This window comes from Stenotrophomonas sp. YJH_SMC_119 (assembly GCF_059368315.1).
Window position 1 is genome coordinate 112029 of sequence record NZ_JCAFRP010000009.1, and the last position, 48990, is coordinate 161018.

Genomic DNA, 48990 nt, shown 5'->3' on the forward strand with positions numbered 1-48990 from the left:
CGCGCTCACAGAGCAACCGCATCGCGCGCATCGCGATCAAGTCCGGGCTGAAGACCCTGGTGTTCGCGCAGACACGTTTGATGGTGGAAGTGCTGACCAAGTACCTGAAGGACATCTTCGACCACGACCCGCGCAAACCGCCGCGCATCCGCGCCTACCGCGGTGGCTACCTGCCCACCGAGCGGCGCGAGACCGAGCGCGCGATGCGTGCCGGCAACATCGACGGCATCGTCAGCACGTCGGCGCTGGAACTGGGCGTGGATATCGGCAGCCTGGACGTGGTCATCCTCAACGGCTACCCCGGCAGCGTGGCCGCCACCTGGCAGCGCTTCGGCCGCGCCGGCCGCCGCCAGCAACCCGCACTGGGAGTGATGGTGGCCAGCTCGCAGCCGCTGGACCAGTACGTGGTTCGCCACCCGGACTTCTTCGCCGAGGCCTCGCCCGAGCACGCGCGCATCGCGCCGGACCAGCCGCTGATCCTGTTCGACCATATCCGCTGCGCGGCCTTCGAGCTGCCGTTCCGGGTCGGCGATGGCTTCGGCCCGATCGATCCGGAGGTGTTCCTGGAAGCGCTGGCAGAGACAGAAGTGATCCACCGCGAAGGCGAGCGCTGGGAATGGATCGCCGACAGCTATCCGGCCAACGCGGTCAGCCTGCGTGCGGTGGCCGACGGCAACTTCGTGGTGGTCGACCGCAGCGATGGCCGCCAGCAGATCATCGCCGAGGTCGATTATTCCGCCGCCGCGCTCACCCTGTACGAGGGCGCCATCCACATGGTGCAGTCCACCCCGTACCAGGTGGAGACGCTGGACTGGGAGGGGCGCAAGGCCTACGTCACCCGCACCCACGTGGACTACTACACCGACAGCATCGACTTCACCAAGCTCAAGGTGCTGGACCGTTTCGATGGCGGCGTGGCCGGCCGTGGCGATTCGCATCATGGCGAAGTGCACGTGGTGCGCCGCGTGGCCGGCTACAAGAAGATCCGGTATTACACCCACGAGAACATCGGCTACGGACCGGTGAACCTGCCCGACCAGGAACTGCACACCACTGCGGTGTGGTGGCAGCTGCCGCAGGCGCTGCTGCTGCGCGCGTTCGCCAGCAAGCAGGATGCGCTGGATGGCTTCCTCGGCGCCGCGTATGCACTGCACATCGTCGCCACCGTGGCGGTGATGGCCGATGCGCGCGACCTGCAGAAGTCGGTGGGCAACGGCGATGGTTCCTGGTTCGCGATCGCCGACCAGAGCGGCCGCGGCCAGCTGCGCGGCAGCGAGGGCGATCCCGGTGGGGTGGAGCTGCTGCAGGAGTTCGTGCCCACCGTTTACCTGTACGACAACTTCCCCGGCGGCGTCGGCCTCAGCGAACCGCTGTGGCAGCGCCAGGCCGAACTGGTGCAGCGCGCGCGCGAACTGGTGCAGCGCTGCGACTGCAGGGCCGGCTGCCCGGCCTGCGTGGGCCCGGTGCTGGCCGCGCAGGAAGACGATGAGACTTCGCCGCGCGCGCTGGCGCTGCGCGTGCTCGACCTGTTCGATGCCGACGCCTGCCAGCACGTGCCCGACGTGGTGGTGACCACGCGCGACCCGATGGAGCTGCTGGCACCGTGAGCCTGAGCCTGGACAAGCTGCGCCTGCTGCGCAGGCAGGCCGGCGACACGAAGGCGAGCACACCGGCCGCGCCGGACGTGCCCCCTGCGCCACCGGCACCCGTGGCCGCGAACGATGCGCGGCAACCACCGGCCGAACGTTCGGTGTTCGCCTGGGTCGAACAGGAGATCCGCCACAAGCCGACCGGCGCTGCGGTCTCCACACCGGCACCCGCACCGCTGCGTCGGCCGGAAGTGGGCGGTCTGCATCGCCTGCTCGGCCTGCGTTCGCGCGGTGGAGCCGCGCCGGCACGCGCCAGTGCACAGGATCGTCAGTTGCCCGGCGAGGAGATCGCGCCGGGCCTGTTCCTGATCGAATCGCTGCAGCCGCAACCAATCCCGACCGCCCCGCTGTCATTGGCCTTCGCCAAGCGCGAGGACCAGCATGTAGCTGCGCGCGACCTGCTGTTCTTCGATACCGAGACCACCGGCTTGGCCGGTGGCACCGGTACGCGTGCCTTCATGATCGGCGCGGCCGACTGGCACGTGTGCCCGCAACGTGGCGAAGGCCTGCGCATCCGCCAGCTGCTGATGTCCACCATGGCTGCGGAAGAAGCGATGCTGGCCACCTTCGCCAGTTGGCTGCAGCCCTCCACCGTGTTCTGCAGCTACAACGGCCGCAGCTACGATGCGCCGCTGCTGAAGGCGCGCTACCGGCTGGCGCGCCAACGCGATCCGATCACCGCGCTGGACCATGTGGACCTGCTCTACCCCACCCGTCGCCGCTATCGCGGCACCTGGGAGAACTGCAGGCTGTCCACCATCGAGCGCCAGCTGCTGCGCGTGGTGCGCGAGGACGACCTGCCCGGCTCGGAAGCGCCGGGCGCATGGCTGCGCTTCCTGCGCGGCGGCGACGCGGTGAACCTGCGCCGGGTGGCCGACCACAACCATCAGGACGTGGTGACCCTGGCCCTGCTGCTGCAACGGCTGGTGCACGAGGAGCAGCGCGAGCGCGAGACGCTGGCGCTGGTCGGTCAATAGGCCTTGACGCGGCCTGACGGTGGCAGCGGTGACACTGCCGCCACCATCCACGCCTGGAGCCCGACGATGCGCCTCAATCCCCTGGTCCTGCTCGCCATCCTGCCCTTGGCCGCCTGCAGTCATGCCGGCAGCAGCACCTCCCACGATCCCGCGCCAGCGCCCGTGGCCGATGCCGCGCACGAATGCAAACCGGAGGCGCTGGACGCCTTCACCGGCAGGACCGCCGACGAAGCCACGATCAAGAAACTGGTGGCTGACAGCGGTGCGCGCAATGCACGGGTGGTCAAGCCGGGCATGGCGGTGACCATGGACTTCCGCCAGGACCGCGTGACCGTGCAGGTGGATGCGCAGAACCGCATCGAGCGCGCCAGCTGCGGTTGATGTTCCCAGGGTAGTGCCGGCGCTGGCCGGCCCCCCCCATTGCCGGCCAGCGGCCGGCACTACCGATCAGAGTCGCTCGGCCTTGCCACTGGCCAGTGCGCGCGCGATCACCTGCTGCGCCTGCTGCGATGCCTGCGCATGCACGCGTGCCTGGCGCTCGCCCAACGCGGCCTGTTGGCTGCCCAGCGTCGTTTGGCGGCTGGCCAGTTCAGACTGCTGGCTGGCCAGGCGCTGCATGGCGCGGGTGCGGCTGGCACGCGCGGTTTCGTTGTCCACTTCCTGCATCGCACGACGCGCCTCGGCGGCAGCCTCACGTGCGGCCTCACGTGCAACCGCCGCGTCGTTGGTCGCGCCCCGCGCCGCCTTCGCCGCTTCGGCCGCCGCTTCGCGGTTGATGTCATGCGCGGCCATCGCACTGCGCGCGGCCTCCGCTGCGGCCAGTGCCAGGCGGCGCGCCTCTTCACCCTGCAGACGCCCCATCTCACCCATCTGCTTGCCCAGGTCGCCCTGCTGGCGGCCCAGCGCACTCTGCTGGCGGCCCAGTTCGCTCTGCTGGCGACCAAGGTCCGCCGCACCGGCATAGGCGCGCTGCAGCGACTGGATCAACATCGGGTCGCGCACCACATAGCGCTTGTCGCCCTGGCGGAACCACAGCGCCGGGCCCTTGCCGAGCTGCCTGCGGGCCACCATCACGTCGTCCATGCCGCCGTTGGCGAAGGTCGAATCACCATCGACCAGCACGAAGGCCTCCCGGGGCGACTTGCCCAGATCGAGGCGACCGTAGGTCGTGATGGAGGAGGTGGTGGTCGTGCCGTCATGGTCCTCATCCATGCCAGCGGCATCGTCGACATCGGCCACATCGGCCACATCGGCATCGTCGGGACCGGAGGGTTCTTCCATATCGGCCGGTTCTGCGGGCGGTGCGGGAGCCACCGGCTCGGCCGGAACGCGCGCGGCCGAGGCTGGTGCGGGCGGGGCTTCCGGAGCCTTCGGCGGGGGCGGCACCACGGCCGTCGGGGCGGCCGGAGGTGCGGGCGGGGCCGGCGGCACCGGCGCTGCGACCAGCCGCATCGGCGCCACGCCCACCACCACCACCACAGCGGTCAGCGCCACCGCCAGCAGACGCGGGCAGGACCGGTGCGACTGCAGCGAAAGCAGGCGACGCTTGAGGCTGGTGGTGCTCGGTGCGGCGCTGGCCACGCCCAGATGCGGCTGCGGGGCCACGCCCAGCTGCAGCAACAGGCGGCCATAGGCCTGGCGGCTGGCGCCATGTTGGCCGACCACCGCCGCATCCACGGCTTCCTCGCGGGCCTGCGCGTATTCGCGCACCGACAGGCGCAGCAGCGGGTGGAAGAAGAACAGGTGCTGGGCCAGCGCGGGCAGCAGGCCCCATTGCAGGTCACGGCGCTGCAGGTGCTGCAGTTCGTGGGTCAGTGCCAGGTCCAGCGCATCGCCCTGCAGGACGTTGTCGCCGGCCGGCAGCAGCAGCACCGGGCGGAACGGCCCGACCAGCTGCGGTGCGTCCACCTGCATGCTCATCCACAGTCGCGGCGCACGGCGCACGCCGTGGGCATCGGAGGCCAGCTGCAGGGCCTGCACCAGCGCCTCGTCCTCGCAGGGATACGCCGCAGCCAGCAGTGCGCGGCAGCGGCGCCACTCACCGAAGGTGCGCAGCGCCATCATCAGCACGCCGGACAGCCACAGCGCGGCCAGTGCGACCGCCCACCACGCAACTGCCGGTACTTCGGCCGCGGGCAGCGGCATCGCGGCCAGCAGCTGCGCCGAGGCCTCCGGGGCCAGCGGGTAGACGATGTCAGCGGCCACGTCGGTCGCGGTCATCGCCACCGCCTGCGGCGCCGGCAGCCAGGCCAACTGCAACGGCTGGCTCCAGAACAGGCCGAGCACGGCCTGCAGCGAGACCAGCCACCACAGGCGGCAGCGGGTCGCCGCCGACAGCGACGGCAGCGCGCGGCACAGGCCGTACACCAGCGCCACCAGCAGCACGGTCTGCAGGCTGGTCCAGCCCAACCGTTCCAGCATCGGAATCAGCATCGTGGTGTCCATGGCTCAGCCCTCGTGGCGACGCGATTGGAGTTGGGCGACCAGCGCTTCCAGCTCGGCCAGTTCGTTGTCGCTGACCTGCTGGCGCTGCGACAGGTAGGCCACGAACGGCGACACCGAGCCCTGCAGGGTGTTGTCGACGAACTGGGCCACGGCACCCTGCAGCACGCTCTGCGGGCCACGGGTGGCCTGGTAGCGGTAGACGCCGTCCTGCTGCCGGCGCTGAAGATACCCCTTCGCCCGCAGCCGCTCCATCATCGTCAGCACGGTGGAACGGGCCAGGCCGCGGGCCTCGCCGTAGCCACTGGCGACCTCGCCGACCGTGGCCGGCGCATGTTCATCGATGTACTGCAGCAGGGCCAGTTCCTGATCCCCGATGGTCTTGCCACGCATGACACCACTCCCTTGACTACACGTGTCGTCACTGTCAGCTTGACGACAGCTGTAGTCAACCCCCCGGAAGTCATGGGCCGACGAACGGTAGGCACCACCGAGCGCTTAAACCTTTGACCCGCCCGCTGCATCCGATCCGCAACGCCCCGCTGGAATTCCGCATGTCCCGCCCAATGCTCCGAGTCCTGCTCATGCTCATCAGTGCACTGCCCTTCGCCGCTGTCTCTGCCAGCCAGGACCAGGCCAACGACCAGACCCGCCGCCTGATCCGCCAGATCATGCTGGAGCAGCGCATCCCGGGATTGCAGATCGCGGTGGTCAAGGACGGGCAGACGGTGTTGTCCGAGGCCTACGGGCTGGCCAACGTGGAGAACGGTGTGCTTGCCTCGCGCGACACCCGTTTCCCGCTCAATTCGGCCACCAAGGCGTTCACCGGCGTGGCCACCGCGCAGCTGGCCCAGCAGGGGCAGCTGGATCTGGACGCACCGGCCTCGCGCTACCTGGATGACCTTCCGCCAGCGTGGAGAGACGTACGCATACACCAGCTGCTGGCGCATACCTCCGGCCTTCCCGACATCCTTGATGCGAAGGGACTGCTGGGCGGTGGCTCAGAAGCGCAGGCGTGGGCGGCCGTCACTGCGCAGCCGCTCGAAGCCGAACCCGGGCAGCGCTTCGCCTACAACCAGACCAACTACGTACTGCTGGCACGAATCATCGCGAAGCAATCCGGCATGCCCTACGAACGTTTCCTCGCCACCGGCCAGTTCAGCAGCGCGCGCATGGCCCGCACCACCTTCGGCGACAGCTACGACCTGATTCCCGATGCGGCGACGATGTACAGCCTGGCCCCGCGTGCCACCGACGCTGCGGATGCACCGTCCCGCCTGTCGCACTGGTTCTACGACATACCGCCTTCGCTGTGGGCCGGTGGCGGCATCCTCACCACCGCCGACGACACCGCGCGCTGGCTGGTCGCGCTGACCGAAGGCCGCCTGCTGCCGGAGACCGCCCTGCGGCGGATGTGGAGCGCGGAGCGCCTGGCGGATGGCCGTGCCGGCCCGTGGGCGGGGGGCTGGCCGGTACTGCGCGCATCGCCCGACCTTCAGGTGGCCGGTATCGGCGGTGCGCGCTCGGCGTTCGTGGTCTATCCCGAGCGCGGCGTGGCGGTGGTGGTGCTGACCAATCTTGTCGGTGCCAATCCGCAGCAGTTCATTCCACGCATTGCCGATTTCTATGCGCGCGATGCCTCAACGCCCAGTCACGAACGGGTCGCCCCTGCACGGCAGTAACGGGCTGTCATCGCAGGGCCATAGCCCGGCCGGCACGGTCCTGGCCACTTCGAAGTGATCCTGGTTCCAGCGCAGGAAACCGCCGTGGATGGCATTGCCATGGTCGAAGCTGCGCGCAGCGTCGGCCAATGGCTGCTCGGGGTCGGCTTCGGCCACCCAGCGCACCACCGGCACCTTGTCCAGCTGCCCGATGAAGGCGAACAGATCGCCCGCGCCCCTGTCCTGGTAAGCCGTCATCGTCGCCGTATCAGGCAGCTCGGCCTGCGCCAGCAACGACGCGGTGACATCCTGCAGCGGTGCGGCTCCCTGTGCGATGTAGGCGCGCATGCCCGTGGTGGTTGCTGGGCAGTCCTGCAGCTGCACGAGATACCCGGTGGTACCGCCATTGCTGGAGAACGAGCGCATCCAGTAGCGGAAACGCGGTCCGCTGCGATCGGTGACCATGAAATCCTGCTGGCCACCCTGCGCGGGAATGGAAAGCACCTGCGCATTGCCGGCACTCTCCACGTTGCACTTCAACTGCGCCAGCACCCGCCTGGCCGGTTCGGGCAGCGCAGCGTAGCGGCCGCCGGAATGGGCGCTGCCGGAAGCTTCCGGCAATGCAGGCAATCCGCGTTCAGTGGGTCCTGCCTGCGCAGGCAAGGTCTCCGGTTTCGCCTCAGGCTTCGCAGCAGGTGCGACCGGCACGGTGTGCTCCCCGGCGGGTGCGCATGCGCTGCACGCCAGCAGCAACACCCACGGCAAACCGGACATCAAGGGTAGACGGACCATCCTTCAACGTCCTCCCATCGCGGGTGCTTCGTGCTGCTGTGCCGGCGCGGGCACGGGTGCACCCTGTTCGCGCGCTTGCTGCTGCAGCTGGCGCAGGCTGGTTTCCACCGCAGTCTCGCGCACCTCGGCTGCGTTGACGCCTGCGCGCACGGCCGCCGGATCGCCCGGATTGCCCTGCACCAGGAACAGTGTCTCACCCGCAGCGCGGCCGCCACTGGGATTGCTGGCCACGATCTGGTCGACCCGGGTGATGCCTGCGGCCTTCGCTTCGCGCAGCAAGACCAGACTGTAGTCATCGGCATGCTCGGCGTAGCGCCCGCCCAAGGCCTGCAGGTGCGTGCTGATCTGCTGCTGCAGGGCATGGTCGCGATGCTGCGGCTGCCGGGGATCGTCATTGGCCGCGAGCGGCGTGTCCTGTCCCAGCCCGCGCGCCTGGCCCGGCGCAACCGAGGTCAGCACATACTGCCAGCGGTTCTGCCCGGGGGTGCCGCGTACCGTCGCCACGAAGTCGTCGTACTCACCGCCGCCGATGGTCTGGCAGCCCGCCGAATCGGTATTGGACCGGCTGCCACGATGGATCTTGAAGGTGTCGTTGAGGTGCTGCACGCCCTGGGTATCGCGCGCATCGAACCAGCCATCGCCATTGCTGTCGCGCTCCACCCGTCCAGCGCCGGCGGTGATCGCCGCCTGCGAAGGGCGCAACGCGAACTCATCGGGATGGCCGTTGCGCGGATGCGTGGTCGCGCGCATCTCGGTGGTGCCTTCGCCCAACCGTCCAAGATCCTTGACCCGGTCGCCATTGACGTCCTCGCCCTCGGTCTTGGTACGCGGCGCCACGTTGCCGAAGCCAGGGCTGCGTGGCGTGGTCTTGGCGTGTCCGTCGTACTGGGCGGTCGGTTCTGTCGTGGCCTGGTTGAACTCGCGCACATGGCCGTGGCCCTGCGCATCCTTCCACAGCACCACGATGCGGTCGTCGTAGACACCACGTCCTCGCGCCTCGGTGGTGCGGTTCTCGTCGCGCAGCCCCAGCACCACGCGATCCTGCGTGGCCATCGCATCGTTCGCCGCGGCGTTGCCGCGCTGGGCCACGATACTGCCATACACGTCGTACTGCTGGGCCTGGCTCAGGCCCGCAGTCTCCGCGGCGTCGGGCATGCGCGGTGGGCGCGTCGCGTCGCTCAGGCGATCCAGCATCGGCTTGACCGTGGCCGCGTCGGTGGCGGATACGCCACCGCTCCGTCGCAGCGCCTCAAGCTCGGTGGCGCCCCGCGCCGCGATGTAGCGATCCAGCGATTCCTGCACCACCGCACGCTGGCCGTTGTGCAGGGCCTCCAGGCGGGCGGCCGCGCCACGGGCATCGTTCTGCCGCAACAGGGCGACGACTTCATCGGCCGCTGCGCTGATATCCATCTCCGGCATGATCTTTCCCTGAACGTGATCGGTATGGGAGTCCAGCCTACCCCACCGCACCGGCGCAGCCGTTGACACACGCCACACACCTGCGCGAAGCCCCGTTCAGCAGACGCCACGCCGTAGTGCTGTTCACCCGCGTGGCCCGCCCATCACCGGCAGGATCACCCCGCTGATGTAACTGGCACAGGCCGGCGAGGCCAGGAACACGTAGGCCGGCGACAGTTCCTCGGGCTGTGCAGGCCGGCCCATGTCGCTGTCCTTGCCAAATTCCGCCACGTCCTGCGCCGGCTTGTCGGCCGGGTTGAGCGGCGTCCATACCGGCCCCGGCGCCACGCAGTTGACCCGGATGCCGCGCGGCAGCAGCTGGCTGGCCAGCGATTTGGTGAACGCGTGGATCGCACCCTTGGTCGCCGAGTAATCGATCAGCGCCTTGCTGCCGAAGATTCCCGTTTCCGAACCGGTGTTGATGATGCTGGCGCCCTCGCCCAGATGCGGCAGCACCGCGCGCGCCATCTGGATGTACCCGCCGATGTTGGTCTGCAGGGTCTCCTGCAGGTGCGCGTCTTCCAGGTCTTCCAGCCGCTCGCAGTGCAGCTGGAACGCGGCGTTGTTGACCAGGATATCGATGCCGCCGAACGCCTTGGCCACCTGCTTCACCGCTTTGTCGCAGAAGCGCGGATCGCGCACGTCACCGGCGATCACCACGCAGCGACCGCCTTCGCGCTCCACGTGCTGGCGGGTGATGTCCGCGTCCTCGGCCTCGTCCAGGTGCAGCACGGCCACGTCGGCACCTTCGCGTGCGAACAGCACCGCCACCGCGCGGCCGATGCCGGAATCGCCACCGGTGACGATCGCACGCATGCCCTGCAGTTTGCCGCTGCCGGTGTAGTCGGGTGCAAGGAAACGCGGCGCCAGCTCCAGTTCGTGTTCGTGCCCGGGCTTGGCCAGCTGCTGCGCCGGCATCGCCTCCGGCTGGCGTCGTGCTCCGGCCTGGGTCGCGGTCTTCTTTGTTGCCTTCTTGGTTGCCTTCTTGGCCGCGCGGGCGTCCTTGGCCTTCTCCTGGTCCTGCAGGCGCCGCTGCCGTGCCGCAACGCGGGCGGCGCGGGGATCGCTGGCGGCGGCCTTGCGGGTTGCAGTCTTCACCACGCGCGGGCGATCGGGGTCGGCGATGGTCCTGGTTGCAGTGCTGCCTTTGCGCACCTTGGGTGAGGCTTTGCGGCGGGCGGGGGTTTTCCTGGTGGTGGCCATGCAGGTCTCCTCGGGGGGAATGGGATTGCCGGCCAGCGGCCGGCACTACCGGGCGCATGCGCCGCAGTACCGGGGGCGGCATCCGCCGCTCCTGCAGTGTCTCCACCCCTGCTGTTGGCGGCAGTGAGCGCGCCGTGTCCATGATGTGCACGGCATTCATTCCGCCACCACGTGCGCCGTCGCACCCTGCACGCAATCACACAAGGAACGCCTCCATGAAACACGCCATCGCCACCGCCGCCGTCTGCTTTGCCCTCGCCGCCTGCAGCAGCACACCGGTGGCCCAGGTACAGCCGATCGACGGTGTGATTTCCGGCCAGTGCCACAGCGACAGGGTGCGCGGCGCACTTGGCCTGGCCGCGTCGGACGCCACCGTCGCACGCGCACGGGTGGACAGCGACAGCCTGCACGTACGGGTACTGCGCCACGACGGCCCGCGGGTGCCGCCGGCCAGCGAAGGCGGCGACCGCCTGACCATCGAAAAGGGACGCACCAACAACATCACCGCGATCTACTGCGGCTGAGCCGGCGCGCCCTGCGCAGCACGCGCAGGGTCGCCTGTTCCCACTGGCGCGGCCCACGCAGGCCGGCCAGCGTGGCCAGTTCGCCGCGCTCCCAGCCGGCGAACACGCAGGGGTCGATATAGGCCTTGCGGCACACCGCCGGGGTATTGCCCAACAGCGACGCCACTTCGCACACCACCGCGCGCTGCGCCTGCGCCAGCGCGCGCTGGCTGGCCGGTTCCGGCAGTTCGGTGGCGGCAAACGCCTGCACCGCCGCAACCGTCCCGCCCCAGGTGCGGAAATCCTTGGCAGTGAAGTCCTCGCCCATCACCTCGCGCAGGTAGTCGTTCACCGCGCCGGAGTCGACCGGCTGCAGCGCACCGTCGTCATCGCGGTACTGGAACAACGCCTGCCCCGGCAGCTGCTGCAGGCGCCGCACCAGCAGCCCCAGCCTGCGGTCGCCCACGGTGACCTCCTGCAGCTGCCCGGACTTGCCACGGAAGCGCATGCGCACGCGGCCACCGCGCAGCAGCTCCAGATGCCGGTTTCGCAGTGTGGTCAGTCCAAACGAACGGTTCTGCTGCGCATAGGTCTCATTGCCGACCCGCACCAGCGTGTCCGCCAACAGCGCGACCACCATGGCCAGCACCTTCTCCTTCGGGAAACCGGGGCGCTTGAGATCCCGCGACAGCCGCCGCCGCAGCGTAGGCAACGCCTCGCCAAAGGCGATGATGCGGTCGAACTTGCCGGCATCGCGCTCCCTGGCCCAATCGGGGTGGTAACGGTACTGCTTGCGACCGCGCGCATCACGACCGGTGGCCTGCAGGTGGCCGTTGGCATGGGCGCAGATCCACACCGCGGTGTAGGCCGGTGGGATCGCCAGTGCGCGGATGCGTTGCAGGGTGGTGGCGTCGCGTATCGCGTGGCCATCAGCATCGCGGTAGCTGAAGCCCTTGCCGGCGCGGCGCCGGCTGATGCCCGGCTGGGTGTCGTCGACATAGCGCAGGCCGGCCGCGCGCGCTGCCTGTCGTTCGGGGGTGGAGGGAGTTGGCATGCCGCCAGTGTCGCCGTCGCCATGCCGCGATCCTGTCGATAACACAAGACAAACACGTGAGGGCCGGTTCGCCGCTATGCTCGGGTCTTCACAACCCCTTCCGGAGTCATGATGTCGTTCCCGATTCGCGCCCGTTCGCTCTCCGCCCTGTTGCTGCCGGCCGTGCTGGCCCTGACCGCCTGCCAGGCACCGGCGCTGGATGAACAGGATTCGGCCACCGCCCACGCCCAGCAGGCCGCCGAAGCAGCCAAGGCGCCGGCCGACGACGCCGGCAAGGCCACCGAGGCTCCGCCGGTCGGCACCTGCGATGCCAGCCAGGTACAGAGCCTGGTCGGCCAGGCCTACACCGATGCCCTCGGCAAGCAGGCACAGGAAGATGCAGGTGCCAGCCAGGTGCGCGTGCTCAAGCCCAATGATGTGGCCACGATGGAGTTCCTCGGCGACCGCCTGAACATCGAAGTGGACGACAAGGGCGCCGTCAGCGGCGTGCGTTGCGGCTGAGTCCCGCCCCGCGCCGGCACTGGGTTGCCGGCGCGTTCCGTTGCACCTGCAACCGTGTATTGCGGCGTTGCAGCAACCTGTGATCTAGTCGAGGCATCCGGTGGCCTCACGATGCGCTCCAGGGAATGAGCGGGGACGAGTGTCGCCGCCAACCCTATACGCATCGAGGTAGAGATGGCCCCCCGCAACCGCCAAGGGCTTTACGACCCGCGCTCCGAGCGCGATGCCTGTGGATTTGGCATGGTCGCCCAGCTCGACGATCAACCATCGCGCCTGTTGGTTGATACCGCCATCGCCGCGCTTTCGCGCATGACCCACCGTGGCGGTGTCGCCGCCGATGGCCTGACCGGTGATGGCTGCGGCCTGCTGCTGCGCCGCCCCGATGCGTTCCTGAAACTGCTGGCCAGCGAAGCCGGCATCACCACCGCCGCGCGTTTCGCCGCCGGCCTGGTATTCCTGCCGCATGACGCCGACGCTGCGCAGGCCTGCCGCGCGCAGCTGCAGGCGCAGGTGGAAGCGGTGGGCTGCAAGGTCGCTGGCTGGCGCGAGGTACCGACCGACGACAGCGTCTGCGGCCAACTGGCGCGCGACACGCTGCCGCGCATCGAGCAGGTGTTCGTCGATGCCGGGGTTGGCCAGGATGATGCCGGCTTCGCACTGGCGCTGTTCCTGGCCCGTCGCCGCAGCGAACAGCAGCTGCGCGAACACGCCGACTTCTACGTCACCACCCTCACCCCGGATGCGATCAGCTACAAGGGCATGGTGCTGCCGGACAAGCTCAGCCGCTTCTTCCCGGACCTGCAGCGCCGCGAGCTGGCCTCCAGCGCGATCGTGTTCCACCAGCGCTTCTCGACCAACACGCTGCCGCGCTGGCCGCTCGCCCACCCGTTCCGCATGCTCGCCCACAACGGCGAGATCAACACCATCGAGGGCAATCGTCGCTGGGCGCAGGCGCGCAGCAAGGTGTGGAAGACGCCGCGCTTCGATATTGGTGAATTCGACCCGGTCATCTCCATGCACGGTTCGGATTCGCAGAGCCTGGACAACATGCTGGAGCTGATGGTCGCCGGTGGCATGGAGCTGATCCAGGCGCTGCGCATCCTGGTGCCGCCCGCCACCCAGTCGCTGGAGTTCAAGGACCCGGACCTGGCCGCGTTCTACGAGTTCCACGGCCTGAACAGCGAGCCGTGGGATGGCCCGGCCGGCATCGTCGCCTGCGACAGCCGCTATGCGGTGTGTACGCTGGACCGCAACGGCCTGCGCCCGGCGCGCTGGATGCTGACCGCCGACCGCCACTTCCTGGTCGCCTCCGAGGCCGGCGTCTGGGAAGTGCCGACCGAGCGCGTGGTGCGCAAGGGCAAGCTCGGCCCCGGCGAGATGATCGCGATCGACCTCAAGCGCGGCGACCTGCTCGACTCCGACGCGGTCGACCGCATCAACCGTGGCCGTGCGCCGTACAAGCAGTGGCTGCAGCAGGGCGTGACCTACCTGCAGACCGAACTGATCGACCCGTCGCTGGTGGAGGAACCCTTCGACGAAGGCACCCTGCGCAGCTACCACAAGCTCTACCAGCTCAGCAGCGAGGAAGTGGAGCAGGTGCTGCGTCCGCTGGCCGAGACCGAGCAGGAAGCCACTGGCTCGATGGGCGATGACACGCCGATGGCGGTGCTGAGCCAGCGCAGCCGCCCGCTGTACGACTATTTCCGCCAGGCCTTCGCGCAGGTCACCAACCCGCCGATCGATCCGCTGCGCGAAGACTGCGCGATGTCCCTGTCCACCCAGCTCGGCAAGGAGACCAACATCTTCCATGCTGGCCCGGAGACGGTGAACCACGTCATCCTCAATTCGCCGGTGCTGAGCCAGCGCAAGCTGCGCCAGCTGCTGAAGATGGAGCAGTACGTGCAGGCCAACCGCCTGCTCGATCTGTCCTACAGCGAAGACGAGGGCCTGCGCGCCGGCATCGAGCGCATCTGTGCCGAGGCCGAACAGGCCGCGCGCGATGGCATGGTGATGCTGCTGCTGTCCGACCGCTACCCGGTGGCCGGACGCCCGATGGTGCATGCCCTGCTCGCCACCAGCGCCATCCACCACCACCTGTCGCGGCTGGGCCTGCGCTGCGACGTCAACCTGATCGTCGAGACCGGCACTGCGCGCGATCCGCACCACATGGCCTGCCTGCTCGGCTTCGGTGCCACCGCAGTGTACCCGTACCTGGCCTATCAGACCCTGTTCGACCTCGGCCGTCGCGGCATCCTCAAGCTCAGCAAGGGCGGTGAGCAGTCGCAGATCGGCCGCCGCTACCGCAAGGGCGTCTACAAGGGCCTGTCGAAGATCATCTCGAAGATGGGCATCTGCACCGTGGCCAGCTACCGCGGCGCGCAGCTGTTCGAGATCATCGGCCTGGAACCGGAAGTGGTGGACCTGTGCTTCCCGGATACGGCCTCGCGCATCGGTGGCGCTGGCTTCGCGCGCCTGGATGCCGACGCACGCGAGCTGTGCGCGCAGGCCTGGGACGCGCAGCAGGACGTGGACGTAGGCGGCCTGCTGAAGTACGTGCACGGCGGCGAGTACCACATGTACAACCCGGACGTGGTCACCACCCTGCAGCGCGCGGCGCGCAGCGGTGACCCGCGTGCCTGGCAGCAGTACTGCGATGCCGTGCATGCACGGCCGCCGTCGGCGTTGCGCGACCTGCTGGAACTGGTGCCGGCGGCCACGCCGGTACCGCTGGACGAGGTGGCTCCGGCCAGTACCCTGTTCCCGCGCTTCGATACCGCGGCGATCAGCCTGGGCGCACTGTCGCCGGAAGCACATGAAGCATTGGCCATTGCCATGAACCGCCTCGGCGGCCGCAGCAATTCCGGCGAAGGCGGTGAGGATCCCGCCCGCTATGGCACCGCAAAGCGCAGCAAGATCAAGCAGGTCGCCTCGGGCCGCTTCGGCGTCACCGCTGAGTACCTGGTCAACGCCGAAGTGCTGCAGATCAAGGTCGCGCAGGGCGCCAAGCCCGGCGAGGGCGGCCAGCTGCCGGGCCACAAGGTGAACGAACTGATCGCGCGCCTGCGCTATGCCCGGCCTGGGATCGGCCTGATCTCGCCGCCGCCGCACCACGACATCTATTCGATCGAAGACCTGGCGCAGCTGATCTACGACCTCAAGCAGGTCAACCCGACCGCGCTGGTGTCGGTGAAGCTGGTCAGCCATGCCGGCGTGGGTACGATCGCCGCCGGCGTGGTCAAGGCCGGTGCCGACCTGATCACCATCTCCGGCCACGACGGCGGGACCGGTGCTTCGCCGGTCAGCTCGATCCGCTACGCCGGCGTGCCGTGGGAACTGGGCGTGGCCGAAGCGCACCAGGCGCTGCTGGCCAACGACCTGCGCGGGCGCACCCTGCTGCAGACCGATGGTGGCCTGAAGACCGGCCTGGACGTGGTCAAGGCCGCGCTGCTCGGCGCGGACAGCTTCGGCTTCGGCACCGCGCCGATGATCGTGCTGGGCTGCAAGTACCTGCGTATCTGCCACCTCAACAACTGCGCCACCGGCGTGGCCACCCAGGACGAGCGCCTGCGCGAGAACCACTTCACCGGCCAGCCCGAACGCGTGGAGAACTTCTTCCGCCTGCTGGCCGAGGAAGTGCGCGGCTGGCTGGCGTACCTGGGTGCACGTTCGCTGGAAGAGATCGTCGGCCGTACCGACCTGCTGCGGCAGATCGAGGCCGCGCCGCGTGACGGCGTGCGCGTGGACCTGTCGCGCCTGCTGGCCGATGCCCGCTACGAAGGCAGCCACTGCGCCGCCCAGCGCCTGTACGAATCGCCGGACGGCCTGGCCACGCAGATGGATGGCCTGCTGGCGCCGGCCATCGAACACAAGCGCGGTGGCGAGCATCGCTTCCTGATCCACAACACCGACCGCAGCATCGGCACGCGCCTGGCCGGTGCGGTGGCGCGCGCGCACGGCAACCAGGGCATGGCCGAGGCACCGCTGGAACTGCGCTTCCGTGGCAGCGCCGGGCAGAGCTTTGGTGCCTTCAATGTCGGTGGCCTGCACCTGGAAGTGGAGGGTGAAGCCAACGACTACGTCGGCAAGGGCATGGCCGGCGGCCGCCTGGTGGTGCGCCCGCCGCGTGGCGCGCGCTTTGAAGCGCGCAGCACCGCGATCATCGGCAACACCTGCCTGTACGGCGCCACCGGTGGCGAGCTGTTCGCCGCTGGCCGCGCCGGCGAGCGTTTCGCGGTACGCAATTCCGGCGCGCTGGCGGTGGTGGAAGGTGCCGGTGACCACTGCTGCGAGTACATGACCGATGGCGTGGTGCTGGTACTGGGCAAGGTCGGCCTGAACTTCGGTGCCGGCTTCACCGGTGGCCTGGCCTACGTGCTGGACGTCGACCGCGATTTCGTCGACCGCTACAACCACGAGCTGATCGACATCCATCGCGTCTCCGCCGAGGGCTTCGAGAACTACCGCCAGCACCTGCACCGCCTGATCGGCCGCCACCGCGAGCTGACCGGCAGCATCTGGGCGCAGCAGATCCTGGACGAGTTCCGCGATTACATCGGCAAGTTCTGGCTGGTCAAACCGAAGGCCGCCAGCATCGAGTCGCTGACCGAAACCCTGCGACGCGCCGCGTAACGGTAGTGCCGGCCGCTGCCGGCAACCCAGGACCACGTAGTGCCGGCCGCTGGCCGGCGACCGCAAAACACCACAGAGCCCGCCATGAGCCGCAAGCACGCCTTCCAGTTCCTCGACCTGCCCCGCACCATGCCGCAGCGCATTCCGGTGGAACTGCGCACGTCCGGCGACTGGGGTGAGTTGTACGGCAAGTTCGGTAAGGAAGATGCCCAGTACCAGGCCGGTCGCTGCCTGGACTGCGGCAACCCCTACTGCAGCTGGAAGTGCCCGGTGCACAACGCCATTCCACAGTGGCTGCAGCTGGTGCAGGAAAACCGCATCCACGAAGCGGCCACGCTGTGCCACAGCACCAACCCGCTGCCGGAAGTGTGCGGCCGGGTCTGCCCGCAGGACCGGCTGTGCGAGGGCAGCTGCACGCTGGAAGAGTTCGGTGCGGTCACCATCGGCGCGGTCGAGAAGTACATCGTTGATACCGCGCTGGCCACGGGCTGGCGCCCGGACCTGGGCGCGGTGCAGCCGACCGGCCGCAGCGTGGCTGTGATCGGCGCCGGCCCGGCCGGGCTGGCCTGTGCCGACCGTCTGGCGCGCGCCGGCATTGCCGCCGTGGTCTACGACCGCTATGAGCAGATCGGCGGCCTGCTGCAGTTCGGCATTCCCAGCTTCAAGCTGGACAAGGATGTGATCCACCGCCGCCGCGAAGTGCTCGAGGGCATGGGCGTGCAGTTCCGCCTCGGTGTGGAGATCGGCCGTGACCTCAGCGTGCAGCAGCTGCTGGACAGCCACGATGCGGTGTTCGTCGGTACCGGCGCCTACCGCTATACCGACGGTGGCCTCGACGGCCAGGACCTGAAGGGCGTGCTGCCGGCACTGCCGTTCCTGGTGCAGAACAGCCGCATCGTCGGCGGCGATGATCCGAAGGGCCGGCCGATTGCCGGCTGGGAAGACAGCATCGCCCTGCCCGACCTCAACGGCAAGCGCGTGGTGGTGCTGGGCGGCGGTGATACCGGCATGGACTGCGTGCGCAGCGCGGTGCGGCTGGGCGCGGCCAAGGTCACCTGTGCCTACCGCCGCGACGAAGCCAACATGCCCGGCAGCGCGCGCGAAGTGGCCAATGCGCGCGAGGAAGGCGTGCGCTTCCTGTTCAACCGCCAGCCGCTGTCGATCGAAGCCGGCGCCGACGATGAGGTGATCGGCGTGACCGTGGTCGAAACCCGGCTGGGTGAGCCCGATGCCAATGGCCGCCAGAATGCGGTGCCGATCGAAGGCAGCGAATCGCTGCTGGAGGCCGACGTGGTGATCATCGCCTTCGGCTTCTCGCCAACCGTGCCGGCGTGGCTGGCCGAGCACGGCGTGGAAGGCCGGTCCAACGGCCGCATCGTGGCTGGCGGCAAGGACCGCCTGCCATTCCAGACCGCGCACCCGCGCCTGTTCGCCGGCGGTGACGCAGTGCGTGGCGCCGACCTGGTGGTGACCGCCGTGGCCGAAGGCCGCGACGCCGCCGCCAGCATCATCCGCCTACTGGCGCATTGATTCCGGCGCCAGCAGCACGGCCAGCAAGCCCCGCAGTTCCTGCGCCGCCACCGGCTTGGCCAGGAAATGATCGATGCCCGCTTCGCGGCAGGCCTCGCGGGTGCGACCCAGCGCGCTGGCCGTGAGCGCGATGATCGGGACCTGCGCGCGAACCGCGCAGGCGTCGGCGCGGATGGCCCGTGCCAAGGCAAAGCCATCCATGTGCGGCATGTGGCAGTCGGTGATGACCAGGTCGAACGCCCGCGCCTGCCAGGCCTCGAAGGCCTGGCGACCATCGGTGCAGGCGTGCACCTGCAGACCCAGATCATGCAGGCGCTGCTCCAGCAGGTGCAGGTTGGTGGGGTGATCTTCAGCTACTAGCACCCGGGCCGACGACAGTGGCCGCGCCGCCTCTGCCGGAAGCGGCAATGCCTCGGCAGGCAACTCACAGGCGTCCAGATCCAGTTCCAGCCACACGGTGGTGCCCTTGCCTGGCGCGCTGCGCAGGCACAGTTCTGCTTCCATCGATGCAGCCAGTTCACGGCAGATCGCCAGGCCCAGGCCGCTGCCGCCGAAACGGCGCGTTGTCGATGCCTCGGCCTGGGTGTAGGCAGCGAACACCGCCTGTTGCCGTTCCGGGCTGATGCCCACCCCGCTGTCACTGACCTGCAGGCGAAGACGTTGGCCGCGATCGTGCTGCTGCAGCACCTGCACCTGCAGATCCACGCCGCCATGCTCGGTGAACTTGAGCGCGTTGCCGGCAAGGTTGAACAGGATCTGGCGCAGGCGCAGGCCGTCGGCCAGCGATCCGGCCTGCAATTCCGGATCAAGTTGGATACGCAGATGCAGGCCCCGGCTGGCCGCCACCGGCATCAGCAACTGCTGCACCGCGCGCACCAGTGCCGCCACGCTCGTGGGTCGCAGCTGCGGCGGCAGTGCCTGCAGCCGTTGGCTGTGCAGCACGTCGTCCAGGATCTGCCGCAGCATCTGGGCAGCATCACCCACGGTCACCAGCACCTGTTGCTGGCGATGATCCAGATCGCTGCCCTCCAACCGCTCGAGCATGCCCAGCAGGGTGCTCATCGGCGTGCGGATCTCGTGGCTCATGGTCGCCAGGAAGTGGGCCTTGGCCAGCGCTGCCTGCTCGGCCGCACGGCGCGCCTCGGCCAGCGCATGGGTGCGCGCCTGCACTCCGCTTACGTCGATCCAGTAGCCACTCCACTCGACGTCGCCGCTGTCCAGGGACAGCGGCCGTCCATGCGAGTGGACCCAGCGCCAGCCTTGTGGCGAGCGCGTGCGGAAGGTGACATCGATCGGGCCCCGCGCCAGGGCAGCGGCGTCGACGGTGTCCATCAGCCGCGAGCGATCGTCGGGATGAACCGCTGCCAGCAGGCGCTGATGATCGATCAGGGCGGTTTCCACGCTGATTCCGAACAACGCCTGCACGTCGCCTGCGATCTGGGGAAAGCTGTAGTGGCCGGTGGCAGAGCGACGCACCTGATAGACCACCGCTGGCAGGTTCGAGGTCACCTCCTGCAGGCGTTGCGCAGCCACGCGGCGACGCTCGCTCTCGCGATGCACGCGCCAGTAGCCGAAGGCGTACACCAGCATGAGCGCCAGCAGGGTCAGCGAGGCCGGCACCAGCCAGCGCAGGGGGGACGCAGAGGGCGGGTGTCGCGGCTGGTTCGGCAGCCAGGCCGTGCGGATCGCCTCGCGTTCGTTCGCGGTCAGCTGCGACACGGCCCGCTCGAACACCGGGATGACGTCGGCGCAGGCGGGCACGGTGGCCAGCACCGGCGCGTCGTCGATTCCGGCGGGCGCAGCGATTACCAGCGGCTCGCCCTGATAGTGGCGCAACGCGGCCTCGACCTCTCCAAGATTGGCGACCACGGCATCGACCAGGCCCGTGCCCAGCAGTGACAGGGCGTCGTCGATGGGGGCGGGGGGCAACAGCTGCACGCCAGACGCCTGTTCCGTCAGCGCCCCGACCAGCGACAGCGGGTCGGGACTGGCCACGGTGCCTCCGCGCAACGCCTCCAGGCCCAGCACCGGCGATGCATCCCGGCGCCGCACAATGACCTGTGGCAGCTGCACGTAGGGCGCACTGGCCACCCACCCCGTCGGCAACTGCGAGCGCGACCAGCCCAGCAGCGCCTGGACGTCGGGCGGCACCGTTCCCTCGGCGATGGCGGCGGTTGGCAATGGCTGCATCTGCAGTGGTCGCTGCGCGCCCAGCAGCTTCAGGTACTGCGCGCTGAGCCCGCGCGGCTGGCCCTGCTCGCTGGAGGACAACGGCGCGCGGTCGGCGGGCCAGGCAATGCGCAGCGGCGTCCTGCAATCCGCAGCGGCGGCCAGGGCAGGCAACAGCAGGCCGGCCACGACCGCGGTGGCGGCACGCAGGCCAGCGGCGTTCACGATGGGCATCCTCTTCTGGCGGGCGGAATGAACGGCCGCGCAGCGGTACCGCTGCCTCTTACGCTAGCGGCGCGTGGACGAAGCGCAATGAAGAAAGTTGTAAAAACACCAAGATAGGTGAATGGCGACATACACTGCCGCTTTCACCCGTATCTGCGGAGCATTCGATGCGCATCGGCCTGGCTGCCAACCGTCTCCATCACCACGACGCGCGCGCCGCCCTGTTCCGCTGGCTGCGCGTCAGCGAACCCGGCCTGCGCGAGCTGGGCGTGTCGCTGCACGCGGTCGGCCGCACCCATGACGCGATACAGCGTCAGGGCTTCCTGACCGGATACGCGGGCCTGCATCGCTACCCCTATGGTCGCGAGGGTGGCTTGATGAAGCTGGTGGCCGAGGTGGTTGGCATGGGGCCGGATCGGACACTGGATGGCGCGGTCTACCTGATCGATCCGGTCGATCCATCCTCGGTGTTTCCGGAAGCCACGGCGCTGAAGCGGCAGTGCGTGATCCACGGCAAGCCTTTCATTTCCACCGTGGCCACCGCGCGCGACTGGATCGAGGTGGAACGCATCCATGCCGGACTGGCTGCCGATGCTGGCGCCGACGACCTGCATGCGTTCGAAGGACAGACGCTGGCGCTGATCGCGCACGACGCGATGAAGCCGGCGATGCTGGCCTTCGCCGATGAGCACTTCGATGTGCTGGCGCGGTTCGGTGAGCGGGTGGCAACCGGAACCACCGGCCAGCGCTTGAACGAGCTGGCGTGGAGCCGTGGCTGGCCCAGCGATGCGCCCTGGGTGACGCGCTACCAGAGCGGCCCGATGGGCGGCGATGCGCAGATTGCCGACCGGGTACTGGAAGGGCGCTGCCAGCGCGCGATCTTCTTCGAGGATCCGCACGTAGCGCGCCAGCATGAGGCGGATATCCAGCTGCTGGAGCGCGCGGTGACGACGGTGACCGACCAGGCGGTGTGCATTACGGCGCCGCGGGTGGCGGCGCGCTGGGCGGCGGCGGCGGCGTTGCGGGCGAGGTGAGGATTTCGGCCAACGGCTGAGCCCCTCGTGGTGGGTCGTTCAAATCAGAAGCCGTGCTAGGCCGGGCGGGGTGGATTGCGCAGGGGTCGCTGCAAGTACGTCCTTGTAAGCTCGGTCGCCGCATCCATGCGGCTCACGCCCCTGCGCAACCCACCCCGCCCGGCCACGGACAGTTTCCTGTGTGCCCATCACGGAAGAAAGAAGGAAGAGCAGGAGCGGGTCGCGCGCTGCGCGCGCTTTTGTAGAGCCGAGCCATGCTCGGCTGCTGTTGATCGCGAGGGCTGGATATCTGCGCCACGCGCGTCAGCCGAGCATCGGCTCGGCTCTACAGCAGCTGGCGAAGCATCGCCTTCAGCCTGCGGCCTTCCAGCTGGAAGTAGTCGCGCTGCTCGCGCCACGCGGGGAAACGTTGTTCCACTTCGTGCCAGAACGCGGGCGAGTGGTTGGGCTGGATCAGGTGGCAGAGCTCGTGCACCAGCACGTACTCGAACGCCTCAGGCCGGCCCAGTACCAGCGCCAGGTCCAGTGCCATGCTGCCATCGGGGGCGAGCGAGCCCCATTGCGAGGACATCACCTTCAATCGCAGGCGGCTGGGTGCGCGCGGCAGCGTGGGCAGGTACTTCGGCAGCCAGCGGCCGACGTCGGCGCGGGTCTGTGCTTCGTAGAACTCGCGCAGCAGGCGGCGCAGGGTGGCGTCACCACCACGTGTCGGCCACTGCACGCAGGCACCATGCGCGTCGATCTCCAGGCGCGCGTAGCGGCCTTCCTGCCAGCGCAGCGGCAACAGTTCGCCGCGCAGCGGCAGCACGCCGTCTTCGCCGGGCTGCAGCGGTGCCGGCAGGCCCTGGCCCTGGTACTGGCGCAGCTGCAGTGCCAGCCAGTCGCGGTGCTGTTCCAGGAAACGTTCGCCCATCACCAGGCTTGCGCGCGGTGGCAGGGTCAGGCGCGCGCCGCGTTCGTCCACGCTCAGCTTGATGCGGCGCGCACGCGGATCGCGCACGCGCAGTACCTCGATCTCGGCATCCTCCAGGCGCAGGCGAACGGTGTCGCGCTGTACGGTGGCGGGCGGGGTCGGGCTGATCAGGCGGCGCAGCAGACGGCTCATGCGCCCAGCATAGCGCCGCTTCGGGCCGCCGGATGACCGGCGGCCGTCGGGCTGCCTGTTCAGTCAGCCTTGCTGAGCTTGAAGGCTTCTTCCAGCAACAGGAACAGACGGCGGATCTCGGCGCTCTGCAGGGCGAAGCGGGCGTCGAACTCGGCGCGGCGGCCGTCTTCGTCGGCATGCTCCAGCTGGTCCAGGGCACCGTCGAGGAACTTCAGCTTGCGCACGATCAGGTCGTCGCCGATGACGAAGGACAGGTTGTCCTCGAAGATCAGCGCCAGCTTGGTCACCTGCTTGCCGGCATCCAGGTGCTTGTCGATCTCGTCGCAGCGCAGTTCCTGGTGCTGGCACTTGACCACCGCGCCGCCTTCCACCGGGTCCTTCATCTCGCACTCTTCGCCCAGGCTCAGCCCGGTCGGCAGCGGCTCGCCGGCGATCCAGCCGGTCAGGATCGAACGCGGCGCGACTTCGGCGTTCAGCGGCATCGCCGGGAAGCTGCCGAGCAGGCCGCGGATGTCGGACATGAAGTACTCGCCGGTCTTGCGGCTGGAGGTATCCACCGCCACGTAACCGTGCTGCAGGTCGATGAAGGCGTCGTTGCGCGAGGACTTCACGAAGGCGCGCGGCAGCAGTTCATGCAGCAGGTCGTCCTTCATCCGCTTGCGTTCGCGGCCACCCGGGCGGCGGCCTTCCTTCTCCTCGATCTCCTCCAGCTTGCGCTCGAGCAGGTCGTTGACCACCGCCGCCGGCAGGATCTTGTCCTCGCCGCCCACGGTCAGCCACAGGTGTTCGGCGATGCGGTGGGAGAGCAGTTCCTTCTCCTCGCGGCCGAACGGCGAGATGAAGCCGCGCGAATTCATTTCCAGTGCGCCGACCGGCTTCAGCAGGGCGTGCGGCAGCAGCGTGTCGACTTCGGAAAAATCGGTGGTGGTCGGGAAACGGAAGAACGTCAGGTTGCGAAAGAACATGGAATTCCGGATGGCAAAGAGGAAGGGCGACCGACCTTAAACGGTGGGCGTCTCGGGATCTGCGTCGGCGTCGGCCGGGGAACCGGCCAGCCAGGCATGCGCGTCAGGCAGCGGCGCGTCGTCGCGACGGCCCAGCGCCATGAAGTCGAACAGGGTGGTGTCGGCCAGCTGCGAGGGCCGGACTTCGCCCATGGCGCGCGCGATCTGCTCGATGCGGCCCGGGTGGTCCTTCTCCCACTGCCTCAGCATCAGGCCGACCTGGCGGCGCTGCAGGTTCTCCTGGCTGCCGCACAGGTTGCAGGGAATGATCGGGAACTGGCGTGCCTGCGCGTAGTCAACGATGTCGCTCTCGCGCACGTAGGCCAGCGGCCGGATCACCACGTGCCTGCCGTCATCGCTGCGCAGCTTCGGCGGCATGCCCGACAGCTTGGCGTGGTGGAACAGGTTCATGAAGAACGTGGCCACCATGTCGTCGCGGTGGTGGCCCAGCGCGATCTTGGTGAAGCCGTGGGTCTCGGCGTAGTTGTACAGCGCACCACGACGCAGGCGCGAGCACAGCGAACACATGGTCTTGCCTTCCGGGATGACCCGGCTGACCACCGAATAGGTGTCCTGCTCGATGATGTGGTACGGCACGCCCAGGCCTGCCAGGTATTCCGGCAGCACGTGCTCGGGGAAGTCCGGCTGCTTCTGGTCCAGGTTCACTGCCACCAGCTCGAACGGCACCGGCGCCTTCTTCTGCAGCTGCAGCAGCACGTCCAGCAGGGTGTAGCTGTCCTTGCCGCCGGACAGGCAGACCATCACCTTGTCGCCGGCCTCGATCATGCCGAAGTCGGCAATCGCCTCGCCGACCTGGCGGCGCAGGCGCTTGGCCAGCTTGTGCTGCTCGCGCTCGGCCACGCGCGGATCGCGGGCGGCGCGCGGCTGGGGATCGGGGAGGGAAATCACGGCACTCATGGGCTCCATTCTAACGGCTCGGAGCGGCCACGGCCGGGGGTCGGGATTCCCCTCTCCCGGCGGTCATCATCGCTGTGTATCCTCGAAGCCGTGGATACCTACGACCCCGCCGAGATTGTCGAACGCCTCGCCGCCCTGCGCGCCGAGCACCGCCTGCTGGATGAACAGATCACCCGCATGGCCGCCAACGGCGAGGACGAGCTGGAATCCAAGCGCCTGAAGCGGCGCAAGCTGCAGTTGAAGGACTGCATTGCCAGGCTGGAAAGCCTGCAGATTCCCGACGAACCGGCCTAAGGACCGTCCTGGTGGGTGCCAACCCTGGTTGGCACGGCTGGGAGGTGTGGACCAAGGTCCACACCCACCGCATGGCCCGGCGCTGCCTTCAATCCTGCGGCGCCGGCTCGTCCGGGCGTGCCGCTTCCGGGCTGACCCGTTCGATGGTGTGGCGCAGTTCGCGGCCAAGGATGAACTTGGCGTCCTTGGCCCAGGCATCCAGGCGCTCGTCGAACAGCAGCTTGCTGTTCTCGTCCGGCCACACCAGGCGCAGTTCGCGCAGCTTCTGGATGAAGCCGCGGAACAGGGTGCGGTCGAAGAACTCCGGCGCGGCCGGTGCATAGAGCAGGCTCAGACGCTGCGCCGCCTGCTGGCACAGGCTTTCCAGCTCGGCCGCGCCCAGCACGCCCGGGCCGTTCTTCACCAGCACCGAAATGGCGATGTAGTAGCGCTCGAACGCCTGCTGCAGCGAGTGGCCGATCGCACGCAGGCGGAACACCTCGTCGGTCTGCCCGGTGTTGCGCGCCAGGATGCCGCCGTCGTCGTCATTGACGTTCTGCAGCAGGCCCTCACGCACGAACACGTTGATGGTCTGGTCGATGCGCTGTGCGAATTCGTCCTCGCTCCACGGCAGGAACAGCTCGGCCTGCAGGAACGGGTACACCGTGCGGCCCAGCTGGACCAGGCCGGTACGGCTCATGCGGCGGTTGTTCTGGAAGCAGCAGGCCACCCACGACGAGGCGGTGAACAGGTGCAGCACGTTGTTGCGGAAGTAGCTCAGCAGCACCGCGGTATCGCCGCTGACGCTGAGCACGTCGCCCAGCGGGTGCTTGATGCGGGTGAGGACGTTGATTTCCTCGGCGTGGGCGATGATCCGCTCCGGCGAGTGCGGGGTCACCGTCACCCGGTCCGAATACGGCATCTCGACCAGCAGCGTCTTGCACAGCTCGATCTGCGCGATCAGGTCGGCCTCGCCCATCGCGTGCTTCGGCGTGGACAGCAGGGCCAGCGCCAGCAGGTTGATCGGATTGACGTCAGCTGCGCCGTTGATGCGCACCTGGATGCGTTCGGCCAGCGTGTCCACCGTGGTCGACAGCCAGGCTGGCTTCTCGTCCTCGGACACCGCCTCGCCCTTCCACTCCGGCGCCTTCTCGGCCAGTACGTCGTTCAGTGCGATCGGTTCGCCGAAGTTCACCACCACCTGGCCGTAGTTCTGCTTGAGCACCTTCGGGATGCCCCACAGCAGCGACCAGATCGATTCCTTTTCCTTCGGCCGGCCGGACAGTTCGTCCAGGTAGCTGCCGCCTTCCATCAGCTTCTCGTAGCCGATGTAGATGGGCTGGAACAGCACCGGCTTGCGCGGCTGGCGCAGGAACGCACGCAGCGTCATCGAGATCATGCCGCCCTTGGGCTGCAGCAGTCGGCCGGTACGCGAGCGGCCGCCTTCGACGAAGTACTCCAGCGAGTAGCCGCCGGCCACCAGCTGCGCGACGTACTCACTGAGCACGGCCGAGTACAGCGCGTTGCCACGGATCGAGCGGCGGATGAAGAACGCACCGCCCTTGCGCAGCAGGGTGCCGACCACCGGCAGGTTCAGGTTGATGCCGGCCACGATGTGCGGCGGCACGATGCCACGGTCGTACAGCAGGTAGGACAGCAGCAGGTAGTCCATGTGGCTGCGGTGGCTGGGCACGTAGACCACTTCGTGACCCGGCGCGGCGGCCTTGAACTTGTCCAGATGGTGCACCAGCACGCCCGCATAGATGCGGTTCCACACGTGGCTGAGCATGAAGCTGGCCGAGCGCACCACCGGGCTGGAATAGTCCGCGGCGATTTCCCAGGCGTAGGCGTGTGCCTTCTTCCAGGCATCGGCCGTCTTCGAATTGTCGCGCTTGGCCTGCGCGGCGATCGCTTCGCGCACCGGTTCGGCGGCCAGCACCTGGTCCACCAGCAGGCGACGGGTCGACAGGTCGGGGCCGATCACCGATTCACGGATGCGGCGGAAATGGGTGCGCAGCACGCGCTGCAGCTTGCGTACCGTGCGTTCCGGCTCCAGGCCTTCGTCGATGATGGAACGCAGCGAGATCGGCGGCGCGAAGCGGACGATGGTGCTGCGGCCATTGAGCAGCACCGCCAGCAGGCGGCGGAAGCGGCCGACCAGCGCCCAGTTTTCCGAGAACAGCACCGCGAACCAGCCGCTCTGCTTGTCCGGCGCGCGGCCGACGAAGATCGACACCGGCACCAGGTGCACGTCCAGGTCATCGCGCACGCGATGTGCCTGCAGGACCTTGGCCAGCGAGTCGGAATGGGTCTTGGCACCGCGCTGCTCGGGGATCAGCGAATTGCTGGAGCTGCGCCGCGACAGCGCCAGGTAGGCGCGCTTGCGGCCGGTCGGGTCACCGGCCAGCGGCACCAGCGGCGACGGCAGGCCGGCCTGGCGGCAGGCCTTGTCCAGGATCAGCGCGTTGGACAGGCCGTAGTCTTCCAGCACGTACATGACCGGGCGGCCATCGTTGTACTGGCCCGGGTCTTCCGGCTCGATCTTCAGCGACAGCCACGGCTCGACCAGGCGGCCCAGCAACCGTGCCCACAGTGGGCGTCGGCCGGCCGGACGCGCGTGCGCGGGCGGCGGTACCGGGTTCGGGCCGGTACCGGTCGAGGGGGACGCCGGCACCGTATCGGCGGGCGTCGACTGGGATTCTTCGCCGGGGAACGGCAGCGGGTTCTGTTTCGACATCGGCGCCATTATGGCTTAGGCGGCGGCGTCGCCGCTTCCCCACCCTCGGCGGGGGCTTCAGCCGGTGACGGCGACGCAGCGGCGCGGGCCGCATCGGCCTTGCGCAGCAGGGCGTCGGTATCGGCCAGAGTGCGGGTCAGGTACCAATGGCCTTCGCGGCGGCTCAGCGGCAGCTGCAGGCTCATCTCGCGACCGGCGAGGTCGTAGCGCAGGCGTACCAGGGCGTTGTCACCTTCCACCGACAGCAGTTCGCCGCGCACGCTGCGCAACGCGTCGTCCACGCCCAGCCCGTAGCTGCCCAGCACCGCCTTGAGGGTGTGGATGAACGGCGCCAGCTGCGCCAGGCTGCCTTCCATGCCCGCGGCCTGCAGGCCGGCTTCGTCGTCGAAACCGACCTTGTTGGCGGCGCCGACCAGCGCGGCGATGGTGCTGCGTGCGCGGGCCCGGTCACTGATCGGGGCACCCTGCGCCCAGCTGGCCAGGGTTTCGACCAGCGCGATGTAATGCGCCTGTTGGCCAGGCGTATAACCCTTCTGGTGGCGCAGGTACTGCACACCGAAGTTGCCCATCGATTGTGCGGCCTGGCGAACGGCGCCGGCCTGTCCGGCCAGCTGGCGATCGAAGCTGCGCTGCAGTTCGGCGCTGGCATTGGGCTTGCGCAGTGCGGCCAGCATCGGCAGCAGCTGGTCACCCAGCGGCAGTTCGGTCAGCGGCCATTGGCTGTGGCCTTCGGTCCAGGCCTGTTGCAGGCGCTGGTACTGGCTGGGCGGTACCGACAGCTTTGCATAGCCGACCAGATCGTCCTCGGCCAGGCGCAGCGCCATGGCCTGCACCGCCGCGACCGGCTCGGCCGCCGGCTTGGCCGGGTCCTGGGCCGATTCACGACACGCCGCCACGGCCAGCAGCAGCATGGCTGCCAGCCCCCATCCACGCGCAGACCTTCCTCGCACTGCCACGCTCATGCACTCGGACTCCCCGGACCGGTCCGCATCTTGCGGCCTGTGACGTGACAGCGGCAAGCCGGGACGTCACGGTTTCCGCTGTTGCTTGTGCAAGTCACTGATGGGAATAAAAAAAGAGCCGGGATCACGGGGATCACAGGCTCTTCAAACCGGCGCAGGGCCGGTGGACAGTGTTGTGGCACATGTCCGGTCCGAGGACCGGATGGCGGCGATCCTACGCTGCCGCTCAAGTTAAGGCAACACTTCACGTAGTTCGGCCTAAATTATTGATTTTATTGATCATCCTGATGCCTGGCATGGAGGCCATGAAATCTACGGCAGGTTTTGCGGCGATTCGGGCACAACCGCTCGGTGGACGGATGCAGAAACGCCATCCCGCGCGGGTCGGGATGGCGTTCGGGCCTGCAGCCTGCGCAACGGAATCTCAGCGCGCAGCCAGCGCCGACGCGATTTCCTGCTGGATGGCCCGCGCCGCGGCCTGCGGATCGGTGGCCAGGCGGATCGGGCGACCAACCACGATGGCATCGGCGCCATCGGCAAAGGCCTGGGCCACGCCAACGGTACGCTTCTGGTCATCGCCGACCGGGCCACCGGGGCGGATGCCCGGGCAGACGATCGAGAACCCGGCGCCGGTAGCGGCGCGGATCGGGCCGGCTTCCTGGCCCGAGGCGATCACGCCATCGATACCGGCCGCCTGCGCGGCCAGCGCGCGTTCGACCACTACGTCCACCGGTTCACGGTCGATGCCCATCTGCGCCAGGTCCGGGCGGCCCATCGAGGTCAGCACGGTCACCGCCAGCAGGCGCATGTCGCTGCTGTTGGCGGCGGCGCAGGCTTCCATCATCGCCGGGTGCCAGCCGTGGATGGTGGCGTAGCTGACCGGCCACTGCGACAGGCGCTTGATCACCGCCGCGGCAGTGGCCGGGATATCGAAGAACTTCAGGTCGACGAACACGCGCTTGTCGCGGCGGGCCAGCTCGTCCAGCACCTGGAAGTACTCGCCCGACGCCAGCAGTTCCATGCCGATCTTGTAGAACGCCACGCTGTCGCCGAGGCGGTCGACCCACTCCAGCGCCTGCGCGCGATCAGGCACGTCCAGCGCGAAGATCAGGCGCTCGTCATCGCGCAGCGGCAGCGGCGCGCGGCTCACGGCGCGTAGTCCAGGGCAGCGCGCTTGGCGTCGTGGCGGGCCTGGCGCGACTGGCTGTAGTCATTGTTGAACTGCGCCGGCTCGAAACCGCCGTAGGTCGGGTTCGGCAGCATCCACCAGCGCTCGCCGAACCAGTCGTGGTACTGCTGCAGCAGGGCGTCACGGCCTTCGTTGGTGTTGGCGGTCACTTCCACGAAGTCGCCCAGCTGGTCGCCGAACTGCATCAGCACGCGGTACTTCTGCCCGGCCAGGCGGCGGCGGCAGTTCTTCTCGCTGCCGGCCTGCTCGCAGCCTTCGACCACGGTGCCCAGGCCCAGGAACACGCTGTCATCGGCCACCGGCAGGCCCTGCTCGCGCAGGTTGGCCAGGGTCGCGTCCTTCAGGTGCACGGCGCGGTTGGAGATGTACAGCAGGGTTACGCCCTTGGCGTTGGCGGCCTTGGCGAAATCGACCACGCCCGGAATGGCCTTGGCCTTCTTTTCGGCCACCCACTGGTCCCAGCTCAGCTCGTCGTATTCCTTGCCGTCGCGCACCAGGCGCGCCTGGTAGGGCGAGTTGTCCAGCACGGTCTCATCCACGTCCAGCACCACGGCCGGCTTCAGGCCCTTGGCCTCGTTGCCGCGTTCCTCCGGCACCAGCGCATCCCAGTGCGCTTCCTTCAGCGCGGCGTCCAGGTGGTCGGCGGCGGCGCGGTAGGTCTGCTCGGTGATTGCCTTGTACTCCTGCGCGCGCTGCATCCACAGCACGGCGTTGAGATTGTCGTTGGCGGTCGCATCAAGCGCGCCATCAGCCTTGGCAGCGGCGGCCGGGGCCTCCGGGGCAGCGGCTTCGGCAGCAGGCGCATCCACGCGCTTGCAGGCGGACAGGCCCAGCGCCGCAGTGGCGAGCAGGGTCAGGGACAGGGAAACGGGACGACGCATGGATTCACCGGCAATCAGATATACCGGCGCATTTTACCGGCAAAGGCGGCCCCGGGACGGCTATGCTTGGCGGTTGACCCGTTGCCCTTCCGGAGGCCGCCATGACCGATTCCGTCCAGACCCCCGACGTCCCCCTGCTCGACGCCGTGCAGGCCCGCCTGCTGGGCTGCCTGGTGGAAAAGGAGGCGACCACGCCGGACACCTATCCACTGACGGTCAATGCCGCCCAGTCGGCTGCCAACCAGAAGACTGCCCGCGAGCCGGTGATGAACATCGATGCCGGCAGCGTGCAGCACGCGCTGCGCCAGCTGGAGGCGTTGGGCCTGGCCCGCCAGCACTTCTCCTCGCGCGCGGACCGCTACGAGCACCGCCTGCAGGCCGCGCTGGACCTGACCCGGCAGCAGACCGTGCTGCTGGCGCTGCTGCTGCTGCGTGGGCCGCAGACGCTGGGCGAACTGATCACGCGCAGCGAGCGCCTGCACCGCTTCGCCGACGCCGATGACGCCCGCCACGCCATCGAACGCCTGCAGCAGCGCGCGCTGCTGGTGGTGCTGCCGCGCGCCAGTGGGCAGCGCGAAGACCGCTACATGCACCTGCTGTGCGGTGAAGTGGACGGTGCGGCGCTGGCGGCCAGGTACGCCAGCAGCGGCGGTGGCAACAGCGATGCAGCCGACCCGGGCCTGGCCGAGCGCGTGGCCCAGCTGGAAGCGGCCGTGGCCGAGCTGCAGGCGCAGCTGGCCGAACTGCGCGGCTGAGGGGGTGGGTGCCGACCGTTGGTCGGCACTGCATCTGAATCGTGCCGACCAACGGTCGGCACCTACCAACATCAGGGGTCAGACCTGCGCCGCACCCGGCGTCGCATACAACCGGCTCGGGCTGTCCACGCCCGGCAGCTGGATCACCCCCCGCTCCTGCATGCCCAACCCCAGCAGGATCTTCCCGGACACCACGTTGTCCAGATCGGTGATGCCATACAGATCCTGCAGGCCCAGCCCAGCGCGCGCATGCGCGAACACTGCCCGCGCCGCCTCACCGGCATAGCCCTGCCCGGCGAATTCCGACAGCACCGCATAGCCGATGTCCGGACCCGGCAGCCCATCACGCCGTACCAGCCCGGCATTGCCCAGCCAGGCACCGTCGGACAACCGCTCGATGGCATACATGCCAAAGCCATTCAACGCATAGCTGTGCAGCACACGCAGCGCGATGTAGTCCCGCGCCTGCTCCTCACTGCGCACATTGCGGTCGCCAATGAAGCGCACGAAGCCCGGATCATTCAACAGCGCCAGCATCGGCGCCGCATCGCGATCAGGCTCGATGGCACGCAGGCGCAGGCGTTCACTCTCGATCGGTTGCACAGGTGGACCTCCAGCCGAAACCCCGATTCTGCCTCAACCCCGGCTGCTGCTTTTGATTTTCTTTGCATTGCCGTGGAAGGAAGCGCCCGGCATCTGTCAGAGGCCGATCGGGGTGGGTTCGCGGGGGTATCTGCGCCATGGATGGCGCGGCTAAGCCCCCAGGGACGGGTTCACGGCGTCCCCCGCGAACCCACCCCGATCAGCCACACTGCGGAACCAACGCGTGCTCCACCACGGAGGGGCGGCGCCGTTGGAGCGCCCTAGTCGAACAACGCCTCGATCGCCGCCAACCCCGCACTCGCCCGTTCCTTCTTGCGCGCCGCATCGGCCACCGGATCAGCGCCATCGCGCTGGATCTCCTCGGCCGGAATCTCCTCGAAGAACCGGCTCGGCTTCAGCCGCACATGCTCGCCGAACTTGCGCGTCAGCTTGCTGTAGCTCATCCACAGCTGGATCTTGGCGCGGGTGATGCCCACGTACAGCAGCCGCCGCTCTTCCTGCAGGTTGCCCTCGTCCAGGCTCACCTGGTGCGGCAGCACGCCGTCCTCGCAGCCAACGATGAACACATACGGGAACTCCAGGCCCTTGGAGGCGTGCATGGTCATCATGCGCACCTGATTGCCACCCTCGTCCTTGTCGCTGCGTGACAGCAGCGCCAGCTGGCCGGCCAGGTCAGCGGCAGTGGCGCCGCGCGGGCCGCCCTCGAACCACTGCGCCAGTTCCTCGATGTTGTTGGCGCGGCGCTGGTAGCTGGCCTCTTCCTTGGCCTGCTGGCGCAGTTCGCTGAGCAGGCCGGATTCCTTGGCGACCTTGCGGATCATGTCGCCCGAGGTGACCTGACGCATCTGCGCGCGCAGGTCGCGCAGGATGTCGGTGAAGCGCGCCAGGCTGTTGGCGGCGCGCGGCGGCAGCTGCTGCAGGGCGCCGATCGCCTCGGCGGCCTGCGCCATCGGCATGTCCTTTTCCTGCGCCAGTTCGGCCAGCCTGGCCAGCGTGCCGGCACCGACGTCACGCTTGGGCGACTGCACCGCCCGCATGAACGCGGTGTCGTCGTCCGGGTTCACCAGCAGCCGCAGCCATGCCAGCGTGTCCTTCACTTCCTGGCGCTCCAGGAACATGGTGCCGCCGGTCAGGTGGTAAGGGATGCGCAGCAGCTGCATCGCCTTTTCCAGCGGCCGTGACTGGAAGTTGCCGCGGAACAGGATGCAGAAATCACTCCACGGCACGTTGCGCGACTGCGCCACGAAGGCGATCTCGGCCGCGACCTTTTCCGCTTCGTGCTCGCTGTTGCGGCATTCCCATACGCGGATGCGTTCACCGTCGGCCTGGTCGCTCCACAGCTTCTTCAGGTGCTCATGCGGGTTGTTGGCGATCAGCGCGTTGGCCGCGCGCAGCACGCGGTTGGAGCAGCGGTAGTTCTGCTCCAGCTTGATGATTTCCAGCGCAGGGTAGTCGCGCCCCATCTGCTGCAGGTTTTCCGGGTTGGCACCGCGCCAGGCGTAGATCGACTGGTCATCGTCACCCACGCAGGTGAAGTTGCCCTTGTCACCGGCCAGCTGCTTGAGCAGGCGGTACTGCGCGTCGTTGGTATCCTGGCATTCGTCCACCAGCAGGTAGCCGATGCGCTCGCGCCAGGCCAGCGCGATCTCCGGATTTTCCTCCAGGATCTGCACCGGCAAACGGATCAGGTCATCGAAGTCGACCGCATTGAAAGCCGTCAGGCGCAGCTGGTAGCGCTCGTAGACGCTGGCCGCTTCCTTCTCGCGGTTGCTGCGCGCGGCGGCCATCGCCTGCTCGGGCGACAGGCCGGCGTTCTTGGCGCGCGACACCAGGTTCTTCATGTCCTCGATGTCGTCGGGCTTGGCCCCGTACATCAGGTCCTTGATCTGCGCAGCGGCATCATCGGCATCGAAGATCGAGAAGCCACGCTTCAGGCCCACGGCCGCGTGTTCGATCTGCAGGAACTTCAGGCCCAGCGCATGGAAAGTGCAGATGGTCACCTCGTCGGCGTCCTGCTCGCGCAGGCGCTTGGCCACACGCTCGCGCATTTCCTTGGCCGACTTGTTGGTGAAGGTGATCGCTGCGATGCGGCGCGCCGGATAGCGGCCGCTGCCGATCAGGTGGGCGATCTTTTCCACGATCACGCGCGTCTTGCCGCTGCCCGCGCCGGCGAGCACCAGCAACGGACCTTCGATGTGCAGGACGGCGGCGGCTTGAGGGGGATTGAGACCGTGCATGGGAATGGGATTGTAGCGGGGCCGCAGCGGGCGGACCTGACTTGCATGCACACCGTTCCTAAGCTATTGATTCGCCACCGGAGCACTGGAGCCAGGTGCATGCGCCCGACCGCCTTTGCCGCCCTGCTGGGCACCCTGCTGTTGCTGCTGGCGCCGTTGGCTGCCCGCAGTGCGGACTGCGCGCCCGATGCTGGCGCATCGTTGCGGTCGGCGCTGATGACCCCGGGCTTCCTGCAGGCTCATCCTGACCTGCACTGGCGCGAGCTGGGCCTGCAGTCGTGGCGCCAGGGCCGGCCCGATCATGCGCTGGTGCGTTTCAAGCGGGCGGCCGCGCACGCCGACAAGCTGTCGCAGTCGCTGGTCGCGCGCATGTACCAGGAAGGCACGGGTACCGCCCCTGATCCGGTGCTGGCCTACATCTGGATGGACCTGGCCGCCGAACGCGGCTACCGCGACCTGCTGCTGGAGCGCGAGCGCTACTGGAACCGCCTGGATGCCGCGCAGCGGCAACGGGTGCTCGCCGAAGGAACGGCGCTGTATGCGGCCTACGGCGATGCCACGGCCAAGCCGCGCATGGAGGCTGCCATGCGCGTGGACCGCAGCCGCATGACCGGCAGCCGTACCGGCTGGGTCAGCTCGATGCTGCAGGTGGAGCTGTCCGACGGCCCCGAAGCCGGCTGGCCGACCCGCGGCGATGACTATTATCGGGATGCGTACTGGGACCCTGCAGCGTACTGGTGCATGCAGGACCGCATCTGGGAACAGGAGTTCCGCGGCCGCAGCGTCGAGGTCGGCCCACTCAGCCCCGTGGGAGGCGCGGGGCGCTGACGTTCGTATTCCATGGTCATTGCCAGGAGGGCGATCAAGTATGAAAGCGAAGCACGCTCCACGCTTCTGCCTGCTGCTGGGCCTGTCGATGGCCGCTGCCGTGACCGCCAGGGAATGCCCGGTGGAGGCCCCGCGGCAGATCCCGCCTACCGTCCTGACCGGAGGCTTCTTCGATGCCCATCCGGACCTGTTCTGGCGCAGCATCGTGACGCCGGGCAGCATCGTCTACGACAACGACTACTGGCGCGCCGCCGACTACTGGTGCCTGCAGGACAACTACTGGCGCCCCGCGCTGACCCCCAGCGTCGAGATAGGACGGCCGGACGCGGTCCGCGACGACAAGGCGGTGGACGACTAGAATTGGCCGATGGCCAAGCTCTATTTCTACTATTCGGCGATGAACGCCGGCAAGACCACGACCCTGCTGCAGAGCGCGCACAACTACCGCGAACGCGGCATGCGGGTGGCGATCCTGACCCCGCGCCTGGATGATCGTGCCGGCGCCGGCGTGGTGGCCTCGCGTATCGGCCTGCGTGCGGACGGCATGGCCTTCGACCGTGACACCGACCTGCAGCACTGGGTCGAACAGGACCTGGCCGCCAACGGCCCGATGGGCTGCGTGCTGGTGGATGAAGCGCAGTTCCTCACGCGCGCCCAGGTCTGGCAGCTCAGCGAGGTGGTCGACCAGCTGCGCATTCCGGTGCTGTGCTACGGCCTGCGCACCGATTTCCGCGGCGAGCTGTTCGAGGGCAGCCAGTACCTGCTGGCCTGGGCCGACGAGATGCAGGAGATCAAGACCATCTGCCACAGCGGGAAGAAGGCGACGATGACCGTGCGCGTGGACGAGCATGGCCATGCGGTGAAGGATGGCCCGCAGGTGGAGATCGGTGGCAACGACCGCTACGTGTCGGTCAGCCGTGCCGAGTTCAAGAAGATCACCCGCGGTGAGGGGCGGATCGATCCGGCGCAGGCGCCCCTGCCGCTGTAAGGGGGGGGTCTTGTGCAGGGCTTGCAGCCCTGCACCCGCGGTAGTGCCGGCCGCTGGCCGGCAACAGCAACAGCAACAGCAAGAGCTGGCATTGCGTGTGATGGCGGGGCGGTGTCGGACTGCGGGGACGCTGCAAGTACGTCCTTGTAAGCTTGGCAGCCGCATCCATGCGGCTGACACCCCGCACTCCGACACCGCCCCACCTCTGACAGAATCCCGCAGCTGTTGGTGGGTGCCGACCGTTGGTCGGCACATCTGTCAGATATCGAAATTCATCTATCGAAATTCATCTGGGGTCAGAGCCCGTTGCGCAGCAACGGGATCCGACCCCGTGCTCCGACAGATCGCGGAGGTCTGTCGAAGGCGGGGTGGGTCCGGTGGCGGGAGTGTCCGCGGCATGGATGCCGCGGCCAAGCCCCCATGGACGGGTTTACGGCGTCTCCCGCCACCGGACCCACCCCGCCTCCCCACAGGAAACCAGCTTCTGCCGTTGCTTCGGCTCTGGCCTCTGCAGGTGCAGGGCTGCAAGCCCTGCAATCCCAAACCACTCAGTACAGCGTGCGCTCCGGCGCACCCGCCGGCGGCGGGGTGTACTGGTACAGCCAGGTCTCGGTCAGGGTCTTGCCGCCACTGCGCAGGAACAGGCGGATGTCGATCTGCTCGGTACTGCCCTCCGGCGGCACCAGGTCGAACATCGCGCGGTAGCCGTTGATCTCGCGCAGCGGACGCGCCGACACGATCTCGACCCGGCCGCGGCTGGCTTCCACCACCGCCTCGACCTCGCCCTTGTCGATCAGCCTGGCCAGCTCGCCACCTTCGAAGTCCACCGCGAAGCGCCAGCTGAAGTACTCGCGCTTCTTGCCGACCACGCCACCCAGGCCGGTGCGGCTGGCCACGCAGTGCGCCAGCGGCGGCCGTGCCGGCGGTTCGGCACCCCAGTACAGGCGGTAGCCGACCAGCAGTTCCTGGCCCGGCTGCGGTTTTTCCTTCGGGTTCCAGAACGCCACGATGTTGTCGAAGGTTTCATCCACGGTGGGGATCTCCACCAGCTGCACCGAGCCCTCGCCCCATTCGCCCTTCGGCTCCACCCACAGGCACGGGCGCTTCTCGTAGAACACGCCGTCGTCCTGGTAATGGTCGAAGTTGCGGTCGCGCTGCAGCAGGCCGAAGCCGCGGGGGTTGCGGTCCACGAACATGTTGAAGCGCAGGTTGCGCGGGTTCAGCAGCGGCCTCCAGATCCATTCGCCGGCACCGGTCCACAGCGACAGGCCGTCGGTGTCGTGGATCTCCGGGCGCCAGTCCCAGGCCATGCGGCGGTCGTTCTCGCCCACCTGGTACATGCTGGTGCACGGGGCGATGCCCAACCGCTCGATCGCCTTGCGCGGGTACAGCGCGCTGTCGATGTCCATCAGCAGCACGTCGCCATTGGTGATCGCGAAGCGATAGGCGCCGGCCACGCTGGGCGAATCCAGCAGGCCGTAGACCACGATCGTGTCCGAATCAGCCGAGGGTTGTTCCAGGTAATAGGCGATGAAGTCCGGGAATTCCTCCGGCTTGCCCATGCCGGTATCGATTGCCAGGCCACGCGCGGACTGGCCGTACTGGCCTTCCTTGCCGACCGCGCGGAAGTAGCTGGCGCCGAGGAAGGCGGCGAAATCGCGATCGGTGTCCTTGCGGGTGTTCAGGCGGAAACCGGCGAAGCCGAGATCGGCCGGCAGCTCGCCGTCCTTGATGCCGCTCTTGCCGTAGTTGAAGGCCGCGCCGTCATAGGCCAGCTCCTGCGCCTTGCCGTCGACCACGTCGAACATGCGCACCGGCGAATGGAAGTACAGGCCCAGGTGGAAGAACTTGGCCTGGAACTTGCCCGGCTGGTCGGCCCACAGCGCATGGTCCTGGCGGTAACCGATCGACTGGTACTGGTCCCAGTCCAGCCCTTCCAGGCGGCCCGGCAGCACCCGCTTGTGGCTCTTGTAGGGCGCCTGTGCCAGCGCGCGCGCCTGGCCCTTCAGGGTGGCGAAGTCGAACGGCTGCGGTTGGCCGAGGCGGCGCAGGCCCATCTGGCCGCTCCTGCTGGCCGCGCACGCGGGCAGGGACGGCAGGCCGAATGCAGCCAGGGCGAGGGAGGCATTGCGGATGAAGTCGCGTCGTTGCATGCAGGCGCGTCAGGCACAGAGGGGAAGGTCGGCCATCATAGGCAGACAAACGTTAACGGGCAGCGGAGACGTGCCCTGCCCGTTCAGCTGCCGCTGGCCACCTGCCTCAGCGCTGGCAGTGGCTGCACCAGACGCTGGCGCGCTGGCCGATGGTGGCGTGCTTCAACGCGCGGCCACAGTTCGGGCAGGGCAGCCCGTCACGGCCGTACACCAGCAGTTCCTGCTCGAAGTAGCCCGGCGCGCCATCGGGGCTGATGAAGTCACGCAGGGTGGTGCCACCACGGGTGATGGCGTAGCCGAGGATCTCCTTCACCGCATCGGCCAGCCGCTGGTAGCGCTCGCGCGAGATCTTCCCGGCCTCGCGCAGCGGGCTGATGCCGGCCTTGAACAGGCTCTCGGCGGCGTAGATGTTGCCCACGCCCACCACCACCGCCTGGTCCATCAGGAAGGTCTTCACCGGCGCGCTGCGGCCACGGCTGCGGGCGAACAGGTAGTCCCCCTCGAAGGCATCGTCCAGCGGCTCCGGGCCCAGCCCCTGCAGCAGCGGGTGGACTTCGCCGGCCGGCTGCCACAGCAGGCTGCCGAAGCGGCGCGGGTCGTTGAAGCGCAGCAGGCGGCCGTTGTCCAGGCTGATATCCACATGGTCGTGCGCGCGCAGCGGGGTGTCGCCGGGCAGCACGCGCAGGCTGCCGGACATGCCCAGGTGCAGCACGGCGCTGCCGATGGCGGTGTCCAGCAGCAGGTACTTGGCGCGACGGCGGATGTCCTCGATGCGCTGCCCCGGCAGCAGCTCGGCCACTTCCGGCGGAATCGGCCAGCGCAGGTCGGCGCGGCGCAGGATCACGCCATGCACGCGGCGGCCCTGCAGGTGCGGCGCCAGGCCGCGGCGGGTGGTTTCGACTTCGGGCAGTTCAGGCATGAACCGATTCTACGCCCGCTCAGCGTGGCGGCGCCGCCAGTTCACGGGCATCCAGGACGCCATCACCGTTGGCATCCTGCTTGTGGAAGCGCTGCACGATCACCTGCCGCTGCTGCTCGCGGCGGATCGCCCTGCCCTTGCCACCGGGCAGCTCCTCGGCGCTCAGCACGCCATCGCCATTGCGGTCCATGCGGTCGAAGGCATACAGCATCCACTGCACGTACTCGGCCTCGCTGACCTTGCCGTCGCCATCGCTGTCCATCCGCTGCAGGTAGCTGGTGGTATCGGTGACCTGGGCCAGCGCCGCACCCGGCAGCAGCACCGCCAGCAGAACGCCGTACCCTGCCCTCACGCGCCCACCAGGCTGTAGCCCTTCAATCGCGCAGCGTAGGCCTGCAGCGCCGCGATTCCGCTTTCCTCAGCCTCGCGGCACCAGGCCTGCAGCTGGTGCAGGCGCTCGGCGGCGTCGTGGCCTCGGGCTTCCAGCAACGCGGCCAATCGCGCGCGGTACTCGACCAGGGTGCGGATGCGCGGGCGCTGTGCCACCCATGCGCTGAGCTGGGCACGACTGTCCGGCTTCAGCCAGCGGCCATCGTTGACCAGGCCACGGCGCAGCCGGCGCGGCAGCAGGCGCCGCAGCTTGGCCCCAGCGTGGGCGGCTTCCTCGCGCAGGGCCGGCATGAACACGTTGCGCTGGTAGTCGGTCATCGCCTGGAAGCGGTGCGAGAGCAGCGCCTTCAGGGTCTCGGCATCGGGCACGGCGATGTTCGGGCGTACGTCCATGGCCGGTGCAACGCGAAGCACCTTGGCCAGGCGCAGCGCCTGCAGCAGGCGGATCGCACTCCAGCCGATGTCGAATTCCCAGCGCCGCATCGCAAAGCGCGCCGAACTGGGGAAGGCATGATGGTTGTTGTGCAGCTCCTCACCACCGATCCAGAACCCCCACGGCGTCAGGTTCGTGGAGGTATCGGCCGATTCGTAGTTGCGGTAGCCCCACCAGTGGCCCAGGCCATTGACCACGCCCGCGGCCCAGAACGGGATCCACGCCATCTGGATCGCCCACAGGGCCACGCCGGGCAGGCCGAACAGCACGCTGTTGATCGCCAGCAGCAGCACCGGGCCCAGCGTGGCGTGCGGGGTATACAGGTGGCGCTCGATCGCATCATCCGGGGTGCCGCGCCCGTACTGCTCGATGTCCGCGCGCATGCCGCGTGCCTCCCGGTACAGCTCCACGCCATGCCAGAACACCGTGCCGATGCCGCGGGTGACCGGGCTGTGCGGGTCGTCCTCGGTCTCCACCTTGGCGTGGTGCTTGCGGTGGATGGCCACCCACTCGCGGGTGATCATCGAGGTGGTCAGCCACAGCCAGAAACGGAACACGTGGGCCAGCGCCGGGTGGAAATCGACGCCGCGATGGGCCTGGCTGCGGTGCAGGTACAGGGTCACCGAGAAGATGGTGATCTGGGTGAAGACCAGCAGCACGCCCAGCATGGCCCACCAGCCGAGGCCGAGCACACCACCGGTCAACAGGGACATCAGGGCATCGGGCATGGCGGCTCTCCGTATCGACGCGGGGATGGCAGACATCATGGGCGCTTGCGTTGCAAACTGCATCCCTGCGGCGGTGATTGCCACCGTCATCCGTGGCACCGTTCACAGTTGGGGACCTGAGTTGTCGAGCCTTGATCCACGCGCCAGCACCATGACCGCCGCCCCGCCCCTAGCGGAGCTGCCCCCCTTGATCGAACTGGACCGCGCCACCGTGGTGCGCGGCCAGGTGAAGGTGCTGCACGGGCTCAGCCTGCGCATTGCGCAGGGCCAGCACACCGCCCTGCTCGGCCCCAACGGCTGCGGCAAGTCGACCTTCATCAAGCTGATCACCCGCGAACTGTATCCCCTTGCACAGGGAGACGGCTCGGTGGCGGTGAAGGTGCTGGGCCAGAACCGCTGGCAGGTGGACCGGCTGCGTTCGCAGCTGGGCATCGTCACCGGCGACCTCAGCAGCAACCTGGCCGACATGCCCGGGCTGACCGTGGAACAGGCGGTGCTGTCCGGCTTCTTCGCCAGCTACGTGGTGCCGGCCTTCCGCGAAGTGACCGCCGACATGCGCACGCGCGTCGGCGAGACACTGGCGATGACCGGCGCCCTGTCCCTGCGCGAACGCGCCTATGCCGAGCTGTCGGCCGGCGAGACCCGCCGCGTGCTGATCGCCCGCGCGCTGGTCAATCGGCCGCAGGCACTGCTGCTGGACGAACCCTCCACCGGGCTGGACCTGGTCGCCCGCGAGCAGCTGGTGGCGACCATGCGGGTGCTCGCCCAACAGGGCATCACCCTGGTGCTGGTGACCCACCACATCGAAGAGATCATTCCCGAGATCGAACGCGTGGTGCTGCTGCGCGACGGCCGTGTGCTGGCTGATGGCACCCGCGCCGAACTGCTGCGCAGCGCGCCGCTGTCGGCGGTGTTCGGTGGCCCGATCACCGTGTGCGAGCAGGAAGGCCGGCTGACCGCGTACGCGGGGTGAGGCGGAGCCCTCGGGGGAAACAAGGAGCCTGGAAACCGACAGGCCTGGGAGACCGACTCTACCCCGTCGTGGTGTCATTCCCGTCGTGATGTCATTCCCGCCGTCACGCCATTCCCGTCGCGATGCCATTCCGTCGCCATGCCGGTGCAGCGGGCCGGATGTTCCGGCCCGCCACCGCCTTGCTCAGAACCTCAACGCCAGCGCGCGTGACTCGATCGGTGCCATCCGGCTCTGATCCTGCAGCTGCAGGTCGCGCAGCTCATACGGCGCACCGAAACCGGCCGGCAATGCGGCCTGGTCGAACGGCAGCACCAGCTGGCCACGCCCCGGACCATCGAACCACGCGGCCGCATGCGCCTGCGCGACCGGCTTCAGCTGGCCATCGCGGCCGGTGGCATACAGCGTGCCACGCGCCTCGTAGCGGCCAGCGGCGGCTACCTGCAATGGCAGTGCGACCTGTCGACTGGCCGGGTCCGGCGCCGCCTGGCCACTGAAGCGCGCGGTCGGACGCGCCACCGCGAAGGCGACCTTGCCATCGCGCAACACACCATCGGCCTGGGCGAACACCTGCAGCTCCCACAACCCCTGCGCGTTGCCGACATCAGCCGGAATCCGCACCTGCGCACGCAGGGCACCATCGGTGGTGCGCAGCAGGCGCTGCGGCCAGCTGCGGCCGTCCGGCGCAACCAGCAACGCTTCACCGCCCAGGCTGCTGCGGCGTGAGGCCAGCGTTGCGGGAGTAGCGCCGTCTTCCAGCAGGCGCGCCTGCAGCTGCAGGTTGCCACCGGCCAGCACCTGCCCTTGGTTGGCCTGCACCTCCAGCCGCAGCGGACTGTTCGGCTCCAGTACCTGCACCACGTAGCGGCCCTGTGCCTGCGCGCTCTGCAGCGTGTACGCACCGGCCGCACTGGTCGCGCCGGTACGCAGCATGCTGCTGCCATCACTCACCGGCATACCGGCCTCCTGCAGCGCGCGCGCGTCGACACTGCGGGCCACGCTGCTGCGGCCTGCCGGGTCGCGCACCTGCAGCGAGTTGGCCGGCACTGCACGCGCGCCTTCTGCCGGGCTCAGCTGGATCACCGCATCGGCGGCCGTCAGCGGTAGATCGAGGCCGCGCTGCAGTTGCGTGCCATCGACCTGCTGCCAGTAGCTGCGGCTGACCGAGGCATACGGAGTCGCCGCCTGCAACGATTGCGCCGGGTCCAAGGCCCAGGCGAAGGACAGCGGTGCGCGTTCGCTGTCATCGGCCGGCAACGGCGCGGCAACCAGCGCCGCGGGCACCTGGTCGCCTGCGCGGGCGGCCTGCAGCGGCTGCGCGGCCTGCGCTGCGGAAAGGGACAGTGCTGCCAGCACGGCGCCGGCCAGCAGGGTGGATTGAATCGTCATGGTCGTCTCCCTCACTGGGTCAGGTCGTTGCGCAGCAGGGTGCCGAGGCCGAAGCACTCGCGGCGGCTCTGGTTGTGGCTGAGCGGTTCTGCGCCCTGGGTACGCGCCTTGTCGGTGAACCAGGTGGTGCCGGCGGCCTTCTGGCTGCTGCACTCCAGGAAGCCATCGGAGCAGGACGACAGCCAGTTCTGGGTGAACTCCAGGCCGACGTTGGCGGCATAGCCGCCGCAGTAACTGTTGCTGTCCCACACCGCCGATTCCACGTCGCTACCGACCACCGCGCGGAACGGCTTGGGCAGCGCTGGGCGACCGGCCGTGCCATACAGGTTCTGCGCGTTGTAGGTGGCCATGCTCGCCACCTGCTGCTGGCGCACCGCGTCGTTCTTGTAGCCCAGCAGCCAGCCCAGCGAGGTTTCAAAGGTGTTGCCGTTGAGTACCGCATCGGCCAACGGCGTACCCGCCGAGGAAGGTGCCAGCGCGGTGACCTTGCGCACCGTGCGGATGATCTTCGGATAGCGGCTGTCGTAGGTCGGGTTGGACAGGATCCAGCGCACCACATTGCCGCCGTTGGAATGGGTGATCACCACCAGCTGGGTGATGCCACGGCTGTCGATGAAGCTGGTCAGCTGGTTGGCCAGGCAACCGGCAGCTTCGGGCTTCCACATGTACTGGGTGAAGTCACAGTTGATGACCACGTAGTTGCTGCTGTTCGGCAGGCCCTGGCGCACGGTGTCGATGATCGCCGGCTGCCAGTAGTCCTGGGTGGCGTTGGTCTGCGCGCCGGTGCCATGCACGAAGGCCACGCCGACCACGTCGGCGGCCTGCGCCGGCGCTGTTGCAAGCCCGAGGAGCAGGGCCAGGACGGTACTTCCTGTTGCGGTGCTGCGCATCGCTTCTCTCCCTCTGTCTTCGGATCCCCCCCGACCCGGCTGGAACTGGACGGCCCTGGCGCTTGCCGTTGTGCCGATGCTCGCGGTGCAGCGGCGTGAAAGTCCGTGCGCTGCGCCCGGAATCAGGAGACTGACGTCAAACGATGACGCTTTTCATATCGCGACAATGACCATGCCGGGTCTGGCCGTATGACCGATGGCCACTGCAGTGTCGTATGGGGGCTGCGATCATGGCGCGTTGTTTTCTCTCCCGGAGCCTGTCCATGTCGCTGATTTCCCACCCTGCCCGCCCGCTGCTCGGCCTTGCCGTCGTCGCGGCCCTGGCCGGTTGTGCCGCCACCGCCACCAAGCCGACCGCCGTCGAAGCCAACATCACCACCAAGGCGGTGGGCTATCTGGACAAGAGCGCGGTTCCGGCCAGCCTCGACCTGGTACCGGCACCACCGGTGGCCGGTTCGGCCGCGCTCGCCCTGGACGAGCAGGTCAGCCGTGAAGCCCGCGCGCTGCGTGGCAGCCCGCGCTTCGCCCAGGCCGGTGTCGATGCGGAACTCGGTTTCCCCGAAGGCGCCAACCACTTCTCCTGCGCCGCCGACATCGACGTCGATGCGGTGAAGACCCCGGCGCTGTATCGCCTGCTGGAGCGCAGCCGGATCGACGCCAGTGCGGCGACCAAGGCGGCCAAGAACCACTACCAGCGCCCGCGCCCGTTCATGGTCAATGGTGAACCGACCTGCTCGCCGAAGGACGAGGAAGGCCTGCGCAAGAACGGTTCCTACCCGTCCGGCCACACCTCGATCGGTTGGGCCTGGGCACTGATCCTGTCCGAGATCGCGCCGGACCGCGCCGATGCCATCCAGGCCCGTGGCCGCAACTACGGCGAGAGCCGCCTGGTCTGCAACGTGCACTGGCAGAGCGACATCCTCGAAGGCCGCTTCATGGGCGCCGCCGCGGTGGCCCGCCTGCACGACAACGCTGCATTCAACAAGGACCTGCTGGCCGCACGCAAGGAAATCGCGGCCGCACGCAAGGCCGGCCTGCACTCCAGCCGCGATTGCACTACCGAGAACGCGGTGCTGAAGGTGCGCCCGCAGAGCGCGCTGTAAGCGCGCGCCGGATCACTCGTTGCCGGCCAGCGGCCGGCACTACAATGGGCGTAAGGAAAAAGGGCCGGCATTGCGCCGGCCCTTTTTCATTGCATCAACGCAGCCACCGCATCAGAACTTCGCGGTGAACTCCACGCCCCAGGTACGCGGCTCGTTGAGGAAGCCGGTCAGGTTGTTGAAGTCGATCGCGCCGACCACGCGGGTCTGGTTGGTCAGGTTGCGGCCGAACACGGCCACGTCGTACTGGCCGTAATCCCAGTTGTAGCCCAGGCGCAGGCCGCCTTCCAGCGAACTACGGCCGCGGAATTCCGGCGACTCGTAGATGAAGAAGTTCACCGCACTGCGGTAGGCCCAATCGGTGTAGGCGTACAGCTCGCTGCCATCGCTGAGCGGGAAGCCCACGCGCAGGGTCGCGTTGTGGATCCACTTCGGCGCCTGCGGCAGCGGGTTGCCGTTCACCAGCGCATAGGTCTGGCCGTTGATCACCGTGGTCGGGTCGTTGATGGTGCAGCCACCGCCGCAGATCGCCACCGCCAGATCCTTGTCCTTGATCTCGGTGTCGTTGTAGCTGCTGCCGAAGGTCAGCAGGACGTTGTCGGCCAGGTAGGCTTCCAGGTCCAGTTCCACGCCCTGGCCGATGGTCTTGTCGGCGTTGAGCAGGGTGGCGGTGTTGTTGCTGCCACCCACCGCGATCAGCTGCTGGCCATCGACGTTGTAGCGGAACACGCTCAGGCCCAGGCGCGCGCGGCGCTCGAACAGGTCGGCCTTGATGCCGGCTTCATACGAGAGGACCTTCTCCGAGTCGGCCTGCGACAGGCCCGGCGCGAAGGCTAGGCGGCCCTGGATCGACGGTGCGCGGAAACCCTTGGCCACGCGGGCGTAGGCGTTGATGTCGTCGGTCAGCTTGTAGACGCCGCTGACATCCCAGCTGACGTCGTTGACGTCGGTGTTGGCCAGGTACGGGCCGCTGACCGGGGTGCCGAACGGAACGGCCTGCAGCACGCTGGCGCTGAAGTCCTTCTTGTCCTGGGTGTAGCGCACGCCGGCGCGCAGCTTGAAGCGATCGGTGACATCGAAGTCGCCCGAAGCGAACACCGCCCACGCCTTGTTGCGCTGGTTCTGCACCACGTGGCCGGTCTGTGGATTGCCCGGGGTCAGCGAGTCGTAGTTGAAGTTGTTGATGGTCACGTCTTCATCGAAGTAGAAGACGCCGGCCTGCCAGTCGAAGCGGCCCCACTCGTTGGACTCGATCCGCACTTCCTGCGTCCACTGGCGGTGGTGCGGCAGGCCGTCGGCCGACTCCGACGAGAATGGAATCAGGCCCGGGCCGTAGTTGCCGGCACCGAGGAAGGCCGCACCGTAGCCGCCGTCGATGTCGCCACGGTTGAGCGATTCGGCGGTCTCGTAGCCGGTGATCGAATGCAACGTCACCGAGCCGAGGTTCCACTGCAGGCGCGCGCTGCCGCCCCAGGTTTCCAGGTCGGAGAAGTTGACGCCGTCGTTGGCCACCTTGTCGCGGTCGAAGTTCTCGACCAGCGAATTGCCACCCTTCTGGATGATGTTGGCGCGGAACAGGCGGGCGGTGCCGTTGAGCTTGCGCTTGTGCAGGTTGAACAGCGCTTCGAAGTCGTCGCCTTCGTACAGGAACTGCACGCGGCCGGCGGCTTCGTCATAGCCTTCGAAACCACTGTTGGGGGCACCGGCGCGGGTGTTGTCGACCCAGTCATCGCGGCGCTGGTAGATCGCCGAGACACGTGCCGACCAGCGGTCGGTCAGCGGGCCGCCGTAGGCGCCCTGCACGTTCCAGCTGTTGTAGCTGCCGTAGCCCACGCGCACGTAGCCGTCGGCATCCTGCGACGGTCGCGCCGAATCGAACTTGACCACGCCGGCCGGGGTGTTGCGGCCGAACAGCGTGCCCTGCGGGCCACGCAGCACTTCCACGTTGGCCAGGTCGAACAGCGGGAAGCCCTTCAGCAGCGGGCTTTCCTGCACCACGTCGTCATACACCAGCGACACCGGCTGCGAAGCATTGAGGTCGAAATCGGTGTTGCCCAGGCCGCGGATGTAGAAGCGCGGGAAGGCACGGCCGTAGGACGACTCGATGTTGAGGCTGGGCACGCGCGCGGCCAGGAAGCGGATGTCATCGCCGGCCGAGCCGAGCACATCCAGCTTCTCGCCCTGGATCGCGCTCAGTGCGACCGGTACGTCCTTGGCGTTCTCGACGCGGCGCTGCGCGGTCACCTGCAGGGCATCGAGGGCAACCGGATCCTTGGCGGCGGGGGTTTCCTGAGCGGCTGCTACCAGCGGCAGCAGGGCGGAAAGAGCGGCAACGAGGGGGCGCGCGACCGGAAGGCGGCCACGGGAAGTACGGGTCGGGGACATGGCGGTAGGCTGTGTTTGGAGGGGTGGTAAAACGGCGCTACCAGATAATTGTTGCAATACAGCACCTACGCCGCAAATGCCCGCCGTTCATGGCCCCGTCGCCGGCGCCCCGGGCGCTCGCTAGACTCGGGGTTTCCAACGCGACGGACCCGCCGCCATGACCCAGTGGTACTTCCATGCCTCCGCCCAGGCCGAGCGCATCGGCCCGCTTGATGACGAGGCCGCGCGCCGCTACGCGCAGGCCAATCCGCGCGCGCTGGCCTGGTGCCAGGGCATGAGCGGGTGGACACCGATCGCCGAGGTGGCCGAGCTGCAGGCGGTGGCCCCGGGCATGCCCAACACCCCACCGCCGGTCCCCGTCGGCGCCAGCGGCCGCGCCGACGACATCGAGTTCCGCATCGTCGGCCATGAAATGCAGTTCGTGGAGATCGAGCTCGACCCCGGCGAGAGCGCCATCGCCGAGGCCGGCGCATTGATGTTCAAGGACGCCACGGTACAGATGGACACGGTGTTCGGCGCCGCCAACGGCGACCAGGGCGGCGGCTTCATGGGCAAGGTGATGGCCGCCGGCAAGCGCGTGCTGACCGGCGAGAGCCTGTTCGCCACCGTCTACACGCAGAGCGGGCACGGCAAGGGCAAGGTCGCCTTCGCCGCGCCCTACCCGGGCACGGTGCTGGCGATGAAACTGGACCAGCACGGCGGCCGCCTGATCTGCCAGAAGGACAGCTTCCTGGCCGGTGCGCGCGGCGTGCAGATCGGCGTGCAGTTCCAGCGCAAGATCATGACCGGCCTGTTCGGTGGTGAGGGTTTCATCATGCAGAAGCTGGAAGGCGACGGCTGGGTGTTCATCCACGCCGGCGGCTGTGTGGTGGAACGCGAGCTGGCTGCCGGCGAGCGCCTGGACGTGGATACCGGCTGCGTGGTGGCCTACCACCCGACCGTGGACATGGACGTGCGCCGTGTTGCGGGCATCAAGAGCATGCTGTTCGGCGGCGAGGGCGTGTTCCTGGCCACGCTGACCGGCCCAGGCAAGGTCTGGCTGCAGTCGCTGCCGTTCTCGCGCCTGGCTGGCCGCATGTGGATGGCCGCGCCGCAGGGCGGTGGCCAGAACCGCGGCGAGGGTTCGGTATTGGGCGGCCTGGGCCGGATGCTGGACGGCGACAACCGCTTCTGACCGCCTCCGGTCGTGCCGGCCGCTGGCCGGCAGCCCCATGGACCTTGGCACGCATCCCGGTAGTGCCGGCCGCTGGCCGGCAACCCCATGGACCTTGGAGCGCATCCCGGTAGTGCCGGCCGCTGGCCGGCAACCCCATGGACCTTGGCGCG

At 68.4% G+C, this 48990-nt stretch carries 40 protein-coding genes (1 of these 40 cut by a window edge); 17 read left to right on the top strand and 23 right to left on the bottom strand.

Annotation, left to right across the window (positions count from 1 at the left end):
• The 3 genes from AC5P6S_RS14750 to AC5P6S_RS14760 all read left to right on the top strand — a co-directional run.
• Positions 1-1607, top strand: the 3' portion of a protein-coding gene (locus tag AC5P6S_RS14750; protein ID WP_414498363.1) for a DEAD/DEAH box helicase. Its footprint begins 883 nt before the window's first position; 1607 of the gene's 2490 nt are visible here — the last part of the coding sequence; its start codon lies off the left edge, out of view; its stop codon occupies positions 1605-1607.
• Positions 1604-2626, top strand: coding sequence for a ribonuclease H-like domain-containing protein (locus AC5P6S_RS14755; RefSeq protein WP_060380950.1), 1023 nt, complete (start codon positions 1604-1606; stop codon positions 2624-2626). The genes AC5P6S_RS14750 and AC5P6S_RS14755 overlap by 4 nt, the downstream gene beginning before the upstream one ends.
• A 66-nt stretch (positions 2627-2692) precedes the next feature.
• Positions 2693-3007 carry an I78 family peptidase inhibitor gene (locus AC5P6S_RS14760; protein ID WP_012478704.1) on the top strand — a complete coding sequence of 105 codons (315 nt, stop codon included), beginning with the start codon at positions 2693-2695 and terminating at the stop codon, positions 3005-3007.
• Positions 3008-3073: 66 nt separating this feature from the next.
• Here the strand turns inward: AC5P6S_RS14760 and AC5P6S_RS14765 are convergent, their stop codons facing one another.
• Complete coding sequence (locus tag AC5P6S_RS14765; RefSeq protein WP_012478703.1) at positions 3074-5071, bottom strand: M56 family metallopeptidase; 1998 nt, start codon at positions 5069-5071, stop codon at positions 3074-3076.
• Between the two features lie 3 nt (positions 5072-5074).
• Positions 5075-5461 carry a BlaI/MecI/CopY family transcriptional regulator gene (locus tag AC5P6S_RS14770; RefSeq protein ID WP_005407516.1) on the bottom strand — a complete coding sequence of 129 codons (387 nt, stop codon included), beginning with the start codon at positions 5459-5461 and terminating at the stop codon, positions 5075-5077.
• Between the two features lie 191 nt (positions 5462-5652).
• Between AC5P6S_RS14770 and AC5P6S_RS14775 the strand changes: the two genes are divergently transcribed.
• Positions 5653-6750, top strand: a complete 1098-nt coding sequence (locus AC5P6S_RS14775; RefSeq protein WP_049395484.1) for a serine hydrolase domain-containing protein — start codon at positions 5653-5655, stop codon at positions 6748-6750.
• On the opposite strand, the gene AC5P6S_RS14780 is transcribed toward AC5P6S_RS14775, so the two are convergent.
• From AC5P6S_RS14780 to AC5P6S_RS14790, 3 genes are all read right to left on the bottom strand, one after another.
• Positions 6709-7350 carry a hypothetical protein gene (locus AC5P6S_RS14780; RefSeq protein ID WP_231110288.1) on the bottom strand — a complete coding sequence of 214 codons (642 nt, stop codon included), beginning with the start codon at positions 7348-7350 and terminating at the stop codon, positions 6709-6711. The genes AC5P6S_RS14775 and AC5P6S_RS14780 overlap by 42 nt on opposite strands.
• A gap of 174 nt (positions 7351-7524) precedes the next feature.
• Positions 7525-8940 (bottom strand): XVIPCD domain-containing protein, encoded by a 1416-nt coding sequence (locus tag AC5P6S_RS14785; RefSeq protein WP_060380427.1) that lies wholly within the window; start codon positions 8938-8940, stop codon positions 7525-7527.
• 123 nt (positions 8941-9063) lie between these two features.
• A complete protein-coding gene (locus AC5P6S_RS14790; RefSeq protein WP_005411829.1) occupies positions 9064-10182 on the bottom strand; it encodes an SDR family oxidoreductase in 1119 nt (372 codons plus the stop codon).
• Between the two features lie 215 nt (positions 10183-10397).
• Between AC5P6S_RS14790 and AC5P6S_RS14795 the strand changes: the two genes are divergently transcribed.
• Positions 10398-10706: a putative periplasmic lipoprotein gene (locus AC5P6S_RS14795; RefSeq protein WP_005407511.1), complete on the top strand. Its 309-nt coding sequence runs from the start codon at positions 10398-10400 to the stop codon at positions 10704-10706.
• Here AC5P6S_RS14795 and AC5P6S_RS14800 read toward each other — a convergent pair.
• Positions 10684-11739 carry a DNA topoisomerase IB gene (locus tag AC5P6S_RS14800; RefSeq protein ID WP_005407510.1) on the bottom strand — a complete coding sequence of 352 codons (1056 nt, stop codon included), beginning with the start codon at positions 11737-11739 and terminating at the stop codon, positions 10684-10686. The genes AC5P6S_RS14795 and AC5P6S_RS14800 overlap by 23 nt on opposite strands.
• A gap of 111 nt (positions 11740-11850) precedes the next feature.
• Here AC5P6S_RS14800 and AC5P6S_RS14805 point away from each other — a divergent pair, with 111 nt between their 5' ends.
• The 3 genes from AC5P6S_RS14805 to AC5P6S_RS14815 all read left to right on the top strand — a co-directional run bounded on the left by AC5P6S_RS14805 (position 11851) and on the right by AC5P6S_RS14815 (position 18399).
• On the top strand, positions 11851-12240 hold the full coding sequence (locus AC5P6S_RS14805; protein ID WP_005407509.1) for an I78 family peptidase inhibitor: 390 nt from the start codon (positions 11851-11853) through the stop codon (positions 12238-12240).
• 174 nt (positions 12241-12414) lie between these two features.
• On the top strand, positions 12415-16869 hold the full coding sequence (gene gltB / locus AC5P6S_RS14810; protein ID WP_049395474.1) for a glutamate synthase large subunit: 4455 nt from the start codon (positions 12415-12417) through the stop codon (positions 16867-16869).
• Positions 16870-16953: 84 nt separating this feature from the next.
• Positions 16954-18399, top strand: coding sequence for an FAD-dependent oxidoreductase (locus AC5P6S_RS14815; RefSeq protein ID WP_012478696.1), 1446 nt, complete (start codon positions 16954-16956; stop codon positions 18397-18399).
• Here AC5P6S_RS14815 and AC5P6S_RS14820 read toward each other — a convergent pair.
• The gene (locus tag AC5P6S_RS14820; protein ID WP_044571112.1) at positions 18385-20793 is read right to left on the bottom strand and encodes an ATP-binding protein; all 2409 of its coding nucleotides are present in this window, start codon (positions 20791-20793) and stop codon (positions 18385-18387) included. The genes AC5P6S_RS14815 and AC5P6S_RS14820 overlap by 15 nt on opposite strands.
• A gap of 167 nt (positions 20794-20960) precedes the next feature.
• Between AC5P6S_RS14820 and AC5P6S_RS14825 the strand changes: the two genes are divergently transcribed.
• A complete protein-coding gene (locus AC5P6S_RS14825) occupies positions 20961-21827 on the top strand; it encodes a methylglyoxal synthase (RefSeq protein WP_495204653.1) in 867 nt (288 codons plus the stop codon).
• A gap of 325 nt (positions 21828-22152) precedes the next feature.
• On the opposite strand, the gene AC5P6S_RS14830 is transcribed toward AC5P6S_RS14825, so the two are convergent.
• Genes AC5P6S_RS14830 through ttcA form a run of 3 tightly spaced genes read right to left on the bottom strand, consistent with a single transcriptional unit; the run spans position 22153 to position 24854 of the window.
• The gene (locus tag AC5P6S_RS14830) at positions 22153-22932 is read right to left on the bottom strand and encodes a M48 family metallopeptidase (protein WP_005407504.1); all 780 of its coding nucleotides are present in this window, start codon (positions 22930-22932) and stop codon (positions 22153-22155) included.
• Between the two features lie 59 nt (positions 22933-22991).
• Positions 22992-23897 carry a recombination-associated protein RdgC gene (locus AC5P6S_RS14835; protein WP_005411825.1) on the bottom strand — a complete coding sequence of 302 codons (906 nt, stop codon included), beginning with the start codon at positions 23895-23897 and terminating at the stop codon, positions 22992-22994.
• Positions 23898-23933: 36 nt separating this feature from the next.
• Positions 23934-24854: a tRNA 2-thiocytidine(32) synthetase TtcA gene (ttcA, locus tag AC5P6S_RS14840; RefSeq protein WP_024958654.1), complete on the bottom strand. Its 921-nt coding sequence runs from the start codon at positions 24852-24854 to the stop codon at positions 23934-23936.
• 90 nt (positions 24855-24944) lie between these two features.
• Here ttcA and AC5P6S_RS14845 point away from each other — a divergent pair, with 90 nt between their 5' ends.
• Complete coding sequence (locus AC5P6S_RS14845; protein ID WP_005411823.1) at positions 24945-25148, top strand: YdcH family protein; 204 nt, start codon at positions 24945-24947, stop codon at positions 25146-25148.
• Between the two features lie 88 nt (positions 25149-25236).
• On the opposite strand, the gene plsB is transcribed toward AC5P6S_RS14845, so the two are convergent.
• From plsB to AC5P6S_RS14865, 4 genes are all read right to left on the bottom strand, one after another.
• A complete protein-coding gene (gene plsB / locus AC5P6S_RS14850) occupies positions 25237-27873 on the bottom strand; it encodes a glycerol-3-phosphate 1-O-acyltransferase PlsB (protein WP_005407500.1) in 2637 nt (878 codons plus the stop codon).
• The gene (locus AC5P6S_RS14855; RefSeq protein WP_005407499.1) at positions 27873-28826 is read right to left on the bottom strand and encodes a hypothetical protein; all 954 of its coding nucleotides are present in this window, start codon (positions 28824-28826) and stop codon (positions 27873-27875) included. The genes plsB and AC5P6S_RS14855 overlap by 1 nt, the downstream gene beginning before the upstream one ends.
• A 424-nt stretch (positions 28827-29250) precedes the next feature.
• A complete protein-coding gene (gene pyrF, locus AC5P6S_RS14860; RefSeq protein WP_005411820.1) occupies positions 29251-29976 on the bottom strand; it encodes an orotidine-5'-phosphate decarboxylase in 726 nt (241 codons plus the stop codon).
• Positions 29973-30896, bottom strand: coding sequence for a 5'-nucleotidase, lipoprotein e(P4) family (locus AC5P6S_RS14865; protein ID WP_021202272.1), 924 nt, complete (start codon positions 30894-30896; stop codon positions 29973-29975). The genes pyrF and AC5P6S_RS14865 overlap by 4 nt, the downstream gene beginning before the upstream one ends.
• A 101-nt stretch (positions 30897-30997) precedes the next feature.
• On the opposite strand from AC5P6S_RS14865, the gene AC5P6S_RS14870 reads away from it, so the two are divergent.
• Positions 30998-31651, top strand: coding sequence for a YceH family protein (locus tag AC5P6S_RS14870; RefSeq protein WP_111118364.1), 654 nt, complete (start codon positions 30998-31000; stop codon positions 31649-31651).
• Positions 31652-31729: 78 nt separating this feature from the next.
• Here the strand turns inward: AC5P6S_RS14870 and AC5P6S_RS14875 are convergent, their stop codons facing one another.
• Both AC5P6S_RS14875 and AC5P6S_RS14880 read right to left on the bottom strand, forming a co-directional pair.
• Entirely contained in the window at positions 31730-32254 is a 525-nt protein-coding gene (locus AC5P6S_RS14875; RefSeq protein ID WP_005407495.1) for a GNAT family N-acetyltransferase, read from the bottom strand.
• Positions 32255-32514: 260 nt separating this feature from the next.
• Positions 32515-34491: a UvrD-helicase domain-containing protein gene (locus AC5P6S_RS14880; RefSeq protein WP_414498365.1), complete on the bottom strand. Its 1977-nt coding sequence runs from the start codon at positions 34489-34491 to the stop codon at positions 32515-32517.
• Positions 34492-34590: 99 nt separating this feature from the next.
• On the opposite strand from AC5P6S_RS14880, the gene AC5P6S_RS14885 reads away from it, so the two are divergent.
• The 3 genes from AC5P6S_RS14885 to AC5P6S_RS14895 are packed head-to-tail and all read left to right on the top strand — an operon-like array spanning position 34591 to position 36307.
• Positions 34591-35319: an SEL1-like repeat protein gene (locus AC5P6S_RS14885; protein WP_111193565.1), complete on the top strand. Its 729-nt coding sequence runs from the start codon at positions 34591-34593 to the stop codon at positions 35317-35319.
• A 40-nt stretch (positions 35320-35359) separates the two neighbouring features.
• The gene (locus AC5P6S_RS14890) at positions 35360-35677 is read left to right on the top strand and encodes a hypothetical protein (RefSeq protein ID WP_111174128.1); all 318 of its coding nucleotides are present in this window, start codon (positions 35360-35362) and stop codon (positions 35675-35677) included.
• Between the two features lie 9 nt (positions 35678-35686).
• Positions 35687-36307 (top strand): thymidine kinase, encoded by a 621-nt coding sequence (locus AC5P6S_RS14895; protein WP_005407490.1) that lies wholly within the window; start codon positions 35687-35689, stop codon positions 36305-36307.
• A gap of 548 nt (positions 36308-36855) precedes the next feature.
• Here AC5P6S_RS14895 and AC5P6S_RS14900 read toward each other — a convergent pair.
• The 4 genes from AC5P6S_RS14900 to AC5P6S_RS14915 all read right to left on the bottom strand — a co-directional run bounded on the left by AC5P6S_RS14900 (position 36856) and on the right by AC5P6S_RS14915 (position 40930).
• The gene (locus AC5P6S_RS14900) at positions 36856-38460 is read right to left on the bottom strand and encodes an OpgD/OpgG family glucan biosynthesis protein (protein ID WP_012478684.1); all 1605 of its coding nucleotides are present in this window, start codon (positions 38458-38460) and stop codon (positions 36856-36858) included.
• A gap of 106 nt (positions 38461-38566) precedes the next feature.
• Positions 38567-39379, bottom strand: coding sequence for a bifunctional DNA-formamidopyrimidine glycosylase/DNA-(apurinic or apyrimidinic site) lyase (gene mutM / locus AC5P6S_RS14905; protein ID WP_414498323.1), 813 nt, complete (start codon positions 39377-39379; stop codon positions 38567-38569).
• A 19-nt stretch (positions 39380-39398) separates the two neighbouring features.
• Entirely contained in the window at positions 39399-39731 is a 333-nt protein-coding gene (locus tag AC5P6S_RS14910; protein WP_005411812.1) for an EF-hand domain-containing protein, read from the bottom strand.
• Positions 39728-40930 (bottom strand): DesA family fatty acid desaturase, encoded by a 1203-nt coding sequence (locus AC5P6S_RS14915; RefSeq protein ID WP_065183481.1) that lies wholly within the window; start codon positions 40928-40930, stop codon positions 39728-39730. The genes AC5P6S_RS14910 and AC5P6S_RS14915 overlap by 4 nt, the downstream gene beginning before the upstream one ends.
• Before the next feature lie 151 nt (positions 40931-41081).
• Between AC5P6S_RS14915 and AC5P6S_RS14920 the strand changes: the two genes are divergently transcribed.
• Positions 41082-41903 carry an ABC transporter ATP-binding protein gene (locus tag AC5P6S_RS14920; RefSeq protein WP_495204654.1) on the top strand — a complete coding sequence of 274 codons (822 nt, stop codon included), beginning with the start codon at positions 41082-41084 and terminating at the stop codon, positions 41901-41903.
• Between the two features lie 183 nt (positions 41904-42086).
• Here the strand turns inward: AC5P6S_RS14920 and AC5P6S_RS14925 are convergent, their stop codons facing one another.
• Positions 42087-43289: a DUF4785 domain-containing protein gene (locus AC5P6S_RS14925; RefSeq protein ID WP_012478681.1), complete on the bottom strand. Its 1203-nt coding sequence runs from the start codon at positions 43287-43289 to the stop codon at positions 42087-42089.
• An 11-nt stretch (positions 43290-43300) separates the two neighbouring features.
• On the bottom strand, positions 43301-44179 hold the full coding sequence (locus AC5P6S_RS14930) for a lipase family protein (RefSeq protein WP_005407483.1): 879 nt from the start codon (positions 44177-44179) through the stop codon (positions 43301-43303).
• Between the two features lie 263 nt (positions 44180-44442).
• Between AC5P6S_RS14930 and AC5P6S_RS14935 the strand changes: the two genes are divergently transcribed.
• Positions 44443-45282 (top strand): acid phosphatase, encoded by an 840-nt coding sequence (locus AC5P6S_RS14935; RefSeq protein ID WP_005411807.1) that lies wholly within the window; start codon positions 44443-44445, stop codon positions 45280-45282.
• Positions 45283-45393: 111 nt separating this feature from the next.
• Here the strand turns inward: AC5P6S_RS14935 and AC5P6S_RS14940 are convergent, their stop codons facing one another.
• Complete coding sequence (locus AC5P6S_RS14940) at positions 45394-47664, bottom strand: TonB-dependent receptor (protein ID WP_012478680.1); 2271 nt, start codon at positions 47662-47664, stop codon at positions 45394-45396.
• A 157-nt stretch (positions 47665-47821) separates the two neighbouring features.
• Here AC5P6S_RS14940 and AC5P6S_RS14945 point away from each other — a divergent pair, with 157 nt between their 5' ends.
• Complete coding sequence (locus AC5P6S_RS14945) at positions 47822-48838, top strand: TIGR00266 family protein (RefSeq protein WP_005407480.1); 1017 nt, start codon at positions 47822-47824, stop codon at positions 48836-48838.
• The last annotated feature ends 152 nt before the right edge of the window (positions 48839-48990 follow it).

What these genes read in the sequence shown, in the direction of transcription:
- AC5P6S_RS14940 (WP_012478680.1), bottom strand. Translation starts at nt 47,664, where the DNA reads ATGTCCCCGACCCGTACTTCCCGTGGCCGCCTTCCGGTCGCGCGCCCC.
- AC5P6S_RS14765 (WP_012478703.1), bottom strand. Translation starts at nt 5,071, where the DNA reads ATGGACACCACGATGCTGATTCCGATGCTGGAACGGTTGGGCTGGACC.
- AC5P6S_RS14815 (WP_012478696.1), top strand. Translation starts at nt 16,954, where the DNA reads ATGAGCCGCAAGCACGCCTTCCAGTTCCTCGACCTGCCCCGCACCATG.
- AC5P6S_RS14785 (WP_060380427.1), bottom strand. Translation starts at nt 8,940, where the DNA reads ATGCCGGAGATGGATATCAGCGCAGCGGCCGATGAAGTCGTCGCCCTG.
- AC5P6S_RS14880 (WP_414498365.1), bottom strand. Translation starts at nt 34,491, where the DNA reads ATGCACGGTCTCAATCCCCCTCAAGCCGCCGCCGTCCTGCACATCGAA.
- AC5P6S_RS14775 (WP_049395484.1), top strand. Translation starts at nt 5,653, where the DNA reads ATGCTCATCAGTGCACTGCCCTTCGCCGCTGTCTCTGCCAGCCAGGAC.
- AC5P6S_RS14890 (WP_111174128.1), top strand. Translation starts at nt 35,360, where the DNA reads ATGAAAGCGAAGCACGCTCCACGCTTCTGCCTGCTGCTGGGCCTGTCG.
- AC5P6S_RS14760 (WP_012478704.1), top strand. Translation starts at nt 2,693, where the DNA reads ATGCGCCTCAATCCCCTGGTCCTGCTCGCCATCCTGCCCTTGGCCGCC.
- AC5P6S_RS14945 (WP_005407480.1), top strand. Translation starts at nt 47,822, where the DNA reads ATGACCCAGTGGTACTTCCATGCCTCCGCCCAGGCCGAGCGCATCGGC.
- AC5P6S_RS14855 (WP_005407499.1), bottom strand. Translation starts at nt 28,826, where the DNA reads ATGAGCGTGGCAGTGCGAGGAAGGTCTGCGCGTGGATGGGGGCTGGCA.
- plsB (WP_005407500.1), bottom strand. Translation starts at nt 27,873, where the DNA reads ATGGCGCCGATGTCGAAACAGAACCCGCTGCCGTTCCCCGGCGAAGAA.
- AC5P6S_RS14915 (WP_065183481.1), bottom strand. Translation starts at nt 40,930, where the DNA reads ATGCCCGATGCCCTGATGTCCCTGTTGACCGGTGGTGTGCTCGGCCTC.
- ttcA (WP_024958654.1), bottom strand. Translation starts at nt 24,854, where the DNA reads ATGAGTGCCGTGATTTCCCTCCCCGATCCCCAGCCGCGCGCCGCCCGC.
- AC5P6S_RS14865 (WP_021202272.1), bottom strand. Translation starts at nt 30,896, where the DNA reads ATGCGTCGTCCCGTTTCCCTGTCCCTGACCCTGCTCGCCACTGCGGCG.
- gltB (WP_049395474.1), top strand. Translation starts at nt 12,415, where the DNA reads ATGGCCCCCCGCAACCGCCAAGGGCTTTACGACCCGCGCTCCGAGCGC.
- AC5P6S_RS14825 (WP_495204653.1), top strand. Translation starts at nt 20,961, where the DNA reads ATGCGCATCGGCCTGGCTGCCAACCGTCTCCATCACCACGACGCGCGC.
- AC5P6S_RS14830 (WP_005407504.1), bottom strand. Translation starts at nt 22,932, where the DNA reads ATGAGCCGTCTGCTGCGCCGCCTGATCAGCCCGACCCCGCCCGCCACC.
- AC5P6S_RS14795 (WP_005407511.1), top strand. Translation starts at nt 10,398, where the DNA reads ATGAAACACGCCATCGCCACCGCCGCCGTCTGCTTTGCCCTCGCCGCC.
- AC5P6S_RS14925 (WP_012478681.1), bottom strand. Translation starts at nt 43,289, where the DNA reads ATGACGATTCAATCCACCCTGCTGGCCGGCGCCGTGCTGGCAGCACTG.
- AC5P6S_RS14885 (WP_111193565.1), top strand. Translation starts at nt 34,591, where the DNA reads ATGCGCCCGACCGCCTTTGCCGCCCTGCTGGGCACCCTGCTGTTGCTG.
- AC5P6S_RS14870 (WP_111118364.1), top strand. Translation starts at nt 30,998, where the DNA reads ATGACCGATTCCGTCCAGACCCCCGACGTCCCCCTGCTCGACGCCGTG.
- AC5P6S_RS14800 (WP_005407510.1), bottom strand. Translation starts at nt 11,739, where the DNA reads ATGCCAACTCCCTCCACCCCCGAACGACAGGCAGCGCGCGCGGCCGGC.
- AC5P6S_RS14770 (WP_005407516.1), bottom strand. Translation starts at nt 5,461, where the DNA reads ATGCGTGGCAAGACCATCGGGGATCAGGAACTGGCCCTGCTGCAGTAC.
- AC5P6S_RS14935 (WP_005411807.1), top strand. Translation starts at nt 44,443, where the DNA reads ATGTCGCTGATTTCCCACCCTGCCCGCCCGCTGCTCGGCCTTGCCGTC.
- AC5P6S_RS14920 (WP_495204654.1), top strand. Translation starts at nt 41,082, where the DNA reads ATGACCGCCGCCCCGCCCCTAGCGGAGCTGCCCCCCTTGATCGAACTG.
- AC5P6S_RS14790 (WP_005411829.1), bottom strand. Translation starts at nt 10,182, where the DNA reads ATGGCCACCACCAGGAAAACCCCCGCCCGCCGCAAAGCCTCACCCAAG.
- AC5P6S_RS14895 (WP_005407490.1), top strand. Translation starts at nt 35,687, where the DNA reads ATGGCCAAGCTCTATTTCTACTATTCGGCGATGAACGCCGGCAAGACC.
- AC5P6S_RS14805 (WP_005407509.1), top strand. Translation starts at nt 11,851, where the DNA reads ATGTCGTTCCCGATTCGCGCCCGTTCGCTCTCCGCCCTGTTGCTGCCG.
- AC5P6S_RS14930 (WP_005407483.1), bottom strand. Translation starts at nt 44,179, where the DNA reads ATGCGCAGCACCGCAACAGGAAGTACCGTCCTGGCCCTGCTCCTCGGG.
- AC5P6S_RS14900 (WP_012478684.1), bottom strand. Translation starts at nt 38,460, where the DNA reads ATGCAACGACGCGACTTCATCCGCAATGCCTCCCTCGCCCTGGCTGCA.
- AC5P6S_RS14835 (WP_005411825.1), bottom strand. Translation starts at nt 23,897, where the DNA reads ATGTTCTTTCGCAACCTGACGTTCTTCCGTTTCCCGACCACCACCGAT.
- mutM (WP_414498323.1), bottom strand. Translation starts at nt 39,379, where the DNA reads ATGCCTGAACTGCCCGAAGTCGAAACCACCCGCCGCGGCCTGGCGCCG.